Here is a 57,671-nt window from a genome sequence, read left to right on the forward strand (position 1 = left end):
GCAGGCCGGCGACCTGGAGCTGGCCATCCCCAAGGTCCGCACCGGCAGCTTCTTCCCCAGTCTGCTCGAGCGCCGACGCCGGATCGACCAGGCCCTCTACGCGGTCATCATGGAGGCCTACGTCCTGGGCGTGTCGACCCGCTCGGTCGACGACCTTGTCAAGGCCCTGGGCGCGGACACCGGGATCTCCAAGAGTGAGGTCTCCCGGATCTGCGCGGACCTGGACGAACAGCTCACCGCCTTCCGCGACCGGCCGCTGGGCCACACCCGCTTCCCTTACGTCTACCTCGACGCGACCTACTGCAAGGCGCGGGTGAACCACCAGATCGTCTCCCGGGCCGTGGTCGTCGCGACCGGGATCACCGAGGACGGCGGCCGCGAGGTGCTCGGGCTGATGGTCGGCGACAGCGAGACCGAGGTGTTCTGGGCCGAGTTCCTGCGCTCCCTGCGCGAGCGTGGCCTGACCGGGGTCCGCCTGGTCATCGGCGACCACCACAGCGGTCTGGTCAAGGCGATCCGCAAGGTCATGCTCGGCGCGGCCTACCAGCGCTGTCGCGTCCACTTCCTGCGGAACGTCTTCACGGTGATCCCGAAGGAGGCCGGCGAGATGGTCGCCGCGACCATCCGGACGATCTTCGCCCAACCCGCCGAAGCCGCGGTCCGGGCCCAGCTGGACACCGTCGCCGAGATGCTCGGCAAGCAGTTCCCCAAGGTCAGCCAGATGCTGCTGGAGGCCAAGGACGACCTGACCGCCTTCGCGGCCTTCCCCGAGCGACATTGGAAGAAGATCCAGTCCACCAATCCGCTGGAGCGGATCAACCGCGAGATCAAGCGTCGCACCGACGTCGTCCAGGTCTTCCCGAACGACGACGCGCTCCTGCGGCTGGTCACCGCCGTGCTGTTCGAGATGCACGACGAATGGATCGCGTTCCCTCGCCGCTACCTGCCCGAGGCCAGCATGGAGAAGATCTACCCCGCCAACCCCGGCCGCGACGAACTCCCGCTCACTTCATGACTGTTGGCGCACGACCACTACACCACTTCATGGGGCACGACCTGTCGTCGGCGGGCATGGCCCGGGCCAGCCGTCGGATCGGTTGCTGCTGGAGGGCCCGGCGCAGGTCTTTACGACGTAGTCCGTGGCGCCTGGCGACCAGTCGCCAGGGGACGCCGTTGCGCGGCTGTGCCAACGCGAGAAGCAGGTCGATCCCGCGGAAGAGCTCACTCTGCCCGGCCTCGCGCAGGTCGGCGGGCTTGTGCTGTTCGGACTGCGGCCTGCCGGGGGCATCGGAGAGAGCACGCCGCAGAGCGGCCGGCCGGCGTCCGGCGAGTTGGGCGAGGAGAGTGATGTCGGGCTTGCCGATGTTGGCCCCCGGACTGGTCAGGGCGTTGAGGTAGCTGGGTTTGAGGTGATTGGCCCGTGCAAGGCGGCGGAGGTAGCTGTCGGTGCCCTCGCCGAGCCGGGGAGGGACACGGACCGGCAGGGGCCGCAGCGGCGGCCGGGCGCTCGGCTCGGTCATCGGCGGCGGCCGGAGGGCGTGGCGCGGGCGCTGGTCTGGGCGGCGTGGTCGAGCGGGATGGCGTCCAGGCCGTCCTTGGTGATCTTCTCGGTGCCGGTGAGGATCGCGTCGATGGCCGCGCCGCGGATCTGGTGGGACAGGGCGCCGATCATGCCGCCGGTGCGGTGGTGGAGGTGGCGGTCGAGGTCGACGAGCGTGCCGGGGCGGTGGTCGTGGAGCAGAAGGTGCTGCTCCAGCGTGGCCACCAGGCCGGTCCACTCCTCGCCGTAGGGGAATGGACGGGTGGGCAGCAGAGTGAAGCGGCCAGCGAACTGGGCGCCGCGGGTGCCGGACAGCAGGTTGCTGCGTTCGATGTCGATGCCCGCGTAGACGAACGTGGCGGGGATGGCAGCGCCTCACCGCCAGGGCCTTCGCCGACCCCGACTTCCAGGTGTGCTTCCCGTAGGCGAAGGTCCGGTCGAGCTCCACCGGGCCCGACAAGAGGGAGAAGACCGTGGACGACCTCTTCCAGCAGATCCGCGAACTGCGCCGCCGCGACGAGCGGCGCGGCGGCGCGCCCGACCACGTGCAGGAACTCCTGCTGGTCACCAAGGTCGCCGAGGAGGCCTGCGAGGCCGGCGAGCTGTACCGGCGCTCCAAGGGCTGGGGGACCGACGGCCCGGTCACCGCGACCCGCCGCGAGGCACAGCACGAGATGTGTGCCGCCATCATGGCCGGCCTGGTCGCCCTCGACCGGCTGTACCCCGACGGCGACGCCTCCAAGGTATGGGCCGACTACCTCGCCTACGGCAACGAGCGGGCCCGGCGGGAGAACACCGAAGCGGCCTGACCACACCAGCGGCGCGACGGCCCTCGGCGGGGAGCAGATCTCTGCCAGGGGCCGCCGCACGCGACCGTGCGGACGGCACCAGGCCGGCGGATCGGCGCCTCGCCCCGGTGAAGTTCCACTTGAACCGGCAGAGTTGGGCCCAGTTCTCGTCTACCGTCATGTCGTGACGATCCTGATCATCGGCGGAAGCGGATTCCTGGGCACCGAGTTGGTCCGCCAGGCGGCATCGGCAGGAATCCCGGTGGCCGCGACCTTTACCACCCGGCCCGGCGACGCCCCCCGCATCCCCTGGCACGCGCTCGACCTGCGGGACCCCGGCCGCCTCGACGCCGTCATGGCCGAGGTGAAGCCGCGCGTGGTCATCAACGCGGCGAGCGGCGGAGCCGACTGGGCCGTCACCGCCGAGGGGCCCATCCGCGTGGCACTCGCCTCAGCTCGACACGGCAGCCGGCTGATCCACGTCTCGTCCGACGCGGTGTTCTCCGGCACCCGCATCCACTACGACGAATCCAGCCTCCCGGACCCGCTCACCCCCTACGGCGCGGCGAAGGCCGCGGCCGAGACCGGGGTCCTCCTCGTCCAGCCCGACGCCGCCGTGGCCCGAACATCGCTGATCATCGGCGACCACCGCTCGAACCACGTCGCCCTGGTCCACGACCTCGCGGCCGGCACCCGCGACGGCGTCCTGTTCAGCGACGACATCCGCTGCCCCGTGCACGTCACCGACCTGGCCGCCGCCCTCCTCGAACTCGCCACCCGCAACATAGGCGGACTCCTCCACCTCGCAGGACCCGATGCCGTGAGCCGCCACGAACTCGGCGTCCTCATCGCCCAACGCGACGGACTCGACGCCACCCGTCTACGCGCAGGCCTGCGCGCACACAGCCCACGCCCCGGCGCGCTCGACGTCCGCCTCGACAGCCGAGCCACCCAGAGTCGGCTGCACACGGCCCTGCGCGGCGCCCGCCAGTTCCTGACCGAGGATCCCGCCAGCCTGCTGCCAGCTGAATGATCTTGACCAAGCGATAGAAGCGGCCAGGTTGCGCGCATGGCGGAGAGGAGAAGTCGGTACGCACCACCAGCGCGTCCGGCCACCGGGCAGTTCAGCCACGCGAGGACCGTACCGCCACGCCCGTGAACCATCCCGGTCACAGCACGCGGGGTGAACGGTCGCGGCGAGCCGGGCGCGGAGCAACTCGACCAGTGCCAGGCGCATGGCAGGGTGCAACATGGGGACCAGGTTGCGGTGCATCGGGGTTCCTCTCATTTGTTCGGCAGCGTTTGGCCCGGCGGGCCGGTGGTGCGTCCCGACGGTGCGGCCGGCGGAGACGGTCACGTGGACCGGCCCCGGGCTGAGCGGAAGGCACGGTAGGGGCCGGAATCGGCGGATCAACCCCTCCACGAGATCGGGGCAGGCCCAGCGCTGGGTGGGCTCCGTCTGTCCGTTGGGGGTCAGCGCACCTTGCCGTGGCAGTCGTGTCCTCGGACCTGGCGCGTGGGGCTGCGGGGCGCCTCAGTGTCGAACTGACGAAACGGATGGACGCGAAATCACTCGTCCGACATGATCGCAATGTGTACATACCGAGACTCCTCGCCCGCACCGTCGCCGCGTCTCTGCTGACCGGAGCCGTGACGAGCTGCACCAGTTCGCATCCCGTCTCGGAAGCCACGGTTCAGCCGTCGTCAGCCTCGGCCCCGGCGGCCCGGTCGGCGACGTCCGAGAAGGGGCCGAAGGACGACCTGATGGCCGCAGCAGCTGTGATGAGCAAGGCCGGAACCGCCAGAATCACTATCAGCGGCGGCACGCAAGGCAGCGGTGTCCAGTCCTGGAACGCGCCGCAGATGATCTTGCTGAACATGTCGGCCCCGGAAAGCAATGGCAGCATGTTGTGCGCCGAGGACGCGGTCTACGTTGCAGTGCCCGCTACGGCCTACGGCGGCAAGCACTGGGTGAGGATCGACGAGAATTCGGCCCCGGGCACGGCGAAGCAGGCCGATGTCGAAAAGATCATGCTCATGACCATACTGGTCGAGGTCTTCAACCCGGTCCTGGAACTCCACGCCGTGGTCCATGACAACGCGATCACCAAGATCGGTGTGGACCGGGTCAACGACGCCGACGCGACCCGCTACAGCGCACGGCTCACCGTGGACACCCTTGTCGCCCAGATGACCTCGCTCACCGACGCGAGCAGGGACCGGATCCGCAAGCAGCTGACGTCGTACGGGCAGACCCAGAGCGTCGACTTCTGGATCAGCGGCAGGAACGAGCTCGTCCAGTTCGGAATAGCCGGTCTCAGCAGCACCAACCACAGCGCCACCACTCTTCTCACCTACTCCGACCTCGGCGCTGCGCCCGCTCCGGTGGCTCCGCAGGCCTCTGATGTTGTCGTACCTGGCGGTTCCGCCCAGTCCTGACGTTCCAACGGCTGACCGTAGCCGCCCCGCGCAGTTCAGCCGTGCGACGCGGCCGTTGCCAGCGCGAGTTGCCCGCGGCCCGAGCGCTACCCTCGCCGTGCCCACGCGTGTGCCGGTTGGATTCCGATGCTCGTCTCCCGGTCCCGTGGACCGGAGTAGTCCCTGGATCCAGGACAGGTTGGTGAGTGTGCCGTTCACGGCGGGCCAGTTGATCCAGAGCACGCCCGGGTTCCGTCCCGCGGGATCGCCTGCGGGGTCGGGCACGTCCAGCCATCTTCCGGTGCCCAGAATTTCCAGCTGGGGGTGGTGCCCGGCTCGGCCGGTTCCGGAGTCCGTCGGCACCAGCCAGTAGGTCATGGCGGTGCGCTGGTCGTGGAGTACCGGCCCCAGGGGGTTCGCCGCTGGGCTTCGGTGGATGGTGTCGAGGAGCGGGAGGCCGACTTCGGCCGCGAGTGCGACAGCGTCCCAGCGAACCCCGGCCGGGACGGAGGCCAGGTGGCCGGGGTCGATCGCCCAGCGAAGCACCGTGCGGTCGCGACGGTGAGGTCCCAGGGTTCCGGCCAGCCACACTGCGGGCGGGATCGCCGCAGCCAGTTCGGGAGTCAGAGCGCTCTACCTTCTTGACCGGGTTGACCGGGCCATTCGTAGGGTTGGGTCACCCAGGGGTGCTGGGTGTGGCTATCAGAGGGCTGCCTCTCGTGGCTCGAAACGCTTCGCCGCCCGGCATCCCACGACGACTCGGCCGCCGATTAGGAAGTGCGAGCAAGTCGCTGAGTAGAGCAATGCCGGCGAAGTCGTCCGTGGTACCAACAGCACGAACACGCACGTCAGGAGCACGATGAGCCGGATATGGGCGGGGATCGACAGCGGCAAGGGCCACCACCACGGCCTGGCTCTGGACGCCGACGGCAAGACCCTGCTGTCGCGGCGGGTCGCCAACGACGAACCCGAGTTGCTGCAACTGGTCGGTGACGTCCTGGCCCTGGCCAGCGGCGACCAGGTGACCTGGGCGATCGACATGACCGGCGGGGAGCCGGCCTTGCTGCTGAGTCTGCTGATGTCCCATGGTCAGGAGGTTCTGTACATTCCCGGACGCCTGGTGAACCGGGCCTCCGACGGCTACCGGGGTGAGGGGAAGACCGACGCCCGCGACGCCTACGTGATCGCCGACCAGGCCAGGATGCGCCGCGACCTGCAGCCGATCCGTCCCGGCGACGAGGCCGCGATCGAACTCAAGCTGCTGACCGGCCGCCGGGCCGATCTGGTCGAGGACCGCACCCGGTCCGTCAACCGCCTGCGCGGCACCCTGCTGAGCATGTTCCCGGCCCTGGAACGGGCCCTGGACCTGGGAAACGTCGGTCCACTCAAGCTGCTGACCGGCTACCAGACCCCCGCGGCGATCCGCCGCGTCGGGGTCTCACGGCTGGCCACGTGGCTGGCCAACCGCAAGGTCCGCAACGCAAAAACCCTGGCTGAAGCGGCGGTTGAGGCCGCCGAGCGGCAGTACACCTCCGTTCCCGGGGAGAAGACCATCGCGAAGCTGGTCCATACCCTGGCCGAGGAGGTGATGACCCTCAACGAGCACATCGCCGAGATCGACAAGCTCATCGAGGGCCGGTTTCGCGAGCACGAACTCGCCGACATAGTCGAGAGCCTCCCGGGCATCGGGACCGTGCTCGGCGCCGAGTTCCTGGCCGCCGTCGGTGGCAGCCTGGACGCCTTCGCCTCTCCAGACGCCCTTGCGGCCTTCGCCGGCGTCGCCCCCGCGCCCCGCGACTCGGGCAAGGTCAGCGGCAACCTCCGCCGGCCCAGCCAGTACCACCGAAGACTCCAACGCGTCTTCTACACTTCCGCGCTGGTGAGCATCCGCTGCGACCCGAACTCGCGGACGTTCTACGACCGCAAGCGCGCAGAGGGAAAGCGACACGTCCAGGCCGTGATGGCCCTCGCCCGCCGACGCGTCAACGTCCTGTGGGCCTTGGTCCGTGACCGGCGGTGCTACCAGGTCGCACCGCCGGTGACCGAGGCGGCTTGACAACAACATTAGGAAGCGTCTCCTGTTGTCGGGTGTCATCGGGGCCGCCGTTCGGTCAGGGCTCGGGGGTCGGTTCGGGTTCGCGGTGGAGGGTGAGGGGGCAGATCGCCCAGACGACCTTGCCGAGCGGGACCCGATGCCAGCCCCAGCGCCGACCGGTGACCGTTGCGACGATTCCGAGGCCGAGCCCGCCCTCATCCAGGCCGGGCGTAGCGGTGCCGGAGCACGGCCCCTGGTTGCTGGTGTCGCTGACGGCCACCAAGGCGTCGTCGGCGGTGAGCCACAGGGTGATCCGGGTGGTGGCCGGGCCCTCGGACGGCTGGGCGTGCTTCCAGACGTTGGTCACGAGTTCGACCACGACGAGGCCGAGGTCGGCGAGGCAGTCCTCGTCCACCTGGACGTGCCGTGCGGCAGCCCCGCGCGGCAGGATGCGATGGCCTCGGCGCGTAGTTCGGGGACGTGCGCGGGTGTCAGGCGCCGCACATGGCGTGTCCAGGTGGCAGCCTGTTCGGGCGGGGTGCCGGTTCGGGCCGTTGTGGTCATGATGCCTCCGTGAGGTGCAGCCGCTGAAAGAAGCGGCGACGCGGCGGGGCGGGTTCGCTGGTCGGCGATGCAGCTCGTTGGCGGTGGTGCGGGTCAGGGCTGCAGCAAGGGCCTCGACCATCGGCCGATCACTTGGTGATGGGCCAGCCGATGACCTGGTCGAGCTCCAGGTCACGGAGGACGGCGTTTTCCAACTGGATGCCGGTGGCGTTGGTCAGTCCGTGCGGCGGCATGCCGGTGCGGACCTGACCGAATCGCGCGCCGGTCAGGTCCGCTTCTCGCAGGTCGGCGCCGGTCAGATCGCAGCCCGCCATGGAGACTCCTCGCAGGGAGGCGCCGCGGAGGTTTGCCCCGCGAAGATCGCACAGCTTGAAGTGGCAGCCGTCCAGGGTGGCGTGACGCAGATCGGCCCCGCGAAACGAGCACCGGGTGAACCACAACTGTTGCAGGCGCACCGACGCGAGATCTCCGCCGTCGAAGGACTGCCGTTGGAGCGCCGCATTCCGACGGCGTGACGCGAGGTCTCCCTTTGCCGTCACCGCTCTGTCCATACGGACATCGTGTCAGCCCTGGGAGGCGGCTGTCGTCGGCGATAGCGGACTCCGGCGGTGCCGGCCGCCCAGAAGTGGCACCCGGGTCAGCCGATGGAGTCCAACATCGGTGTGTGAAGACTGAGTTGGACTCCCTCGTGATCGCACTCTACGTGAAAATCGGTTGGTCTCGCTGCCTGGCAGCTCAGAGTCCACGGATGGCCTCGGCCAGGTCAGGGCCGTAGGAAGCCCAGCAGATCACGGACCCGTCGGCGTCGATCTGTCCCATGAACCACTCGTCACCGGCTCTTGCAAGGCACAGGTCGTGGAAGGAGAGGATGATGTCGGGCTGGAGGACGTCGTAGTCGGCGGAGCCGTACCGCTCGGCAACGACCAATCGTTCAGGGGAGAGCAGATCGGCTTCGGCATCGCCCGATGCGCGGCGGACCCGCTCGATCGTCCATCCGTCGGGGAGATCTGCGTTCACTACCGCATGGTCGCAGCCCATGGTGTCTCACAGCCACCGTCTATCGCTGCGACCAGCACGGTTGCGTGACAGCGGACGGCATGCCGCTGGACCTGCCCGTCCCCAGCACGCCCACCGAGGCGCTCCCATCCAGCCGGAGCAGGCAGCGGCCCGGAGCGGACACGAGGGAGTCGGCCCGAGTCCTAGGCTTGCGCTACCCGCTCCCGCCCGGGAGCCACCTGCCAGGGAGATCGTCGTTCGCGCCGAGCATCGCCGGCAGCTGCTCCAGCAGCCAGTCGGCGCCCGGGCCCCACGCGGTGGCAGCGACGGTGCCATCCGTCGGCCGGGAGACGATCCGCAGCGCGCCGATCCCGCCCGGCGTCCGGGAAGCCCGCCACACGACGCCCGCCTCGATGCGGATCGTCGGATCACCGGCCCCCAGGAGCGCTGCCTCCATTAGCCGGGCTGCCCCCGCCCGCTGCTCCTCGCTCCAGCCGTCCTCGGACGTGCATGCTCCAGCTTGGCCTGCGCGGACTTCAGGTCGTCGGGAACTCGAACCGGAGCTGCCCGTGGGCCGCCAGTGGCCCCTGCGAGACCGGAAGCAATGTCTGAGCGGTCGTCACCTGCGGGCAAGATGCAGGCTCTGTCTGAGACGGTGTACTGGGACGCTGGCACCGCCCGGCTGAGGGCGTCCGGGCCCGGCCGCATGGTGCCCGGGTCAGTGCGCTCCGGCCACGAGGCCCAGAGGCTGGCCGGCGGTGTAGTCCGTCAGCTCGACGGGCGGCTCGTCCGCTTCCACCACGGACACTGCGCCTTGCATGTCCGGCAGCCATAGCTCCGCCTGCCGCGGCCGGGCCGTCCGCGAGGCCGGCTCCCTGCTGGAAGAGGCGGCCGAGCTGTCCTGCGCCGACCGCTTCCGTGGCGCGCTGCTGCCGGTCGTCACCCGGCGCCTGCGCTGCGCGGCCCTGGCCCTGGGACAGGCCCGGATGCAGCTCCGGCTGCCGGCCGCACGGGCGGGCAAGGAGCCCGCAGGTGCCGAACCGGCAGGGGCCCGGGCCGCCATGCGCTGTCTGTAACGGCGTCCGGCAGCCGACCTGACGGCGTGAGTTCAAGACAACCGGTCATAAATCCGGCGTTGGCATCTGGTTTTCACCACCCACCTTGCCCGACGGCCTGGTGGTGGCCGTCGCTGCGACCGAGCAGGACATCCTCGGCTGTGCCTCGTCCGGTACGCGGTTCCGTGGGCTCTCCGACTGCGGAGGGCCTGCGGGTCGCGGTCTTGGCAGAGAGTCTCCTTTGCCAAGACCGGGGGCTGTTCTGGCAGATGACGACAGGCGTCGGCCGGATGGCGTGGGTGGTCCTCGTTCGGAAGGACCAGGGTGGAGACTTTATACTTGCCAAGGTTTATTAATTAGATCTAGGCTCCGTGTCCGGGGGTGACGAACCGTCATGAAGAGGCCGCGACTGCTGTGCTAGAAGGTGTGATGGCCTTGCCTGACGCCGCAGTCCAGGGCGAACCGCGAGAGGCCGCCTTGGACGAGGCGCACGTCCGATTCCTCGCGGGCTCCGAAGAGGTGCTGCCGCCGATCATCGTCCACCGGTCCACTCTCAAGGTGGTCGACGGTCGGCGCCAGCTGCGAGCAGCGCTTGCCCGGGGAGACAGCTCGATCCGGGCCCGCTTGTTTGACGGGACCGAGGACGAGGCGTTCATCCACGCGGTGAAGGCCAACAACGCGAACGGGCTGGCGCTGACCGCGTCCGACCAGGCTGCCGCAGCGATACGCCTGTTGCGGGCGCGCCCCGAGTGGTCTGACCGGGCCATCGCCGCCACGGCGGGCGTCTCGGCTCAGACCGTGGGCAAGCTGCGTCGTTCAACCGTCAGGTCCAACGGAGGGATGGCCCGCGCCCCGGGGCTTCACGCCTCACTCGGGACGCTTGGAGGTTGGTCCTCGAGAGCCGGGCCAAAAGAGCAGGACCTCGCATCGGGGGCGCACGCCGGTTCGGTCGCTTGGGTCGCTGGTTGTCGGTAGCTGGTGTTTTCGCAGGTCAGAGGCATTGTTGTGGGCTGGGAGCGACTGAAGCGACTCTCGGTTGGGCATATGAGGACATTCCTGTGCGCGCGTACGCGTTCATATAACCGACCTTCAGTCGCTTCAGTCGCTGATTCCCGTCCGGGAACGCTCTGACCTGGGAAAACGCCCAGCGACCCGCGGCAGCGACCGAACCGACACGGTCGCTCCCACCACCAGTCAGTCGCTGGGTGGTGGGAGTGATGGGGTCGGCCTGTCGGCAGCGCCTGCAAGGACAGGGCGCGCGCCGGGCCCTGAGGGAGTGCGCGACACGCCCGGAATGCCGGTGTCGTGTGAAGGTTCGTTTCTCGGTCGCTTGAGTCGCTGCCAACGCGATGGATGTCGGTCGAGTAGCTCAGTCGCTTGGGTCGCTGGTCGTCGGTAGCTGGTGTTTTCGCAGGTCAGAGGCATTGTTGTGGGCTGGGAGCGACTGAAGCGACTCTCGGTTGGGCATATGAGGACATTCCTGTGCGCGCGTACGCGTTCATATAACCGACCTTCAGTCGCTTCAGTCGCTGATTCCCGCCCGGGGACGCCCTGACCTGCGGAAATGCCCAGCGACCCGCGGCAGCGACCGAACCGACACGGTCGCTCCCACCACCAGTCAGTCGCTGGGCGATTCCGGTCGGAGCAGGCAAAGGTGTCCCCGGCTCGGCTAGTCTGTGAGCCCATATTGGAACAAGAGTCGCTTCGGTCGCTGCAAGGCCTCTGACCTGCGGATATCCATCAGCGACTGATATCGGTGGCCCAGGCCGCCGTGAGCGTATGCAGGAGGGGCACGGTGGCGGGGAGCTTCCATGAGACCTCGGTCCTGCCTGCCCAACCGCACAACGTCGCTCGCTGGTGCATCGCCCAGGGCTGGCCCGTACACCCGCTCAGCCCGGGAAGCAAGCTCCCGGCGCCCAACTGCTCGGCCTGCTCAGTCCGAGGCCACACGGCAGAGAACTGCGGATGCCACGTGGCTGGTCGCTGGTGCCACGGCTTCCTCGCTGCAACCACCGACCCGGACCTCGTGGACACCTGGTGGACGGCCAACCCGCGGTTCGGCGTCGGCATCGCCTGTGGTCCCGCCGGCCTGCTGGTCATCGACGTCGACGCACATCCTGCCCCGGTGCCCGCCCGGGACCGACTCCTCCCCGGGATCCCGATCCCCGACCACGTCGACCTCGAGGGCCTGGCCAACGGCTTCCACACCATCGCCCTGCTGGCAGCCCTCCGAGGCCACCCGACCCCGGCCGACGACACGACGACGCTGCGCGTGCGCACGCCCTCCGGCGGCCTCCACATCTGGTATCAGGCGCCCCCCGCCTTGGCCTTCCGATCCTCCACCGGCTCCGGCAAGAACCGCGCCCTCGCCTGGCAGGTCGACATCCGCGCACACGGCGGCTACATCGTCGCCCCTGGTACCTCCACCGCCGCGGGCATCTACACCGCGATCGGCACCGCCCGCCGCCCTGCGCGGCTCCCGGACTGGCTCGCCCAGGACCTGCAGCGCACCCACCACACCGGCGAGACCACCGCGCTGCCCAGTGGTCTGGTTCCGCCCCCCAGGGCCCGCCAGGCGGTCGTTGCGGCCCAAGGCACCAAGGATGCTCCCCGAGCGCTCACGTCCGTACTGGCCGACGTCACCGACTGCGCGAGCGCACCTGAAAACATGGGCTTCACCGAGAAACTCAACCGCGCTGCTTACACCGCCGGCGGCCTCGTTGCGGCCGGCCACCTCACTGAGGACCACGCCGAGACCCTCCTGCGCAAGGCCGCGGCCACCGCGCGCCCCGGCCAGGAACAGCGAAACGAGTCCATCATCCGCACCGCGCTCGACGCAGGCGTACGACGTCCGCTTCACCTCCGAGGACGCGCATGAACCAGAACGAGGTCCCAGGCGCTGGCGGCTTCGATCCCGTGGCCGCCGCACGGCAGATCCTCACTGCTCCAGCCCACATGGTCACGTCGCTGCCCAGCCAGAGCACGCCGCCGCCAGCTCCGGTCCAGGACAGCCTGCTCGACGTACAGACCGCGCTCCCTGTCCTCCCGACGGTCGCAGCCGTTCCCGCAGCCGTTCCCGAGACGGCAGTGCCCGGGCAGCACGCCACGGAACGCGGCCTGCTGCCCGACTCACTGAGCGACCGCGGCAACGCCAAACTGTTCGTCCGCCTCTACGGCGGCGACTACCGCTACGTGCCCGGACTCGGCTGGTACAAGTGGGCCGGCCACCGTTGGCAGAGCGACGAGACCGACACCGTCCTGTGGGCCGCCGGCGACCTCGCCGAAGAACTCGCCGTCCACGATCCCCAAGGCTTCCACACCACCAGCGAACTCACCCGCCACCGGCGCCGAGCCCTGTCGACCAACGGCATGAACGCCATGCTCGAACAGGCCAAGGCCGCACCGGGCATGGTCATGCACGCCTCGACCCTCGACGCCGACCCCTACGCCCTCTGCACACCGGCCGGCGTGGTCGACCTGCGTACCGGCCTGGTCATGCCACCGGACCCGGCGCGGCAGTGCCACTCCCGTTCCACCACCGCTGCGCCGGTCGAGATGCCCACCCCGCGGTGGTACCGCTTCCTTCAGGACACCTTCGGCACCGACACCGAAGGCACGGAGATGATCAGGTTCCTCCACCTGTGCCTCGGCTACTCCATCTCCGGCGACGTCGGCGCGCAGATCATGCCGTTCCTCTACGGCAGGGGAAAGAACGGCAAGTCCGTCCTCCTGGACGTCATGCTCCAGCTCATGGGCGACTACGCCGATGCTGCCCCGCCCGGCTTCCTTATGGCCAAGGCTTTCGAGGGCCACCCCACCGACCTGGCCGAGCTCCACGGTCGACGCATCATCATGTGCTCCGAACTCAAGCCGGGCGACCGATTCGACGAAGCCCGCGTCAAACTCCTCACCGGTGGCGACAAGATCAAGGCCCGCCGGATGCGGCAGGACTTCTTCAGCTTCAACCCCACCCACAAACTGTGGCTGCTGGGCAACCACCGACCCGAGGTCAACACCGGAGGTCCCGCCTTCTGGCGCCGCATGCGCATGATCCCGTTCGAACGCGTCGTCGCCGAAGACCGTAAGATCGACAACCTGGCCAACGTCCTCGTCGCCGAAGAAGGCCCCGGCATTCTTGCCTGGCTCATCTCCGGCGCCCGCCGCTACTTCAGCGGTGAGAAGGACCTTGCAGGCCCTCAGAGCGTTCAGACCGCCACCAACGCCTACGCCGAGACCGAGGACAGCGCAGGCCGATTCCTCACCGAAGCTTGCAAGATCGGCGACGGCCTGCGGGCCGAACAAGCCCAGCTCTACGGCGCCTACGGCCGATGGTGCAGCGAAGAAGGCGCCAATCCGGTCAGCGCCCGCGCTTTCGCTGCACGAGTCCGCGACACACTGGGTATGACATCACCGAAAGACATGGTCCTGTCCAACTCCCGCAAGTACTACCCTGGGATCGGCCTCCTGGCCGACGAGGAGCCGCAGCCGTGAGCGCCCTGATCGACCCCGCCGACCTCGCCCACGAGACCGAGATCCGCTGGCTCGAGGATGTCGAGCGACTCGACTACGTCCGCCAGTCCCTCGAACGACTCCCCTCGCGCAAGGGGAAGCCCCCCTACCACCGCGACGGGCGCATGGTCGGCTACGCCGTTCTCGGCCCCGACGCGAGAGCATCACGCGCCTCCGGGACCTTCCGCCGCCGCGTGTTCTGGCTCCTCCCCCACGACCGCGACCAGCATCCGGACGGCCTGTACGCCACCGGTGCACCGTCCGAGGCCGTGGATCCGCGCACAGTGGCGCCGACCGTCAAGGGTGATAAGACGGAACGCTCGCAGGGAGGCCCGGCCTCCGCAGCCATGGTCGAACTCGGGATAACGCTTCCGGCAGGTTGAGGCCAGGATCAGAGTTCCCAGCGCTGTTCGGTAGCAACTCCCAAGCGGGGAGACGCTACCAAACAGCGCTGGTCGTCTTGCTTCGCATCTGATCACCTCACCAGGCCGAGGACGGAACCCGGCTCCCTCCGCCTGCTGTCGCTCTGATGGTTTGCTGTGGCCGCGGGGGCTATGCCGGCCTCAGCGCGGGCCCGGCCGCGTGTCCGGGTTTCCCGGCAGAGGGCTCTGGAGAGTCTCCGGGCATCTATCGTCTCTCGCCCCAAGCCGTCGGTCATGACTACCAGCGCCTTGGCTCCGCCGGCGCGGACGCCGTTGACCACCAGGACGGCGGTTTGGCCTCGTCGAGGCGCAGGTGGATGCCGTCGCGTAGGCGTAGTCGCTGCCGGACAGGTCGCGTTCCTGGAACGCTGCGTGGTTGGCCTGCCGTTGGGCAGTCAGCCGGGTCACCGTGGCCGGGGACAGGCCGTGTAGACAGGGCAGCGGGAACCCGCTCCGGCAAGCCCCGGATCTGCTCGCGGGCAACCTTCTCCTTCGTGGGCGCATTATTTCGCTGGCGTCCGAGGGCGGGACGGAACTCGATGGTTGTGGTGACACAACCTGCAGGGCTCGCAGATCGACTAGAAGTGGCAGTCCATCTTCACGCGGCGTGCGCAGTAGCCGCTGCCGAGCTGCCGGCAGTGGATCTCCCGCTGGAGCTTGGCCATCTTCATTCGCTCCGGTTCGGCCGGCAGCCGACGCGGGGCGTCGTGGCGCGCCTTGACCCCGGGGACCATCGTCCGGTCGGTGAGCCGCGCCTGGACACGCATCAGGTGATAAGGACCGTTTGTCACCGGATTCGCCGTTCGACCCGGTTTCGTTCATCTGCTCATGCGTAGACCGGGATCCACTCGAGGTCCGGGGCATCGGGCGCTTGGAACGGGTCGTCGGCATCGATGGTGTCCCAGTGATGGCCGCGCTGGCGGTCCCGCTCGTGCCAGTACTCGAGGGTGCGTTGCAGGGCGAGCGCGACCTGGCGTTCCTCCCATGTTCTGACCAGGACCGGATCATGACGGATGCCGGATGGAATGTCGTCGGCCGGCTCGAGGAAGCGGGTGCTTACGAGTGGCAGCAGGGAAATCGGCGATGGCCGGGACGCCACAGTTGAGACCTGGATCCACTCGAACGGTTGGTCAACGCGGTGTTCGGCTTCCACAGGCGGCGTGGGGTGCCGCTGAAGGTGGTTCGCGAGGTAGGCAAGCGGCTGGCGAACGAACTGGGTGGTGGCGTGGGCGAGTTCCCTGCTGAGTGCGCTGACAGTGGCGCCGGTCGTGAGCCGGCTGCGAAGAACGAAGGCAAGACGCCGTGAGCAGGTGTGAGCCAGCCACGGGACTTCGAGCTGAATGGCCTCGGCGGCCTGGATGAACTCTCGAGTGAGGCTTGGTGTGAGTGGCTGGTTCTGAGGGAGACGGTGGGATGGCCGTTCGCGCGCACGCGTGCGCGTGTAGTTGATCTTCCCTCTTGCCTTGAGATTCTCATTCAGAGCCAAACCACCACAGGAAGGGGGTTTCCTCCGCCCCGCGGTCGGGCGTGTCGCGTGGCGGCGAGTTGCGGCCTTGGCCATCCGGATCTCGTGTCGGCGGCCGCGGTCGGAGACGCTGACGAGCCGGGCGTTGTAGCCGTCACCGCTGGTGCGGCGGCCATGCTCGCGGTCGTAAGGGGGCGGGACCACAAGCGCGAAGATGGTGCCAGTGGCCTTGTAGGCGGTTGGCTCCTCTTGGGGTGCGCGGGTACGTAGGACGTTTGCTTTCGAACCGTGCTGCACCCAGACGAGAAGGCCCAGTTCCCGCAGGATCCGCGTGTGGCTGGCCACGCAGGGGACGGACAGGTGCAGGTCTACAGCAAGGGTGTTGCGGCCGTACGCAAGTTGACCGCGGCGGTTGGCCTTGTCTGCGAGCGCCTCGGCGACGCGCAGTGTGGTGGTGTTGGCTTTGGGGTGCAGGGCGTGGCGCAGCGCCCACCGCACGGCGTTGAGGAAGTCGTCGGGCGAGGAGATTCCGCGCGACAGCGTGGTGGTCAGCTCGTGGAGAGTGGAGTCGGTGACGAGCTCATGGTTGCGGCGTGCTGAGGCGCGGCGAGGGGTGTCGGTCGGGGCGGAGTGGTCGGAGGCACTGTTCTCGGGCAGCGCTGTATCAACTGCCTGGGCGTGCGTGATGGCGGGCTCCAGGTAGGAAGAGGGTGCGTGTCATCGAGCCGCGGCGCATGTAGCAGGCGGCAGCAGGACAAAACGACATCGACGCGTGTCCTCGGCGGAGGTCACGCGTGCGATCTATTCGGTTGTGGGTGGGCGTCGCCTTCTCTCTGTCAGCTGGTGTGCGGGGCGGCGATGGTCATGGCCGGCCGGCGGTCGGTGGGGTGGGGATTGCAGGTAGGTCGAAGCCCTCGGGGAGTTCGCTGACCCAGTCGCCGATCGGGATGCGAACGGCGCACAGCGGGCCGATCTCGGTAAGGATGACGAGAGCCTCGGCCATCGAGCGGCTGATGCGGACGTCGTTGGGCATCAGCCACAGGAGGGTGTTGGGTCCAAGGCCCGGATCGGTGAGAGCGTCACGGGTTGCGCCGACGACGACGCTCTGCCAGATGGCAACGTCGCGGGTAGCGCTGCGCGAGCGTCGTTCGCCGGGCCACACGATCTGGTCGGCGAGGGCGAGTACCCGCAGCACAATGACGTCCTCGCCGTCGAGTGCGTCCGTGTTGACGAAGCCACGCTCGACCGCTTTGTTGACCCAAATGCGGTTGAGGTCAGCTGCCTTCGCCAGTGCTGCGGGCGTAATGCGTCTGGCCAAGACGACCTCGGCTTTCCTGATGATTGCGACCTATGGGGAATGTGAGGCGAGCTTACCTCAAACACACTCCGAGGTTGTCACGTCGCATCATCTCGGCGTGGCGAGAGACCTACTGAATGCCCGTAATTTCCGCATTTGCGACCCTCGCTACCTGCTGCGACGTATCAATGCCTACTGGCGTGGCTTCGCCGATGCCTACCGACATCTCTACCGCCATGCATCCATCCGCCTACGCATCCCTACCTGCATCCCTACGGAAATCCATACCTGAAAGAGCAACTGAATCCCTACAGACCTACCGAACTGCAGACCCGTCATCAGATCTACTTGCCTACCGGCATCTCTACATCTCATGGTCAGAGCAATGCGTGAGGGCCCCAACCCAAAGGTTGGGGCCCTCACATGCGCAGCGGGAGCAAGCTCAGACGAGCGGACCCTCCTCGCCGAGCGCGGTCAGAAACAGGTCCAACGCGGCGGAATAGACATGCACGCCCGTCCGAGCCCGACCCACCATCCGCAGATCATTCGGCAGCTTCGACGCCACCTCGTACACACCCGGGCTCACCCGATGGCTCGCCTGCCGACCGGCCGGAACATCACCTTCGCGGCGAATGAAGAACGCCTCTGCCAGCGCCAACTGCGCGTCGGTGGCAGCCGGAAGGTAGAGACGCATCGCCGCGTCCACGTACTGAGCGATGGTCAGCTGCCGCCCGCTCGCCTCCCGGTCCTGACCGACGCGGGCCGACAGCGCCGCCACCAGGTCCGGAGCGAAGCGGAACGGCAGCGTGCGCCACTGGTTCTTGCCGAGCTTCAGGTCCATCGTGCTCTCCGTCCAGGACGTGAGCACCGCCTGCCGCGCAACCCCGGGGGCGGAACGACGACCGGACGACCGGCGCGGCTGCCGCACAGCAGCGGCCGGCGCCGAAGGCGTTGAGTCCCCGCCCGACTGCTGGACGTCCTGCGGGAGGCTTCCCGCGACCGCCTGCACTCCGACGGGGGCCGGGGCCGGCGCGCTCCGGTCGCCGGCCTCCACGTTCGCTGCCCCGGCGGCGCCCGCCTCCGGGGCAGCGACAACGGCGGGAGCTGCCGGGCCGGAATGCACCGCCAGCTGCGCTGCCGGCGGCTCGACGGCGACGGCAGACGGGGCTGCGGCAGGTTCCGGGGCTGAGACCACCTGCGTCACCACAGAAGGCGCTGCCGAACCCTCCGCGGCCACAGGCTGGTCGGACGGAGCGACAACGGTGGACACCGCCGACGCCTCGTCCACCCGAGCGCCCGTTGCGGCGGCTGCTGACTCCACGACGGACAGGACGGGCTCAGGCACCACGTCGGGCTCGGCGACCGGCTGCGGCGGTGACTGGGACGCCTCCACTGCAACCGCCGTCCGCGGCGCGAGCCACGGGTTCTCCGCAGCAGGCACGGTCGCCCCTGCTGCGGGCACGGCCTGCGTCTCCGTGGGTGCGGCGTCGCTGGCAGCCCCGGTCTGGGCAGGCACAGTCGGGGGCACCGGCACGGTAGCGGCAGCCATTGGCAACGGGGCCGGGTGCTGCACGACATCGGACGCTGCGGCCTGCGCACCCTGACCGACGAACGACCTGTTGACCAGCTCGTCCACGTCGCCGCCGAAGACATCCGCCCCGCGCTGCTGACGGCCGGCCTGGGCGCGAGCGGCAGCAGCAGCGCGGCGGGCGGCGGGAGTGGTGGAGAGACCGGCGACCTTCTTCTTCGGCTTCTCAGGCATCGACTTCCTCGAGCGAGGCGGCGCTCGCGATCTCCCACTCGTCGGAGGGGGTGTCGATCCGACGCAGGATCTCCTCCACCAGGGCCGTGTACCGCTTGCCCGGAGCGTGGTTCGGGAACTGGACGACGACGGGGCCCGCCGGCCCGAAGCAGTCCGAGATCCGCACGTCGCTGCGGATGTCGGTCTTGAAGGGCTTTAGGCCCGTACTGACCATGCCGTTTATCACGAAGACGTCCTGCGCTGTCCACTTCGACTCGGAGTTGGAGTCGTTGAGGAGCACGCCGAGGAACTGGGGGGTGCACTCCCCCAGGGTCAGCTCGCCGACCTTCTCGACGGTCGGCTTGATCACCAGGGCGCCCTTGACCGTCTGCCGCTGCGGGTTCAGTACCGTGATCACGTAGTCCGAAGCGGCGTAGGCGATCGCGTTGAGGGACGACATCGACGGTGGGGTGTCGATGATGACGAAGTCCACGACGCCGCGCAGGTGCTCGAGCAGCATGCGCCGCAGGATCGGAGTCGTCGTGTACGGCTGGGTGATGAGCGCGTTCTGGGCCGCAGTCATCGTGCTCTCCTCCGAGGCGATGAGGAAGAGGCTGCCCGCGCCGTCGAACTCGTTCAGGATGTGGCTCTGGTCGAACATGATGTCCGTGAGCCGCTGGATCGGAATGCCCTGAAGTGCGTGCTGGAACGTCAGTCCCAGCGACCGCAGAATCCGCTCCCCCTTCAGCTCGACCCCTATGGCCTCGCCGGCCTGCGCCTGCGGGTCGAGGTCGACGATCGCCACGTCGAAGCCCGCCATCGCGAGACGCGCGGCCACATTGACGGTCGTGACCGTCTTGCCGATGCCGCCCTTCTGACTCGCGATTGAGATCACGGTCATCGGCCGGTCCAGCAGGTCGCCGCCCTGTTCCTCGTCCGACAGCGCCTCGGCTGCCTGCTGATCGTCCGCCACAGTCTCTGCCTCTCGTGCTCACCTGCATTGATCCCGCCGCGTCGCAGCAGCTACCCGGCTCTTGACCTGGCCGCCAAATCAGACATAAGGCCAGATTCGCCCACCAGCAGCGCAACGATGCGAGCGCTCCCGGCCGGCCACCGGCGAAATTGTGCTACGACGCGACACGACACTAGCAGCACGGCCTGATGGCGGAGGAGGGGTTCGGACCTCGCGCGTGTCATAGGGGCGTCCGGATGGGCCCATACAGGGGAAGACAAGCACGCAAGAAGGCCGCGGCGAAGGCCCATGCACACATTCGCGGCTGCAGGCAGGGATGCCTCCATGCCGACGCACACCCTTCCGCGGGCGCGAGCATCAATGGATCCACGCATCAACCGCACCGTGAATCGATGGACAGGTGCGCAGATTGAAGCTGACTCGCCTGCGTCGTCAGACGCGTCGTGGCATGGATCGATGGACGGGTTAATCCGTCGGTACCTGGACAGCTGCGTCGATCGACGAACGAGCCCGGACGTCCATGCATAGTCGGGTGCGTGAACCCCTACCTGGATGCAGAGGAACGCAGTAGGACGAGCGCGTCGGAACATTGACAGATCAATGAGCGGATCGGACTGCGCCGACTGACATCCATACAAGGATGCCTATCGGCATGCATCCATGGATGCATGCATTGCTACATGCATCCATACAGGCATGCCTACCTAGCTACAAGACTCCATACTCGCATAGGTCTCAGGCTCTCTACTGATACCACTATCGAGCAAGCGATGGATGTGTCTACCGTACTCCGTGCCGAGCTACCTTCGCGCATCACTACTTACCTAGCTACCCGCATGCGACTCAACATCCATGCCGATGCCACTACTGGCATCCATACAGCATCTGGCCCCGGCCGGGAATCGATCCGGAGTCAATGCCTACCGAGGCAGCTACTGACATACCTACAATCCCGGGGCGGTGGTCGGCCTCGCCGGGCTCGACCGGGACTCCCGAGTGGGCTTGATATCCATACCGGCATCCATATGGCCATCAATACAATCCCTGTTCAGAGCCATCATCGTGACTGTGGCAGGTCGCTGTCACTGGAAAGATCAGCCAGCCCCCTACCGGGATTGCTACGTCCCTCGGCCACACATGCAAGGGCCGACAGCGGTCCAGCCAGCAAGGGCCCAGCGCTGCGGCGAAGGGCGGGCAGCTTCTCTGAGTAGCCGTTCAGACCTGATCTCCGTCTGCGCGCGACCCCTGCCGCCGACACCCCACGGGACACATCCCAGCCTTGGAAGAGGTTCGATGAGTCAGCATCTCTGGCCGTGGCGGTGGCGTTCGAGCCGTGGAATCGGCTGATGCGGCGGGTCGGGAACAGTCCCGGGACTGGTCGATGAGTCGCTGACGCCTGGGCCATGGAGCCATCGGCAGGCGCGAATCTACGCTGATTCGGTCCCCCTGGGTGCCCGCGATCGGGCGTCGTGACGCGCCCGACATGCCCGGCAGAGCGGCGCAATCGGCAAGGGGACGGGCCCGGAGGACCCGGCATCACGGCCCCGGCCGCACAGAAATGCCGCCTTCTGCTGCCGCCCAATCGCGGTTACGCAGCTGCCCGAGAGCGTGGTCGGAAGTCCAGGACAGTACTCCGCCGCATTCCACAACAAGCCCACGCCCGTCCTGCGAAGGCGCCCGTCGACCTTTCCAACAGTCGATCAGAAGGCCCTGGGAACGGTGCCGCTGACGCCGTCCGCCGCACTGATGACGAGCGGCGGCAGATCCACAGGATCAGTCAGGAGTACGACCGCACCGTGCGAACCACCCGTCCACACGGCACCGCTTGTCGCGTCATACCGGGCAAGCAGTAAAGCCGACCGCCACTCACCGTCTGGACCCCACGGGCGGAAAGGGCACGAGGACAGACGAGGTGCGTGTGCACGGGCGCGCCGGCCCACACCTTCGAGCGCCGCGCTGCTCCGGCCGTGACACTGCCGTACGGCGTGTCAGAGTGCCGTAACCGGAACCACCTCAGGCAGGACTCCGACACCGGCCCCGAGCCTGGCCGCCGAGCCCGACCTCACCACCCCGGAGCTCCGATTCCACTCGGGCTGATCGATAGCAGTCGGCCGAGGCGAGGCACGCGTGGCGTAAAGCCCAGGAGGAGGGACCAGGATGGACGTCGGCCGTGGTCGTACCGGTGGCCGCGGCCCCTTCATCCCCACTCCGACCTGTCAACCGGGCGGCGATACCACCAGAACTCCGTGCGCCACTGGCGCCGGTACGTGAACGCGTCAGGGAAGGTGCGGCGACAGGCCACCGCATCCAGGCGCTTCACAAGCCGGCCGCGCTCGGCATTGGGCCCGTTCCCGCAGTCGCTCCAGGACTTCCTCCAGCACGCCGCGTGCGTGCCTGACGTCGTTGAAAGAGCACCAGGTGCACGAGCAAGGCGACTCCTGCGGGTATAGCGGATGCCCGCCCGGCGGGTGGAGGAACTCGCGGTACCCGGCAAGGCCCGGCCGGTGGCACCCAGGTGTACGTAGAAGCTGTCGCTCAGGTATCTGACCCGGTGCCCAGTCAGGCTCGCCCTGTCGGAGAGCGCGTGAATCCGGAGCGAAGAGGCCGACCTCCAGACGCGGGAGACCGGTCGTTCAGCGCGCAGCTCGCGCGGCCGTCTACGCGGCATCGACCTTTCGACACGTGATCACGGGAGCCGTGAGGCCAGGCGGAGCAGCCCTGCCGAACCCCGTTTCCGGGTCTCCGCAGTTGCCCTTTCAGACCTGCGAGGGCAGTTGCGGGCCAACCGTAAGGAAGACCGGGCCAGCCGAGACCGATCCAGCCCGATCTACTGAACACTGCTGGTCACAGGGACCACTGGCAATACAGACGCAGGCCGGTAGCCCCGGCGCGCTGGGCCAGGCTGACCAGGGCCTCCAGGACACCAAGCGCAGCCAGGGCGTCGACCTGACAATGCTGCAGTTCAGCCGTCATGGACCACGACTCGGCGGCGCGAGCCAAGTCAGCTGGCGCTGCCGCGGCGAGGGCCTCGGCCAGGGTGTCCGACAGGCAGAACACCAGCGAGGTGTCGCTCTCCGGAGAGGAAAGCAGCTGCCCTGACCGCGGGCGTCGGCTGGCCTCCTCATAGCTGCAATCCGTCAGGATTGCTTCGAGCTGAGCAACGGCAACCACCGGGTCGATGTTCTTGAGGAAGACCACGTCGTGTCCTGCCTCGGCCGGCCCCCCGGACCGCTCGACCACGGCAATGGCGGCCTGGTCGTCGGTGGCGGAGAAGTAGTCGCACATCGTCATGCGTCGAGTCTGGCAGCCGCAGCCGACAGACTCGCGATCTGAAGACGCCGACCCAGCGTGGGGTCAATTTTCGGAGTGCACCGGCCGAAGGCCACCGGTGAGATGCGCCGCCCGAGGGCGCGGCGAATGGCTACTTCGGCATCCCGCTCAGCGATGAGTTCCGCCAGGACCAGCAACGTCGGCCCGCCGCGGACGCCGTCTTCGTGTCCGACCCCACGAACCCGCTCGCTGACCTCAACAAGTACGTCCTTCGCGTCGGACTGCCTGGCCACACGCTCCCGAAGGCTTCCCACGAGTAGACACCGCCGAAGACCGAGCGCCCGCCGCGTTCGTGGACCGTAGGGCATCGCACCGATGCGACCGCACGCCTGCCGCAGCACTCGAGCTCCGATCGGCCACGCCCTCTGCCTGCAGTGACGTGCCGAAGCATTGCGTACGCGGCGCAGCTGAGCCGATCCTGCAGCCGGAGCTCCGATCCTGGGTGGCCACCAGGACAGGGCACAAGCTGAAGCATCGCGTCGAATAAGGATGACCGCGTCACCGCAGAATGCGGCGCCCCCGACGGCTTACTGTCTGCTCGACGTACAGGGTCACAGCCCGGAGGTGGACACGTGGCAGGCGCCAGCGGACCGACGATGGACCTATCCCCCCGACGCCGGTCGATCTGGGACATCCCCGACGACGCCGACGCACCGGCGCCCACGGTCCCCGACATCACCGGCCGGCAGGTCCCGCTTCACAAGCTCTGGGCGAACCCGTTCAACCCCAGAATCGTCCACGACGACGCCGAGATCGACGCGATGGCCGAATCCATCAAGTCCGAGGGCCTCCTCCAGGACTTGATGATCGCTGACGTCGGCCCGTTCCTCACCTACTGGACGGACCGCCTCCGCGCTGCGCCCCGCCAGCGGGCCCTCCTCACGGAATCCCTGACCAAGGCGCGCCCCGACGACTACGTCATCCTCATCGGACACAACCGGCATGCCGCATGCGCCCGCGCCGGACTCGACCACGCACCGTGCCGGCTGCGGAACGACAAGATCAACCGCGCCCGCGTTCTCGCGCTCCCTGAGAACCTGCGCCGCATCAAGCTGAACCCCATCGAGGAGGCCCTCGGCTTCCAAGGCGCCGTGGAAGACGGACTCACCCAAGCAGAGATCGCCTCACAGGTCGGCTGCCGCCAACCCCACATCTCCCGGCGCCTCAAGCTCCTGCACCTCGTCGACGACCTGCGGGACGCCGTCATGACCGGAGACCTCCGCACTGCGGACGCCGAGCTCATCGCCGGCACGCTGCCCGACGGCGACCACCGACAGGCCCATGTACTCGACCGCATGAGAACCCACGGCATGTCCGCCCCCGCCGCCCTGGCCCACCTCGAAAAAGCGCGGGCCTTCCACGACCCCACCGAAGACCAGCCGGGAGATCCGACCCCCAGCCGCCCGACGGCCGGCGCCCCCGCAGACACACTTCCGGAAGCAGCTCTCCAGCCGGACGGCCCGCGCCCCGACGCCCCCCAGCCCAACGCCGAACCCACCCAGCCGACCACCGGCCCATCAATGCCGCCGCCGCCCACCGCCGACGGCTCCCTGACCCGCACCGAAGCCTGCCAACACCTCCTGCAAGCCACCACTGCACCCAACCCCCGAGAAGCCCTGCGCCTCCTCACACCCGCCGTCCTCCTCGCCGGCCCCGCCGAGCACCGACTCGCCCGAACCTGGCTCCAACCCGCGCCAACCACCCGCAGCACCCACCGCCAGCCCTTCGCCGACCTCCTCGACCACCCCAAAGCCGCCAACCAAGCAGCCCTCGCGATCGCACTCGCCGCCCTAGAACACCGCACCCAACACACCCCGCGGCCATGGACACCCGCCGACCGCACCTACATCGAGCACCTCACCCGCCACGCCGGATACCACCCCACCCCCTGGGAACAGGACCGCCTGCACACCAAGGCACCCACGGCCGATATTCCGACGGAATAACCAGCACCCCAGGAGGCCCCCGTGCCCACCACCCCGCCACCCGCCCCACACCATCACCCCCGCGCCTACGCCTTCTCAGGACAGTCCGGCGGCGCAGGCAAAACCCAAGGCGTCGTCAACCTCGGCATCGAACTCGCCAACCGCGGCCACCGCACCCTCATCTGGGACATCGACCCCCAGCGCAGCGCCTCGCACCTCCTCGGCTACCAGGACCCGCCACCCGGCCACGCCACCGTCTTCAACGTCCTCACCGGCGACAACAAACTCCACGAAGCCATCGCCCCTGCCCGCTACCGCACCGCCGCAGGCACCACCGACGCCGCCTTCAAGGCCATCCCCAACCTCGACCTGGTCCTCGGCACCCCCGAAATGGCCGACGCCGAAGTCACCCTCGGACACGACCCAGCCGGCATCCTCTGGCTCCAGAACGTCCTCGACGAACAACTCCCCGCAGACCGCTGGGACGCCATGCTCTTCGACTGCGGACCCACCCTCGGCATCCTGCTGCTGTCCGTCGTCCTCGCAGCCCCCCACGTCATCGGCTGCATCAACGACGAATACAAGTACGTCATCGGCCTCACCGACCTCGAAACCACCCTCGACCGAGGCCGCAGCAAACTACGACGACTCGGCTTCCACGCCCACATCGCCCACATCCTCGCCACCAACATCCCCCTCGACACCCACGGCAACGTCGACCGCAAAGCCGGAGCCGTCACCGACGACGTCATCAAAGCCGTACGCAACCATGCCGACTGGGCGCCCCGCCTCCTCCCGCTGATCCGGCGCAGCATTCGCTTCAAGGAGACGACCGTCAAACAGCGCCCCCTCCGCTTCCACGCACCGAACTGCCCCTCACTCGACGACCTCTCGGCCGTCGCAGACGCCCTTGGCTTTCCCCGCCGCAACTCAACACGGCGGGACCACCGCTGATATTCCGTCGGAATAACAGATCCACCCGCACCAGACACCACACCGAAAATGGCGGTGTTCCGCACCCCGCCCGACCGACACAACTGAGGCCGCTCGAAACCCGGCCGCACCACCGAACGGAGCCAACGCGGGCCCCCTGCCTCCATCGGCGCCGACAGAACCTCCAAGCCAGCCGCCCGGAAACCCCGGCACGGACACCATCGCCGACGACCCAAGCGCCACCAGCAAGCACTCCAAGGCACCACTGCGCTCGCCCGAAACGTGCACCACCCTGCGCAGCACAGCAACCGCCCGGACACCACTCACCAGCGCGCCAACCCCAGCCCCCTTCCATCACAGACAGCAACGGCCCCAGCCCCACCCGCGCCGAACACCCGCCGAGCCGACACCCACCCACTGCGCACCCAGACCACACCCTGCGCACACCACACCCCTCAGACAGCGCACCCCCACACGCACCCTGCGCAGCCGACACCCAACCCCCTGCGCACCCAACGCCCCAACCACCGATCCGCGCGCAACTCCACCCCGCTACCCACCTCCGCCTACCCATCCCTACAAACCCACCCAGCCACACCCCCTGCGCACCCCGCCAACCCGACCACCAACCGGTGCGCACCGACCGCCCGCCACCACCCACCCCGAGCATCGCCCCACCCTGAAAACGCGCAGGTCAACAGCACACTGCGCAGCCTCAGCGCACACTGCGCACCACCTGCCCAAGCAGCCGCACCACGCACACCCCGAAGCCCCCAGACCCATGCGCCGAGCCACACCCCCACCCTCACGCGGCGCACGCCGCGCCAGACAGCACTGCGCACCGCAAGACAGCCAGGTGCGCCCCGGCCGACCCGCCGCTGCGCACACCCTGCGCACCGGCCACCAGCAACTGCGCAGGGCGTGACTCCAGCCATCCCTACCTGCGCGCCTCCCCGCCGAACACAACGCACCCGCTGCACGGCCCCGCATGGCTTTGCGCACCGTGGCCTCACGACGGTCAGCTGTGACTGCCAGTGAGCGGTACGGCGTCACCGACTACACGGCAGCGGCCGCCCGCGAGGCCTACCCACGGCACCCGCGCGGCCCACCGGACCCGAGAGCGCACAGGCCTCGAACGAGGGGGCTGCATCGCCGCCTCCTCACCAGCTGTCCCAGGCTCGCCACTCCGTCGCCCCGGCTCGCCGCATGCCCGACCGCGCCCCGCCGATCAAGCAGCGACCCCGAGGTAGGTCGAGGCGAGCGTCGGAATGTGCGCCTTTGTCGGACCTCGAAGCGTGGAATTCGGTGCAGAAAGCGAAACCGTGAAAAGCTGTGCCCTCGCGATCACGCACCATCCGGGGCGCAGGGGAGGAGACGCCGTGACCAGGGCCAAACTGTCACGCATCCATTTGTTTCTGATTGCCCTCGTGGCCATCGCCGGAGCCACCATCGCCGGCATCGGCTTCCTCGGCTCCTACACCGCAGTCCGGCAACTCGCCGTCGAGCAGGGCTTCGGAAGCTTCTCCAAGATCTTCCCCATCGGCGTCGACCTCGGCATCATCGCCCTCCTCGCCCTCGACCTGCTCCTCAGCTGGCTGCGCATCCCCTTCTTCCTGCTGAGGCAGACCGCGTGGCTGCTGACAGCGGCGACCATCGCCTGGAACGCTGCCTCCGCCTGGCCGCACCCCCTCGGCGTCGGCATGCATGCAGTGATCCCCGTGCTGTTCATCGTCATCGCCGAGGCCGCCCGGCACGCCATCAGCCGCCTGGCCAAGCTCACGGACACCCGCCACATGGAGTCCGTCCGCCTGATGCGCTGGGTGCTCTCCCCGATCCCAACCTTTGCCATGTGGCGCCGCATGAAGCTTTGGGAGATCCGCTCCGTCGACGAGGCCGTGCGCCTGGAGCAGATGCGCCTGGCCTACGGAATGCTGCTGGAGGACGCCTTCGGCAAGGACTGGGCCAAGACGGCTCCCCGGTCGGCTGTTCTTCCTCTGCGCCTCGCCAAGCTCGGTGTGCCGATTTACAGCACTGCATCCCAGGGTCTAGCCGCCGCTGGGCTGTCCGACAGTGCATTCGGCGGGTTGTTCACCAGCCCAGAGCTCGAGGTAGGCCAAAGCGCCGGCCGTGGGGCCGTCGAGTCGCACACCAGCGCCGTTCCTCCGCATGCCCTGGATCGAAGCCGCAGCACGCTGGTGCCCGCGCAGGGCGAGCCGGCTCGAGTTGCTGGCCTTGACGAGTCCTCGAGTCCTGACAACAGCAACCCCGGCTCAGATGTGACTGAGGGACTCATGCTCGCCGAGCTTGATCGGGCAGCGGACACCGAGCTTTCCAAGGCTGTCGCCGATAGCCCCCTGGAGCCTTCTCCGGGAAGCGAAGCCGCGACGCTCGAGGAACCGACCGCTGTATCGGTTCCGCTCTCCGAGGAGACTCAGTCGCGTGAGGACCAGCTCTACGGCTACTACCGCCACTACGTCGAGCAGCGTGGCCAACTCCCCGAGAAGCACCTGTTCGCGGACTTCATCTACCGCGAGTTCGGTCAGACCGGGCAGAGCGGAGCCGGCCCAGTCAGCGTCCAGTCTCTCCGCCGATACTGGGGAAACCTGGAAACCCGCTACCAGGAGGAGCGCGGTACCTCTCGTCACCTCGAGGACGTGACGACGTGATGCCGGACCAAGTCCGCGTGTAGTGGCCGAAAGCAGGAGCAGCCCGCCGCGCAAGCCACCATCGCAGTCACGCCACGATCTGTGAGGCTCGGCCGCTCGAGGCGGATCTTGCCCAAGACCAGGTCGAACTGGCTGCAGTCGGCACACACTCCAGGTGCGAGAACCAGCGACACCACCCAGCAAGGCCGTCTACTCCCACGTGGACCTGGAAGCGAAGGCGCTACCCGCGCGCGGTCGAGTGGCAGCGGATGCACTCCGTCGCCACAGCGTTTCACCTCCAGCACGGCCACCTCGACCCCACCGACAAGACGAAGCAAGCGGAGCTGATCTCCTGGCCCGGGTGTCCGAGCTGGACGTGCTCGGCATGATCTGGTCGAAGAACGCCAAAGCCTAGGAGCGCGGTCAGGCCTACACAAAGGCCTTCCACCACCAGCACGGCCACCTCGCCATCCCCGCCACCACGAAGCTCGACGACCATGCGGTCGGCGCGTGGATGCGCCGCCAACGCAAGGCCAACAACCTGACCAAGGCAGGTCGCCAAGCTCGACGCGCTGGACGAGCTGTGGCGCCGAGAACCGGACTGGAACAGGTCGTAGCCGGCGCCTGCTCGCCTACCTCGCCGCCGGTGGCGCCCTGGGCGGCCCCGCGAACCGCACCGGCGGCGAGGCGGACCCCACAGTCCGGCCCGGCACCTGGCTTCGCAAGCAGGCGGGGCCCGCACGATCTCAGGAGCGGCGCAGCAAACGATGCTCCCGACCGTGACGGGGCGGGCGGCAGGCCAACGGCTGGCGAGAGAGCGCGTTGGGCGAGGATGCGTTTGAAGGCGCCGGTAGAACCAGGAAGGTTGTTGTAGCCAAACAGCTTTGCGCAGTTGGACCGTGTCGACGGAGCCCTCGTGCGCGACGATGGCCGTCATGGGCTCGCGGTCACGGGGAGGGCGCTGGTGACCGATCCGACGGCGCTTGCGGGCGGGGGCGTCGTGCCGGTGAGGTGGGCGTAGACGACGGTGTTGTCCTGGTATCCGCCGTGTGCGCGGTCGTACGGCCAGGCGCAGGTGATCAGTCGCAGTTCCGGCCGGCCGGTGGGCTGGTACACGTGAGCGGTGGGAAAGGCGGATTTGGGGTAGTTCTGTACGTCGTCGATGGAGAAGACTGCGGTGCTGCCGTCGCCGCGTTCGACGAGGGCGGTCTGTCCGGGCGTGAGGGTCGACAGGCGGTAGAAGGCTGCGGTGCCCTGGCGGGTGTCGAGGTGGGCGACGATCACGGCGGTTCCCGTCTCGCCTGGTGTGGTGCTGTCGGCGTACCAGCCGGCGAGGTTGCGGTCGTCCGATGCGGGTGGGGGCAGGGTTCCGGTGGCGTCCAGGTGCAGCGCTACCAGGGGGGTGTTCACTGACAGGGCGGGGATGCGGATCCGGACCGGTTCGGAGCGCGGCATGGGCGTCGGTGCTGAGGTCGGCATGGCGGTTGGGCGGGCTGCCGTGCGGTCAGTGGCGGGAGACATCGGTGGGGGAGTGTTGGCGTTCGAGGCCATGGACCAGGAGCCGGCCGCGAGCAGTCCTGCCACCACCATCAGCACTCCGGGAATGAAGACCGAGCCCGGCCGAGGTGCTCGGCCGGGCGTCGTACGCGATACCTCCGTGGGCACCCGGTTCTCCGTCTCTCGCGGAAGCGGGCCGATCCGAGCGGGGTGGCCCGGCGGGCTGAGCACGGTGGACCGCCGCCGGGCCCGGGAGCGTCAGCGCTGCTGATCCGCGCTCAGACGGCGGCGGACAACCAGGGCGCCTGCCGCAGTGAGGACCGCCGCACCGCCGAGGCCGGCCGCGAGGAGCCGTGTGTCCGCCGGCCCGCTGCCGGCAGCGACCGCGCCCGTGGGAGCCTGGGCGACAGCCGACGCGGCGCCGCCGGTGGCAGGTGCTGTCGTGGTGGCCGTCGTACCTGCGGCAGCGGCCGCGGCCGGGCTGCTCGCCGCCGCGTGCGGCAGGTCCTCGCAGGCAATGCCGTCGTGGTCGGCGTCCAGGTGGTTCGGATCCGACGGGTCGGCGTTGAGAACAGCCTGCGCTTCCTCCTGGGTGGCGAAGTTCGAGCAGTCGAGATCGCCTGTTTGGGCGTGCGATATGCCAGTGAGCGGAAGGCTGGCGACGAACGCCAGAGCGGCGATCGATGTCGCGGCGCGGAAACGCATGGAACCTCCAGTAGCCAGGTGTGTCCCCGTCGCTACTCAAGGTATGAACGGTTCGACCTGCCGCCACCCGGGCGGTAGCGGCGGAGGCCTCCAGGTGGGCCCGCCGCGGGTGGCAGACGCCCTGGTCGGTGGGTTGTGGAGCTGAAATGGTCCACTAGTCCGGTCGTGTACCTACCGGACTGGTCGTGACGGGTGGCCCGGGGTGGCCGCGCAGTCTGTCCACGAGTGCGCCGAGCGCCGGCGAGGCGGTGCGCTCGAGGACGCGAACGGGTGAGTGCCGCGGGCGTGACGGTGAGACCTGCCGACGAGGCCACCGGCCGCATGGGGCTGGCCTCGATTCCCTGGCTGTGCTCACTCGCTGTTGGCGGAGTGAGTCAGGAGCCGGATGTGGCCAGCGTGTGGGCGGCCTGAGCGGCGCACCACGGGGCGGGCTTGGCCGCCTGCATCCCCGGTCCCAGCAGTTCTTGGCCGTGATCACTGGTGCGGATTGGAGCGCGGGGCCAGCGGCCAGGTGCACAGCCGAATTGTCGGTGCCCTGCTGTCGCTGGAAGCACTGATGGCTTCAGCTGGATGAGGCTGCGGACCTGTGGCGGCATACAGGTCGCGCAGCGCTTCGTGGAACGGGCACACCTGGTGGAACGGTCGCGGTGGTCCGAGCGGCGTGTCTGATGCGAGTTCATCGCTCGGTTGGGCGGGCGGCGTGGATGAGTTGGCGGAGGGCGCCGTAGTAGACCTCGTGGTCGACAACGGCGGGCAGGATCTCTGTCAGGTGGCCGGTCAGCACCGGGAACTCGTCGGGATCGAGCGCGGCGAGTGCTTGGCGGGTGGCGGCCTGGGCGGCCTTGGGGTTGCGATGGTCGACGAAGCTCGCGTAGCCGAGCGTGAGCAGGTACAGGCGCCGGTAGGTGGCGGTCGCGGCGGCGGGGGTCATGCCGGCTGCGATGGAGTCGGCGAGCTGTGGTTCGACCAGGCGCTTGAGAAGTTGAGGGCCGAGCCAGGGCCTGCTGCCGCGGAGGGCGACCAGGCCTGGGTGGGCGGTGAGCAGTTGGTACAGGGCGGTGAATCGCGTCTTGGTGGCGCTCGCCCAGCCGGTGCCTGGTGCGATGTTGGGGAGCTGGGCGGCGAGGTGGTCGGTGACGAGGTCGAGCAGGCCGGCCAGGTCGGTGCAGCGACGCTGCAGGGAGGCGACAGAGATGTCCAGCGCGGCGGCGAGGGTGCGGAAGCTGAGTGCTTCCGGTCCTTCTTGATCGACGATCAGCAGGGCCTGCTCGGCGATGCGTTCGGGAGTCGCGAGGTCGAGGGAAGCGGATTGCCTTGGCATGCGGAACAGCGTACGGTACGGCGTACCGTCACGGTAGGTTCCCGACTCCTCACGGAGGCGACATGCCCCGCACCACGGCACTCGACCCGCTCTTCACCGCAGTGGACAGCGCTGCCTTCACCGACCGGCACCTGGCCAACCTCGCCGCAGGCACCCTCGCAGCCGTCCGCGTCCCCGCCTTCCTCGACCCCGACACCTGCCACACCGCGATGGAAGCGGTCGACCGACTGCCAACCGCGGACTACGACGCGACCCGAGTGCCCACCCCTATCGTGCGCTTCGGCCCCGCCCTCAACGACTACCGCCGCGCCAGCGGCACACTGGACACCACCAGGTACTGGCACGACACAGACACCGCCCGCGCCGCCTGGCAACGCGCCGGGCTGCGCCCGGACCCGATCGCCATCTCGATGGCCCGCCTCGGCTCTGCCTGGGGAGCTGCCGTCACCCCGGCCACCATCGGCGGCCGAGCCGTGTTCGGCGGCACCCTGCGCGAGATGAACGCCGGCGCCCTGGTCCACTACGACGACCTGAACCGCGAGTTCCCCACCGGCCTCTTCGACCAGGAGCTGCTCGCCCAGCTCGCGTTCAACGTCTGGGTGTCGGTCCCCGCGGCCGGCGGCGCGACCACGGTGTGGCGACACCGCTGGGAGCCGGCCGACGAGCAGTACCTCCAGGCGTACGGCTACCGGGCCGAGGCGGTCGAGCACTACCAGCGCGTCGACCTCGCGCCCCGAATCGGCGACGGGCTCCTGTTCAACCCGGCGAACTTCCACGCCGTCGAACCCAACCCGGGCGGGCGCCGCATTGCGTTCGCCTTCTTCCTCGGCCTGACCATCACCGGCCAGCTCATCGCCTGGTCGTGACCTCTCTCAGCAGGAGCAGCATGCACCAGCTCACCTTCGGCGACATCAAGGCCGCCACCGACCGGATCGCCGGCCGCATCCGCCCCGTCACTCTGGCCCCGGTCGACTCGGGCGCGATCCGCTCTGCCGGCCGCGATCCCCTGGACGACCGGGCTGAGCGGCCCTGCGAGGTGTGGTTGGCCCTGGAGTTCATGCAGCACACCGGCTCGTTCAAGGCCCGCGGCGCGCAGAACTTCATCCAGGCCCACCGCGACGCCGGCACCCTGCCCGAGGTCGGGGTGACCATCGCCTCCGGCGGCAACGCAGGCCTGGCCTGCGCCTGGGCCGCCCAGCAGCAGGGCGTCCAGGCCACCGTCTTCATTCCCGCGACCGCCCCTGCGGTGAAGGTGGCCAAACTCCGCGGCTACGGCGCCGAGGTCCGCCTGGTCGGCACCGAGTACGCCGACGCTCTCGCCGCGTGCGAGGAGTTCGCCGCCGCCACCGGGGCGCTCGCCTCCCACGCCTACGACCACCCGCTCATCGCGGCCGGCGCAGGCACGCTGCTGGAGGAGATCCGCCACCGGATCCCCGACCTGGACACCGTGGTCGTCGCGGTCGGCGGCGGCGGCCTGTTCGCCGGCGTCGCCACCGCCGCTCAGCACCACGGCATCCGCACCGTGGCGGTCGAGCCGGAGCACTGCCGCGCCCTGAACGCCGCGCTGGAAGCCGGCCGCCTCGTCGACGTCACCGTGGACTCGATCGCGGCTGACTCCCTCGGCGCCCGCCGCACCTCCGCCATGGCCCTCAACGCTGCCCAGCAGACGGGCGGCTACTCCGTTCTGGTGCCGGACGACGAGATCACCCGGGCCAGGCAGGCGTTGTGGGACCACCGGCGGATCGCCGTCGAGCACGGCGCCGCCACCGCCCTGGCCGCCCTCACGAGCACCGACCGGCACAGGGCGGACCGGGACCTGCCGAACCGGCCAGACACGACCAGTCGCAGCTACCGGCCCGGCAGCGGCGAGAAGGTCTGCGTGGTGCTCTGCGGGGCCAACACCGATGCAGCGAACCTTATGGACGAGAGCTGAACCGAACACACCCGGGTGCAGCCCAACGACCATCCCTCAGCTTCCGGTCTGGACGGTGCGGCGGTGAGCTGGCCGTCCTGATCGGTAAGCGGACAGCAATGCCACCACCGGAGCTCGCCGCATGGTGGCCGCACAGCGTCCGGCCCGGCTGGCGGCACTGACCGGTCGCCTCTGTGCTGTCGCAGCCTGCTGACATGATCGTCCGAACGGTGCGGACGAGGGGGCGGGTGTGGACCTGACGGTCGAGCAGACGGCGCGGCGGATCACGGCGGAGGTCGTCGCGATGGCCCCGGACGGCTGGGAGAGGTGTGTGCTGCGCGGCAGCGGAAGCCGGTCCGGCGTGGGCCTGAGCGGCGGCGGGTACGTTGTGCCGAGCCGTACAGACGGCCTCTTCGGCCTGCCGTTCCCGCACGAGGGCCTCGCCGCGCTGGCGTCCCTGTTCCGGGACAGCCACGGCTGGGAGTCCATCGCCCTGGAGCTGACCTGCTACCCGTCGGGCGCCTTCGATCTGGTGGTGTTCCGGGGTGCGCTGGAACCGCGCTCCGGCCGCGATGACGGCTGGACGATGACCCTCGACCCCGACTTCCGGCCGTCCGAACCGGGCACGACCGACAGCACGAAACCCTCCGTGCTCCTCCCGGCCGGAGACCCGGCAGAGGCGGTCCAGCGGCTGCGGTCCCTGCTTCGGCAGCATGCCGAACGCCACGGAGCGGAACCCCGGCTGCCGGCACCCGTCACCGAGGAACAACTCGCCGCCGCCGAGCGCCACCTCGGCCGAGCGTTGCCCGCGGACCTGCGCGCGCTCTACCTGGAGGCCAACGGCGACGGCGGCAACGAAGCGCTGGACGACTACGCCTGGCTGCCACTCACGGCGACCCTCGCCGAGCGCGACGACTACATCGGCGTCCCGACCTGGTTCGGCTGGGAGCTCGGCTGGCAGCACGTGATCCTCGACGCCGACCCGCCGAACACCGTGCGCCGCTGCTCCGGGCATCCAGGCTGGCTCCCGTTCGCGACGGGCTACGACGGCAACTTCCTCGCCGTGGACCTTGCGCCGGCCGCGGACGGTCGACCCGGCCAGGTGATCGAGGTCGGCCGCGACTTCAACCACGGCCCGCGCTACGTCGCCTCCTCCGTCACCGCCTGGCTCGGCCAGGCCCTGGGCCGCCCCGACCCGCACGCCCCACAGCAGTCCCACAACGACGCGCCGAAGCTGGTCGTCTCCACTCTGGACAGCCGACTCACACCAGCCGTCCAGGCGATCCACCTCAACGACGCCCCGTCACCCGTCGACCTCACCCCGCTCACTGCCACCCCCCACCTACGCCGCCTGCACCTCAACCGCTGCGCCACCACCGACCTGACCCCCCTGGCCGCCCTCCCCGTCGAGGACCTGGCCGTCGACCTCGCCCCCGAAGCGGACCTCACGCCACTCACCGGCCACCCCCACCTCGCCTCACTCGCCGTCGGCTCCGCGACCCCGACCGACCTCACCCCGCTGCGCACCCTGCCCGCGCTCCGCCACCTCGACCTGTCCCGTTGCCCGAACGCGGATCTGACGTTGCTCGCCGACCTTCCAGGCCTGCACTACCTCGCCCTCTCCACCGACCAGTGGCAGACCCTGACAGCCGCCGACCGCCTCCCCGCCCAGCTCGCGGCCGGCCGTCTCGCCGGTACCGAGCCGCTCAGCGCCGCCCTCGACCTCCTCGCCGCCCTCGGCGTCGACACCTCCACCGCCTACCGACTCTCCGGCACCACCGAAGGCGCCTCCTAGGCTCCCGATCCGGGCAGGCCAACCACCCGAACATCTGGCCCTGGGGTTGGCTCAGCACGGTGCATTGCCGTCTGCCACGCTGATGGCCGCTGCGCGGCTACCAGCACCGTTCGCCGTCTGGAGCTTGGGATGCGCCTGCCAGAAAGGCCGCGAACAGTTCGAAGTCGTCGCCGACGGAGGTAACGGCAAGGTGCTGTTCTCGTCCTCGTCGAGGTCGACCGCCGACACAGTTGCCAAGCGCTACCCCGGGAGTGTCGTCCGTGAGAAGGGGACGGAGGAACCGAAGTCCGCCTGAAAAAAATCGGTGGTCATCAGCAGTGCTGCTGCCCGGAGAGCCTGGGCGGCAGCACACCTGGTCCCGCTCCCCGACAGTGCTCCCGGTGAAGCGCTCGACGGTACGGGTGAGCGGGGACATCACTTCTTGAAGCGTTGCAGCGTACGGTCCAGGCTGGCGACTTCCTTCGAAACGACGAGGTTAGGAGTCTTCAGGATGTCGGACACCAGCTTGGTGTTCTTCTCGATGCAGCCAGGGGCTGGGTTTTCGGGCATCACCCACTGATCGCCGTCAGGGTAGAAGGTGGAGATGTCGCCGGTGTTTACGACAGCGATCGGGCCGACCGTCAACTGCTGTCCGCCATCATGTTCGAGAACAACGTTCACGACCGCGATCCATGGCGAGACCCCTTCGATGATCGTCTTGTTCCCCAAGGAGAGCTCGAGGGCGTCGTGTCGGTTGGCGACGACCTCGAAGGCGATCTCCTTCGAGAGAGTGAAAGGCTTCGCCGGCGGCACCGGCTGCTGGTCGTCCGGAATCGTGAACTGGTAGTTCGCGGAGACGACGATCTCCCCGCCCTCGGCACTGCAAGGCGCGAGGCTCTGCAACTGGTTGAAGGTGATGCTGGCCTTCGTGATCAGGGAGGTTCCGTTGGCGATATTGGCCAATGTCAGGTCGATGTGAGGGCCATGCAGGTCGGTCGTCTTCGTGACCTCCTCCCCGTAGCGCTGTTCGCCAGAGGTACCTCCGGCGATGTAAGCCGACACCTTCGACAGCGTGAGGTCGGACTTCAGCTCCGGCCCCTTCCGCGCAAGGTCATTGGTCGTCTGCGACTGCTGCTCGATCCGGAAGACGGCGAACCCCACCGCCACCGCGACGATCAGACCTACGGAGATGGCGATCTTGACGAACCGATTGTGCTTCGCTCGTCGGCCGGCCTCCTCTGGCGCTTCACCCAGGACGATGTCGCCGCTCTGGGTGATGTTCTGCGTCGCATTCCCGGAGGCGTTGTTCGCCTGCGGGCCCCGGGGGTCGGGAGAGCTCATCACTGGTTCCGGGGCTTGGTGCCGACCACGATGTCGCCGGTCTGGGTGATGTTCTGCGTGGCGCTGCCGTAGGCGTTGTTGGTCTGGACATAGCTCTGCTGCGGGATCGGGACGGCAGCGCGGACCGCCTCGACGAGCGCCCTGAGGTCGTCTTCGAGTTCGGGGTTCTCCTCGAGGAGCTCCGCAAGCTTCTCTGTCCAGCGGCCCTGGAGTGCCGTTCGGATGCGTTCCTGCTGCGGCCCCGAGACCTGATCGAGCTCCAGCGGGATTCGTTCGAGCTGCACCGACACACGCTGCTCGTCCCGGTCGTCACCGCGACCGAACAGCCGGGCGACGCTGCCCTTGGTGCTCTGCCAGAAGTCCGTTGCCGCCGCGCTCACGATCGCGGTTCCGCCAGCCGCCGCCAGCTCCAACAGCGCGTCTGTCAACACCCTTGGTCTCCTACTCGGTTGATGGTCACGCGGACGCCCTCAGCCCGCCGAGGCTGACAAGGTAACGCATAGTCAGATCACGGTGGAACGGATACGCACAGCTTGGTCGGAGTCATATGCGCGAGAGATCGGGCCTCGAAACGACGGCGGGGACATCCAGGTCGGCGACTTGGTCGGGAGAGCGCCGACGCGCGCAGAGCATGCTGGCGCTCGCGGCCGCCGCCCTGGCCGTCCTCGCATACCGCGACGCGGCCACTCACGGCAGCCGCCTGTTCGACCGGCAGGACCCCGCGGCCGTCGGCACAGTGCTGGCACTGCTTCCGCAGGCCTGCGACAGTCAGGACCAAGCATTCCGGGCCGGCGTGGCCCGCGCGTTGTGGGACCTCGCCGACGACCTCTCCCATGGCAGGGCGCCGCTGCCGCGCAGCTGCCGAAACGCTGGGCCCTGGAAACGATGGGGAGATCACTGCGTCCTGGTCGGTTGCGTTGCCCGAGGACTTCATCGCGATCGCCGGCGCGTACGGCGACGCGGTCATCTCGGACTACATCTACTTCTGCGGGGCCCGGACGCTCCGCAGGTACGCCGAGGGCATGGGCCGGAAGCTGGAGGTGTCCCGGACGGTTCCCCACACGGTCCTGCCGACCCCGGGCAGCGTCCTGGTCTGGGGAACACGATCGAAGGCGACCAACTGTTCCTCGTGCCCCGCTAGGACGGCTCCTGGACGGTCTCGGCGTTCCGCCGCGGCTGGGTGGACTGGCACGACACGGACCTCGGCTTCAGCGACTGGTTCCACCTCGCGCTGACCGGTGTGACGGCCACCGATTGGCTGCCCGAGTGGGAGCCGCTTCCGCACCTTCTTGAGCTCGACGACGAGTGACATGGGCGGCGCAAACACGAGATCCAGTGCACCGGCCTCGGTGTCACGAACACTCCCAGTAGAAGCGTCCCTCCAACCGGTCGGGGCTGAGGAAACCGAAGCCGTACCCATATCCGAAGTTGAGGAAGAGTCTGTCACCGTCGTCAGGGCTGTCCTGAAGCCGGAAGAAGAAGAGCCACGGCTCCTCGACCCGCGCTGTCGTATTCGGGAACGAAGCAGTCCCGCCGAGATACTCCACCAGGTCGGCGCCAAAGAAGTCGACGTCGTCAGGACTGCCGCCGCGCATGAACGCCCCCCGCCCCACGTCGCGGGCCACCTGCCGCTCAAGGTGATCCGGCACTGCCGCGAAGTCCACGTGGAACTCGACAGGGACCTCCTCTTCGTCGGGGCCCCACCGCCACAGGGTTCGACCGCGGGTATCGGAATCTCCGATGGACGCGAACGGCGGGATCCTGCCGCCAGGCTGCACGAGCAGCAGGCCGTCGCCGTCCTGCGGGCCGAGGCCGCCCATAATGCGGCCGTCCTCTCCGATAAAGAGATACGCGAGCCGGAGCTCGTCCCCGGGCACCGGAAACTGGCCGATGAACACCAGAGGGTCGCCGGTGACCGGATCAAGGGGCCAGCAGGGCTCGTCGAGCCAGACCGGCTCGCCACCGAGCTTCGCGACCGGCGCGGTGATCGGCTCGTCCGCTGCCCGGAGCGTCAGGGTCAGCCGCGGCAGGAACGCCGCGTCATAGGAGCCGGCCGCCCCGTACGTGGTCGCGAAAGCATGGCGTGAGCCTACGGCTCCGCCATGACAGACGCGCCAAGGTCACAAGATCATCGACAGAGCCCACTCACGTATACCCACCTGAGCGCAGCCTCGTGCGCTCCGACAATCACCCGCACTCGCGTGCCCGTGGCAGAGCACCTCCTGGCACCTCGGCAGTCAGTCATCACCTGTTGCACGTTCCTGTCCGCCCCATACCTGCAATGACCTGGCCTAACCCGTCGTCTGATGCGAGACAGGCAACGAAACAGAGTAGAGACAGAAGGTCGCCGAGGTCGTTGCCGCGGCGGGAGACGAGCCGGACCTTGTGGTCGGTGTCGATGCAGGCGACCGCTCTGATGCCATCCTTCTCCAGACTTCGCGTGTCTCGTGAGACATGTCTGAGCGACGGTGCCGCTTCAGAGGCCGGCACGGCCGTACGTGAAGCAGACGTACACCGCGGTTACCGTCCCGATAGCTGCAGATCTTCGGGCTGATGGTGCAGCCCAGGGTGGCCAATCGGGTCAGGGCTGGTTGGAGTCTCCTCCGTCCGGCCAGCTCGCTTGCTTGGGTAGGAACCAGACTTGCTCACGGACTGTCCTTTAGTCCCCGGTGTGCCACACGGTCATTGGCCGGCCGGGCCCCATGGTTGCCGCATGATCGAGTGGTGACGAATATGCACTCATCAGGACAAATGCGGCGCGATCCTCCTCTCTTGGGGGTCCCGCTTGGCGGCGAAAGGCTCGCCGGCCACACCGGCCTGGTGTTGTCGGTGGCGTGGGCGCAGGACGGGGACCGGCTGCTGCTGGCCACCGGCGGCAACGACGGGACGGTGCGGCTGTGGGAGCTGACCGGCCCGGACATGCTTGCCCCGCTCGGCGTGCCCCTTGCCGGGCACACCGGCCCGGTCGGGTCGGTGGCGTGGGCGCGGGACGGGGACCGGCTGCTGCTGGCCACCGGCAGCAACGACGGGACGGTGCGGCTGTGGGAGCTGACCGGCCCGGACATGCTCACCCCGCTCGGCGTGCCCCTTGCCGGGCACACCGGCCCGGTCGGGTCGGTGGCGTGGGCGCGGGACGGCGACCGGCTGCTGCTGGCCACCGGCAGCAACGACGGGACGGTGCGGCTGCGGGAGCTGACCGGCCCGGACACGCTCACCCCGCTCGGCGTGCCCCTCACCAGCCACGCCGGCCCGGTGTTGTCGGTGGCGTGGGCGCGGGACGGCGACCGGCTGCTGCTGGCCACCGGCGGCAACGACGGGACGGTGCGGCTGTGGGAGCTGACCGGCCCGGACATGCTCACCCCGCTCGGCGAGCCCCTCACCAGCCACGCCGGCCTGGTGTGGTCGGTGGCGTGGGCGCGGGACGGGGACCGGCTGCTGCTGGCCACCGGCAGCAACGACTGGACAGTCCGATTGTGGGAGGTGGTGGAGGATCGAGCGGTGTCGCGGCTCCCGCGGTACCGTTCCGATGCGCCGGACGTGGTGGACGACCTGGACCCGGGCAGCGAGGCTCGGTCGTTGGGCGTGGTGGACGAGTTGGACCGGAGCCACGACGCCCGGGCGCTGGCTGAGCAGATCACCGCCCGCTCCGCGCGCCCGCCGTTGGCCGTGGGCCTGTTCGGCGACTGGGGCACGGGCAAGAGCCACTTCCTGGAGTTGCTTCGGCGCGAGGTGGCCATGGTCGCTCGCCCCGGCAACGACCTGGCGCGTCAGGCGGTGGGGCAGGTGCGGTTCAACGCCTGGCACTATGCCGAGACCAGCCTGTGGACCAGTCTGGTTGCCGAATTGTTCGCCCAACTCGCCGCCCCCACGCCAGATCTGGATCCGGCCGACGCGCAGCGCAGCATGTCGCGGCTGACTGCCGACCTGGTCGATCGACGGCGACTGCCGGAGCGGCTCGCGGCCGCGCGGGCTCGCCGTGACCGACTGCAGGAGGCCTTGCGTGGGCGGGATCTGCGGCAAGTGCTGTCCGAGGATCAGCGATGGGAGTTCGATGAGCTGATGGGCGAGGATGGCGCACCCGCCGTGTTGTACCGGCAGGTGGTCGGGGATGTCGCGGTGCTGCGGGAGAGCCTGTTCACCGTGCGGGCGATCGTGAAAGGGATCAACAGGCGGCAGCTTCTGCTCTTCCTCGTCGGGTGTGCTCTGGTCCTCGGTGCCGGTGTTGCCGTGGTGTGGGTGTGGTCGTGGCTGCCGCGCTGGGTGGCGGCCGTGCCAGTCCTGGTGCCCATGCTGGCGGCGGCGCGATGGAACTGGGCGATGGTACGCGAGACCAAAGCGAGACTGGACGAGGCGTGGAAGCGCGCGCATGCGTTCGTGGATCGGCAACGGACGCGGATCCAGACCGCGGCCGATGTCGCGTCGGCCGAGGTCGAGGAGCTGGAACGAGAAATGCAGAACCTGACCGCGGCCGGGCAACTGGCGGGCATGGTTAGCGAGCGCGCCGCCGCAGCGGACTACCGCAGTCAGCTGGGTGTGATGACGCAGATCCGCGAGGACTTCCAACGCATGGCCACCCTCCTCGCACAGGCCTCTAGGCCCCCAGAGTCGGACGCCTCGCCACCCGAGCGCGGCCCTGCTCCCGGCGCCGCACGAACCGAGGACGTGGCGGGAGACAACCTTCCCCGCATCGACCGCATCGTCCTCTACATCGACGACCTCGACCGCTGCCCACCCGACCGAGTCGTGGAAATGCTGGAGGCGATCCACCTGCTGCTCGCCGTCGACCTCTTCGTTGTCGTGGTAGCGATCGACCCGCGCTGGCTGCTGGGGTCGATCGCCGCGCACTACCGTGACGTCCTCGACAGGCCAGGCACGGCCGCGGAGGCGATCGACCCGAACGACGAGGACGCGTGGCTGTCCTCCCCCTCCCAGTACCTGGAGAAAATCTTCCAGGTGGTGCTCACACTCCCCGCTCTGGATACCAGCGGATACCAGCGCATGCTGCACTCCCTCATCGGCACACGCCCCGACCAGAAAGCACCCGAGCAGCCTGCCCCCGCACCCGCGGCAGCCCCTGCCGTGGTCCCGACCCGGACCAGTGGTCGGCCGACGCAGCTGGCCGACGACGAGAACGCGGAGTTGTACGGGCCGCGCGTCGAAGCCGTCCGCATCGTCGAGCGAGTCGACCTACTCACCCTGGATCCCGACGAACTCGCACTCCTCGACCTCCTCGGCCCGCCGCTGATGGTCTCCACACCGCGCGCCGTCAAGCGACTGGCCAACAGCTACGGCCTGCTCACCGCGCTACGTCGGGACAAGCGCGGGACCGACCGCGCTGAGCACACCAACCCAGGCGCGGGCACCGCCACCGACGCAACCTCGGCAAAGGGAGCCCCTACCCGCCCCTACCGTGCCGGCATGGTCCTCCTGGCCACACTGGTCGCCTATCCCGCACTCGGCCCGGCCCTGTGCCTGTACCTGCACCGGCAGGCCAGCAAGACCCCCGACCAGACGTGGACCGACTTCTGCGCCTCGCTCACGCCGCAGTCCCTGGACGGACAATGGTCCAATGCCGCGCACCCGCACATGACAACGGCACAGGCGAAGCAGTGGGAAGCGCTCTGCCAAGCCCTGGATAGCGTCACACGCGAGGCCGCCGCCCGCAGCCTTCACCTCCCCGACCGGCTTGGACCCTGGCGCGAATGGGTGGTCCCGGTGGCCCGCCTCTCCTTCCCTGCCGGGCACGTCGTCGACAGCCTCCTGCAGCACAGCTCCTTCTAGCCGACGAGACCAAGCCGCAGGCCAGCCGACATGTCGTTGCTAGAAGTCTTGAGGCGAGACAGCCGCAGATGTCTGGAGAACCGTCGAGCTTGATTGAGTACTGCACTCGGCCGGGAAGCGCCGACTCGGCGGGCAGGGCGCGCACGGGGACGGGCTGCATCACCTCGATCGGCGGGCGCAGCACCACGGGTTGGCGTGTACGGGGCACGCCCCCAGCGTCCCGCACCGCCCACCGGCCCGGACCTGCGGCGCGCTCCCGCATTGCCGCAGGTCACCGGCCCGGCCCATCCCTTACGCGTCGGCGGGCTCCAGATGCTTCAGCGCGGTCCGGGCGTCCACGATGTCGCCGGTCTCCAGTGTCTTCCAGAACGGGTGCGCCCACACCGCGTGGGCGGCCTGCCGCTCCGCCTCGATCAGCCGGTCCGCCTGGTCGTGCATGTCGGGGTTCCAGCCGGGTTCGGCCGGGACGACGGTGCCGTCCGGCAGCGTCCGCTCCGGCCGCGGCTCGGTCCACTTCGGCAGGTCGGCCAGGTAGGCGTGGTGGGCGGCACGGGCCAGCTCCAGCCTGGCCTGCGCCGCCTTCAGGTCATCGGGGAACTCGAACATCTTCTTCTTCGCCACCGCGGAATCGTACGGGCGACCGACGACAGCAGGCCGGAGGCCCGCCGATGCGGATCAGGCCGACTGGGCGGCGACCACCGCGAGGGCAGCTGACCGGGCGACAGGGGCCGGCCGTGCTCGGGGGTCCACGGCCGGCCCGCCTGCCCACCAGCCTGCCGCCGACGCGGACCGGATGCTCGCCGACCGCGCCCGGGCGGGCGGCCGTGGCCAAGGGCAGCCGCGGTCCGGGCTGGGGTGCACGGCGCCGGCTCGCGGGCGGCTCAGGCAGGCGACCCAGCCAAAGGGACTTCGGGAGGCGGGCCCTCGTGAAACCCTGAAGCTGAGGTGGCATCAGTTCGGGAAGGAGGCTCCGGTGCAGTGGTGGCAAGCTGGCCTTTGGGGGGCCCTCGGGTCAGCGTTAGTGGAGATCTCGGACCTTCAAGCGAGTCTCAAGGGCCGCGGGAAGCTGCCGTGGAGAGGCCGAAACGCCGCTCCGCGCAGTATCTACATCCTGGCGACCCTCCTGCGTGTGCTTCTGGGAGTCGGGGTTGCTGTTGCGCTTAGTGAGTCTGGTCAGATTTCGGGCGGCTTCGGCGCGATCCTTGCCGGAGTGGCTGCACCCAAGATCCTCGAAACGCTCCAGACTCAGGCAGCTGTGCCTTCTGCTCTGACGCAAGGGGAGAGCAAGGCCCTTCCCCAACACTCGAAGCCGGAAGGGACTGTTGATGCAGGCTAGCTCCGCTCTTGCTCAGCTGTGGTCACTTATGACCCGGTCCCACCCGGTCTTCGCCGACGTTCGTCTTGTGCAGCCGACGACGCGGCGTGCGAGCTTCTGGTCGCTTGTGACCCGAACACATCCGATCTTCCGAGGTCGGGAGGATCACCACGCGCCGATCTTGACGTTCATCATCAGTACCCGGCGCAGGTACTTCCACCGACCGAGGATCGGGGTACTCCGGCCCTTGCATCCCCCAGAGGACGCGCGCAACGCCCGTCGCGGTGGCGCCCGACTGAGCGGCGTGGACCTGAGCGGCGTGGACCTGAGCGGCTCCGATCTGAGCAGCGCCGATCTGAGGGGCGCTGATCTCAGCGGCGCAAACCTGAGGGCCGCCGATCTGAGGGGCGCAGATCTGAGGGGCACTGGCCTGGAATTCGCCGACCTGACCGATGTCAGCCTGGAGGGCGCACGGTGGTCCCTGCAGACAGCTTGGCCGGATGGCGATTTCGACGCAGACATCCGGCGCAGGTCTACGGAGATCGCGCCGGGAGTATTCCAGGTTGGCGGAACCAGTGGTGGTAGCAGCGCCTTCGAATCGCCGTCTCCATCCCCTGCTGGTCCTGACAGCTGAGCACCACATCCCCCTGGGCGGACGTTGAACCGCGCCGACTGCCCAGCTGGTTCACCATCCGGGACCCGCCGACCGCTGTTGTCGTGGGCCGGTGGTCGGGTGAACGTTCCATCTGGAGTCGTTCAGACCACCCGGTGCCCGGGTCAGGACGCTCCGGCCACCAGGCCCGGTGCCCGGCCGGCGGCGTGGTCTGTCAGCTCGACCGGCGGCTCATCCACCTCCACCGCGGACACCGCGCCCTGCATGTCCGGCAGCCACACAGCCCCGGCTCCCGCGGCCGCCACACCCCGCGCCCGGACGAGCGCACCCACTCCTTCCGCCCCGAGGTGCCCCCACGCCCAGCCCGAGCCAGCCGGAGGAGCCGGTCACCTCCAGCACCAGCCCTGGTGCGCCGCACGGGGCGCGCTCGGAGTTCTACCGGGCGAGGACCTCGACCACGACCTGGTGGCCGACCTGCGCAGCGCTCCCGGCCTGCCGCCGCGCCCGACCGCGAAGCGCCAGCTCGTCTGGCGACAGCACCACCCCGGGCACCCCGGCGGTGCGGAGGACCGTGCGGTGTGGCAAAGACGCCGGCCCCACCCAGAGCTCACGCATGGTGCCGTTGGCCCCGTTCGGGGGTCAGCGGGTGACTGTGCGGCCGTCCTGGCTGCCGCCGTCGGTCGGGAACAGCTTCATCGCCGCGATCATGCACGGCATGTAGTCCTGGTAGTTGTTCGCTCCAGACTGAGTCACGTCGTTCCAGTTCCAGAGCCGTTCGTAGCCGCAGACGTCCGTGACCGCGAAGTAGAACCGCTCGTCGGTGTGGCCGATGTTGACGTGGTAGCCGAACTGGGTGCCGTTCGCGTAGACCTGGTACCACGCGCCGCCGGCACTGGTGGCGCTGTCGGAGCCCCAGTCGACGGCGGACGCGGTGCCGGTGTCGGCGATGCCGACGCTGACCGTCGCCGCGGTGGCGATGGCCATAGCGGCAAGAGTCTTCCTGAAGCGCATGGTGTTCTCCCTCGTGGGCTGAGCGAGTTGGCGGGACCGCATGGGGATGCCCCCGGCACCCGTAGCGGTGTCCTGCACTGGGAACACTCATACTTGTCGCAGCCGCTTACAGCCTGCTTACCGATCGCTTACAAGTGGTGGTGACCAGCAAAAAGCTGGCGGACCGTCAGGTTCGCGGTGCGCCGGCTACTCCGACCAGAGCTGTATGAGCCGAGCTGCGGGATGCCCTCCCGGCTGATCCCGCGACGCCACCCGAACGCGACGCCTCGCGCCTCGGAGGGATCCTCGAAGGCGGCAGGCGCCCTGCCGACGCAGGCCACCAGGAACACGCCCCCGCCGGAAGGCCGGCCACGGCGTAGGTGCTCGTACAGGTGGCCCGGCTCGAAGCACTCGCTGCTCATCCTCCCCACGCAACGCTCGCCTTCTGGCCCTGCAGCTGGGCGCCTTCGGCGCGCTGACCTGCACCGAACACTCCTGATCCTGGCCCGGGGCGGGCGGTGGCCCTACCGCCGGCGGTGGTCGTTCGGCGCCAGGCGCGGTCCGAACCGCGGGGCCCGCACGCCCAGCAGCCGGATCAGCCGGCACACCCGGTGGCGGTGGCCGGCGTACGGCGCAAGTAGCTCCAACATCTCCTCGTCACTGCTGCGCACCCGGCCGGCCAGGGCCCAGCCGACCGTGTTGGGGAGGTGGAGGTCGCCGACGGAGACGGCATCCGGGTCGCCGTTGGAGCGCTGCAGGGTTTCGGCCGCGGTCCACGGCCCGATGCCGGGCACCATGGTGAGCCGGGCGGCCGCCTCCGGCCCGGCCATGGCGCAGGCCTCCTCCAGCCGGGGCGCGAGCCGCACCGCCCGCAGGATCGTCTCCGTGCGCTTCGAGTCGACCCCGGCGCGGTGCCAGGTCCACGACTGTCGGCGTACACGCCGAAGTGCTCAGGCAGGTACACACGAACATGCTCACCGCGTCGGACACGATGACATCCCGGGCCCCCGTCGGACCGGGACCGCTGTCTTACGGCTCCAGCGGTTCGGTCGGCACGGGGAGGTCGAGAACACGGGCGAGGGCGGCTGTGACGGGACCGCAGTGGCCGGGCAGGTGCCTGGAGGCCCAGTCGGCTGCCAGTGCGAGAAAGTCGGTCAGGTCGCGTTCGGCGCCGGCGAGCAGGTGGCAGAGCTCGGTGGCCGACAGCTCGATCACTGGACTGTCGGTCTGCTCGTTGTTGACGGTGAGTCGGACGGTGTCGCCGAAGCGCTCCGCAAGCGGTGAGACGGGTTCGTGACCGAAGCCGAGCAGGCTGCCCTCGTCAACGAAGCGGTGCCACTCGCGCCAGTCTTCCAGGCCGTCGCAGCATCCGGGCACGAAGGTGACCCCTGTGGAGTTGTCGGTGACCCGCAGGCCGCCGGCTGCGAAGAGGGAGTCGAAGGTCAGCAGTCCGTGGAGGAACGAGCCGAGTGCGTCGGCCGGGCGCGGCGGCCGGTCGCCGTCGGGGTCGATGTCGTTGCAGCCCGCGATGCGCATCACCGCTGTCCCGACCTCAGCGGGTGAGAGCTCACCGCTGAGGGGAAGGAAGTCGAACGGCTCGATCTCGGCGACAGGCCACAGGTCGAAGCCATCAGGGGTGTAGATCTCCAGGACAGGCTGCATCGTGATCACTCGGCGAAGTGTTCCGGATCCTCGCCCATACCGCCTCCGGATTGCGCCGAGCGCCCTCGTCTTGGCCAAGGGAGCTGAGCACCTTTGTTTGTACCGTCCTGAGCAGATACGGGTGTACGCCGACAACGACGGCACGAGCGCCCACTCGCGGGCCGACGGCGCCACCATCAGGCTGAGTTCGGTACCTGGTCCGGGCGCCGGAGTGCCGTGCCGGCGCAGAAGATGCCGCCAGGCCCGGTGCGCTTCGGTGACCGTGACCTTCTGCTCCAGCACCGAGGCCACCAGCGAGTCCATCACCAGCCCGGTCGCACCCAGGCGCAGCCCGGGGTTGCGCCGCTGGACCTCGCGCAGCTTGCCGGGCGGCAGCGCCAAACTGTCGGGGTCGTCGTTGGCGCCGAGCATGGCCGGCAGCTGCTCCAGCAGCCAGTCGGCGCCCGGGCCCCAGGCGGTGGCGGCGACGGCGCCGTCCGCCGGCCGGGAGACGATCCGCAGCGTGCCGATCCCGCCCGGCGTCCGGGAAGCCCGCCATACGACTCCGGCGTCGACGCGGATGGTCGGATCGCCGGCCCCGCGGCGCAGCGGTGAGATGACCGCGGCGAGATCCAGCGGGTAGGGCGGGGTCCAGGTGCGCGATCGTGCTGCGTCCACTGGTGTCACCGCCTGCCCGCCTCGGATGGGTGCCGTCGAGGTCCGGCGGCATCCGGGCACCCTACGCGACCAGCCTGACCGGGTTGTGCGGCGTGGTCCAGGCCCGGGGCGGGACGCCGACACTCCCGACCAGGGCAAAGTGTTCGCACAAATATTCGAACAGGGTCTAGGCTGGTGAGACGGAGGGGATCCGGACTGGTCAGGGGGTCGTGGGAGCAAGGAGGCGATACGCGTGTTCACGCATCTGCACGTGGCCTCCGGCTACTCGGCCCGCTACGGGGCGAGCCTGCCCGACGCGCTCGCGGTCCGGGCCGCCGAGCTGAAGCTCGGCGCGCTCGCGCTGACCGACCGCGACACTGTCGCCGGCACGGTGCGCTTCGCCAACGCCTGCGCGGCCGCGGGGGTGCGGCCGCTGTTCGGCGCCGACCTCGCCGTCCCCCTCCTCGCCGCGGCCGATACCGCCGGCCGCCCGGGCGCCGGCGGTCCGGGCCGGACGGCACCGAGTGAGCGGCGGCCGCGGACCCCGGCCCGGGGCGGCGCCTTCGTCGACGAGTCCGCCCCGAGAATCGTGCTGCTCGCGCGGGACCGGACGGGCTGGGCGAACCTGTGCGCGCTGATCACCGCCGCCTGGGCGGAGCGGGCAGCGCGCGGCGGCGGCCAGCCGATCGTCCCCTGGGAGGCGATCCGCGAGCACGCGGAAGGCCTCACCGTGCTCCTCGGCCCCGCCAGCGAGCCGATGCGTGCGCTGGCCGCCGGCCGACCCGACACCGCCACCGAACTCCTCGCCCCGTGGCGCGAGGTGTTCGGACCGCACCTGCGCCTGGAGGCGGTCCATCACCGCAGGACCGGCACCGTGCCGGGATCGCTGCGGCTGGCCGCCCGCACGGTCGGGTTGGCCGCCGACCTGGATCTGCTCGCCGTGATCACCAACGCCGTCCGCTACCTCGACCCGGCCCAGGCCCGGATCGCGGACGTGCTGGACTCGGCGCGGCTGCTGATGCCGATCCAGCCGGGCCGGAACTGCAACGGCGAGCGAACGCTGAAGGACCACAGGGAGATGGCCGCGTTGGCGGACGAGGTGGCCCGCGCCGCCGGGCAGGACCACGGCGGGGCCGCGCACCTCCTCGCCACGACCGCCCGGACCGCGACCGACTGCCGCCTCGATCCGGCATCCGACCTCGGCATCGGCCAGGTCCACTTCCCCGAGGAGCACGTCGTCGGGGTCGCGCCCGGCACCTCCGCCCGGGTCCTACGAGAGCGCTGCGACGCCGGCATGGTCCGGCTCGGCTACGACCGCAGCCCCACCATGCGCACCCGACTGGAGGAGGAACTGCGCGTCATCAACACCCTCGGCTGGCCGACGTACTTCCTGACGGTCGCCCAGGTCGTCGATGACGTCAAGGAGATGGGCATCCGCGTCCAGGCCCGCGGATCCGGCGCTGGCTCCCTCGTGGTCCACCTGCTCGGCATCTCGTTCGCGAACCCGCTCGACCATGAGCTGATCATGGAACGGTTCCTCAACCTGCGCCGCAAGAGCCTGCCGGACATCGACATCGACGTCGAGAGTGCGCGCCGCCTGGATGTCTACCGGCGGATCATGGCCCGCTACGGCACCGAGCGGGTCTGCACGCTGTCCATGCCCGAGACCTACCGGGCCCGGCACGCGATCCGCGACACCGGTCTCGCGCTCGGCCTGCCGCCGGACGAGGTCGGCCGCCTCGCCAAGTCGTTCCCGCACATCACCGCCCGCTCCATCACCACCGCCCTCGCCGAGCTGCCGGAGCTCGCCGGCATCCGCGAGCAGACCCACCGCTACGACGACCTGTTCACCCTCGCCGAAGGCCTCGACGCCCTCCCGCGCGGCACAGCAATGCACCCCTGTGGCGTGATCCTCTCCAACGACACCCTGCTGCGCCGCACCCCGGTGGTGCCGACCCCGACCGAGGGCTTCCCGGCGATGCAGTTCGACAAGGAGGACGTCGAGATCGACGGTCTCGGCCTGCTCAAGCTCGACGTCCTCGGCGTTCGGATGCAGTCCTCCATGGCCTACGCCGTCCGCGAGATCGACCGCACCACCGGCCAGAAGATCGACCTGGACGACCGCGCCCAAGTGCCGCTCGACGACAAGAAAGCGTTCGAACTGCTGCGCAGCGGCCAGAACCTCGGCGTCTTCCAGCTGGAGTCGCCCGGCCAGCTCGACCTCGCTGGCCGACTCCAGCCGGAGACGTTCGAGGACCTGGTGGCCGAGATCAGCCTGTTCCGGCCCGGCCCGGTCCAGGCCGACATGATCCGCCCCTTCCTCCTCGGCCGGCACGGCCAGCGCCCCGTCCGCTACCCCCACCCCGACCTGGAACCCGCGCTTCGCTCGACCTACGGCGTGGTCATTTTTAATGAGCAGCTGATCAAGGTGTTCGCGACGATGACCCGCTCGGACCTGGCGATGGGGGAGGAGGCCCGCCGCGCCCTCGCCAAGCCGGAACGGCTGCCGAAACTGGAGGCCTGGTACCGGCAGCGCGCCACCAAGGCCGGCTACACCCAGGCCGTGGTGGACGAGGTCTGGCGGATGATCGAGAACATGGGCGCCTACGGCTTCGCCAAGAGCCACGCCGTCGCGTTCGCCCTGCCGACCCTGCAGTCAGCCTGGCTGAAGGCCCACTACCCGGCCGCGTTCTACTGCGGGCTGCTGGAGCACGACCCGGGCATGTACCCCAAGCGGCTGGTCCTCGCCGACGCCCGCCGCCGCGGCGTGCCGATCCTGCCCGTCGACGTCCAGCACTCCACCGGCACCTACCGCACCGAACAGACCGAGGGCGGGCGCCTCGGCCTGCGCATCTCCCTCGCCGACGTCCACGGCATCACCGCCGACATCGCCGAACGGATCGCCGCCGAGCAGCCCTACACCGACATCCCGGACTTCTGGGCCCGCGCCCGCCCCACCCAGCCGATCGCCGAACGTCTCGCCCGCATCGGCGCCCTGGACGCCATCGTCCACGGCGCCCACCGCCGGGAACTGCTCCTGCAGCTCGACGAGCTCCACCACCAGCACCGCGCCGCCCGGATCCCCGATCAGCTCGTCCTCGCGCCCCCCGCCGCCCCGGCCCCCGGCCGGACGGGCCTGCCGGCCATGTCACCGGAGCAGGAGATGCAGGCCGAACTGGAGGTGATCGGCATGGACGCGAGCAGGCACCTGATGGAGCCCTTCCACCCGCTGCTCGCGGAGCTCGGCGTCACCCCCGCACACCAGCTGAAGGACCTCCGGACCGGCGAGACCGTCCTGGTCGCCGGGGCCAAGATCGCGATTCAGACCCCGCCGATGCGCTCCGGCCGGCGCACGATCTTCGTGTCCCTCGACGACGGCAGCCAGGGCGACCGGGGCCAGGTGGACCTGACCTTCTTCGACGACACCCACGCCCAGGCCGCCGCCACCCTGTTCCACCACTTCCTCATCCTCGCCCGCGGCACCGTCTCCCGCCGCGGCCAGTCCGTCACCGTCATCGGCACCCTGGCCTGGAACCTCAAGGAGATCGCCGACACCCACCAAACCGGCGGCACCGCCGCCGTCCGGGCCCTGCTCACCCGGCCCACCGGCGACGCCGAGCAGCACGACCCCCCTCACGGCCCCGCCGCGGCGCACAGCGCCGACGGCCACCGTGACGCGGGGGCCGGACGACTCTGGCACGCGAGCCAAGGTTCGGCGGGGTGAGGGCGATGGCCTCGACCCGCCCGGTCCGGGCACCCCGGCATGATCCCCGCCGACCTCGTTCACCCCTCCCGGCCGGCCGGCAGCCACCCACCGGACCGTTCAGCGCCCAGCACCCACGAGCAGCCAGGACCAGCACCCACCCGCGGAGCGCACCATGACCACCACCCCCACCGCGGCCACCGTCCTGCACCTACGCCTCCACCGCGCCGACTTCGAGACCTACCGCGACCACTTCGCCGTCCTCGCCGACACAACCCCCGTCGTCCAGGCCCTGCCACCCGACCGCGCGCTGCTCCAGCTCTCTGGCGCGGTCAGCTACTTCAGGCTGCCACCGGCCGCCCTTGCGGACCGACTGCAGACACGGCTCGCCGCTCGCTACGGCCTGGTCACCACAGGCGGCATCGGCCCGAACCGGCTGCTGGCCACCATCGCCGCGGACACCGCCGCCCCCGGCACCGTCCACACCCTGCCCGACGACCACCGCCTGCAGCAGGCCTTCCTCCACCGCCAAGACGTGCGCCTGCTGCCCGGCATCGGCCCCGCCCTGGAGAAGAAGCTCACCCGCTACGGCATCGGCACCATCGGCGAACTCGCCGCCCTGCCCCCGGCCACCGTCCAGCGCATCGCCGGAGCGGCCACCGGACGCCTGCTCCTGGAACGCACCCACGGCACAGACCGACGCACCGTCACCCCCTCCGGACCGCCCGCGACCATCGCCTCCACCGCCCGCTTCGACCGCGACGTCCTCGACCCCGACCAGATCCGCCAAACCCTGCTCCACCTGGTCACCGACCTCGGCGCCCGACTCCGGGCCGCCGACCAGACCTGCCGCGCCCTGGAACTGCAGGTCACCTTCGCCGACCGCTCCAACATCACCCGCTCCCGGACCCTGCCCGAAGCCACCAGCCACACCCCCGCGCTGCGCGACGCCCTCTACAGCCTGCACACCCGGCTCGGCCTCCAGCGGGCCCGGATCCGTACGATCACCGCCCGCGCCGGAGACCTGGGCGAGCAGCAGAGCGCCGCCGTCCAGCTGACCTTCGACCGGCCGACCGAGAGCGCCCGCACGCTGGAGCCCGTCATCGACCGCGCCAACGCTCGCTTCGGCACCGGCACCCTCGCCCCCGCCGTACTGTCAGCAGGACCTCGTCGGCCCGTGATCGGCGCAGGTCGCAGCCGATACGGCAGCCACGGAATGTTCGTGGACCACAGGCCGGGGCGGGCGTAGAGTGCCACACCACCAAGATCCACGGAGAGAGGAGCACACCATGGCGGAGGACACCGCCCGGCCCCTTCGCGGCCTCCCTGGCCGCCCTCCGGGCATCCGCACCGACGAAGCCGGCCTGACGGAGCGCCAGCGCCAGGTCATCGAGGTCATCCAAGACTCCGTCGAACGCCGCGGCTACCCGCCGTCGATGCGCGAGATCGGCCAGGCCGTCGGGCTGTCCTCCACGTCCTCGGTGGCGCACCAGCTCAGGGCGTTGGAGACCAAGGGCTACATCACGGCCGACCCGCACAGGCCCCGCGCGTACCGGGTGTCCAACTACCGCCTGCCCGGCGGGCCCGCCGCGGCACCCGCCTCCGGCGCGGCCCGGCCGTCCACTTCGTACGTGCCGCTGGTCGGCCGGATCGCCGCGGGCGGGCCGATTCTGGCGGAGCAGTCCGTCGAGGGCGTCCTCACCCTGCCCCGTCAGCTGGTCGGTGAGGGCGAGCTGTTCGCCCTCACCGTCAGGGGCGACTCCATGATCGGCGCGGCGATCTGCGACGGGGACTGGCTGACGGTCCGCCGGCAGCCCGTCGCGGAGAACGGCGACATCGTCGCGGCGATGATCGACGGCGAGGCCACCGTGAAGCGCCTCAAGCGCGAGGACAACCAGGTCTGGCTCATGCCGGACAACCCGGCGTACGAGCCGATCCCGGGCGAGACCGCGACCATCCTCGGCAAGGTCGTCGCCGTCCTGCGGCGGCTCTAGGCACGACCCCGCCTCGCCGGCCTCGCCTCGACCATCCGGCGAGGTGGCGCAGTGTCAGGCGGTGGTTGCACCTGGTCTGGGGGTGAGGCTGGCTCGTCGAGCTGGTAACAGGCGCGTATTCGAAGCGTGTCGTATTCCCCGGTAGGCATGTCCCTGGAGCGTGCCGGTACGTCGAAGGCCCGCCCCAGGCGTGGGGCGGGCCTCTCGCCGACAGTTGCAGCCGGAGTGCGGGTGGAGGGATTTGAACCCTCAGCCTTCCGCTTGTAATCAGAGACGGTTGCTCTGGACCGGTTGAGCTACACCCGCAGAGCCCGAACTTGGACCGGCGGTTCGCCGGCACCAGAACGACGGGCACTCGGCCTGGTCGGCCGTGCGGCTTGATTCTGCTGCACGGACGACTAGGACGCACCAGGGTTTCGAGCCCGCCCTACTCACATTGATGAGGATCTGCGAAAACGAGTCTGGCCGCGATTCCGTGAACGATCTTCTGCTGGCCGTCGAGTGCCGGACTGGTTGCCCTGCCGTGGACGACCTCGATCCACGTCGCCGCACGGCCCGTCGTGATCGTTCCTGGAGTCGCGGCCGGAACCGCTTCCGAGGGTCCTCATCACGGTGCGGGGACAGCCGCGTCGGTGTGCTCGCGGGCGCGGGCGGCGGCTGTTCTACCCCGTGCCGGGGTGGAAGCGGAAGTGGAACAGGCCGCTGTGGCTGCCGACGACGAGAGCGGTGTCGGAGGGTGTCCAGCAGCAGGCGGTCAGGTCGGTGTCGGTCTGCATCATGGCGGCGGGTTCCCACGTGGTGGTGTCCCAGATCCGCACCGACCCGTCGGAGCTGCCGGTGGCGAGCCAGGTGCCGTCGGGGGAGATCGCCACCGCGTTCACCCGGTCGGTGTGGCCGGTGAGGGTCGAGGTGCCGGTGGCCGGGCCCCAGATCCGCACCGACCCGTCGGAGCTGCCGGTGGCGAGCCAGGTGCCGTCGGGGGAGATCGCCACCGCGTTCACCCAGTCGGTGTGGCCGGTGAGGGGTTTGCCGACCTGGGTGCCGGTGGCGGTGCCCCAGATCCGCACCGTCCGGTCGTCGCCGCCGGTGGCGAGCAAGGTGCCGTCGGGGGAGATCGCCACCGCGTTCACCGTTTCGGTGTGGCCGGTGAGGGTCGTGGTCGGGGTGCCGGTGGCCGGGTCCCAGATCCGCACCGACCCGTCGAAGCTGGCGCCGGTGGCGAGCCAGGTGCCGTTGGGGGAGATCGCCACCGCGTTCACCGATCCGATGTGGCCGGTGTGGTCGGTGTGGGTGCCGGTGGCCGGGTCCCAGATCCGCACCGACCTGTCGTCGCCGCCGGTGGCGAGCCAAGTGCCGTCGGGGGAGATCGCCACCGCCCTCACCGTTTCGGTGTGGCCGGTGAGGGTCGTGGTCGGGGTGCCGGTGGCGGTGTCCCAGATCCGCACCGACCCGTCGTCGCCGCCGGTGGCGAGCCAGGCGCCGTCGGGGGAGATCGCCACCGCCCTCACCGTTTCGGTGTGGCCGGTGAGGGTCGTGGTCGGGGTGCCGGTGGCGGTGTCCCAGATCCGCACCGACCCGTCGTCGCCGCCGGTGGCGAGCCAGGCGCCGTCGGGGGAGAACGCCACCACCTCCACTGATCCGGTGTGGCCGGTGAGGACCGCGGTCGGGGTGCTGGTGGCGGTGTCCCAGATCCGCACCGACCCGTCGGAGCTGCCGGTGGCGAGCCAGGCGCCGTCGGGGGAGACCGCCACCGCGTACACCCATCCGGTGTGACCGGTGAGGACCGCGGTGGGGGTGCCGGTGGCCGGGTCCCAGATCCGCACCGACCCCTTGTTGTCGCCGGTGGCGAGCCGGGTGCCGTCGGGGGAGAACGCCACCGCGGGCACCCGGCCGGTGTGGCCGGTGAGGGTCGTGGTCGGGGTGCCGGTGGCGGTGTCCCAGATCCGCACCGACCCGTCGTCGCCGCCGGTGGCGAGCCAGGCGCCGTCGGGGGAGAACGCCACCACCTCCACTGATCCGGTGTGGCCGGTGAGGACCGCGGTCGGGGTGCTGGTGGCGGTGTCCCAGATCCGCACCGACCCGTCGGAGCTGCCGGTGGCGAGCCAGGCGCCGTCGGGGGAGACCGCCACCGCGTACACCCATCCGGTGTGACCGGTGAGGACCGCGGTGGGGGTGCCGGTGGCCGGGTCCCAGATCCGCACCGACCCCTTGTTGTCGCCGGTGGCGAGCCGGGTGCCGTCGGGGGAGAACGCCACCGCGGGCACCCGGCCGGTGTGGCCGGTGAGAGTCGTGGTCGGGGTGCCGGTGGCGGTGTCCCAGATCCGCACCGACCCGTCGTCGCCGCCGGTGGCGAGCCAGGCACCGTCGGGGGAGATCGCCACCGCGGCCACCCGGCCGGTGTGGGTCGTGGTCGGGGTGCCGGTGGCGGTGTCCCAGATTCGCACTGACCCGTCGTTGCTGCCGGTGGCGAGCCAGGCGCCGTCGGGGGAGAACGCCACCACCTCCACTGATCCGGTGTGGCTGGTGAGGACCGCGGTGGGGGTGCCGGTGGCGGTGTCCCAGATCCGTAGCGTCCCGTCGGTGCCGGTGGTGGCGAGCCGGGTGCCGTCGGGGGAGACCGCCACCGCGTACACCCATCCGGTGTGACCGGTGAGGACCGCGGTGGGGGTGCCGGTGGCGGTGTCCCAGATTCGCACTGACCCGTCGTTGCTGCCGGTGGCGAGCCAGGTCCCGTCGGGGGAGACCGCCACCGCGGCCACCCGGCCGGTGTGGCCGGTCAGTGTACGGCGGAGGGCCGGTGGCGGTTGGTCGGGCAGCGGCAGGTGGTTGACGAGTCGGGACCGGGTGCGCCGTGCGGCGTGCGCGACCGCCTGGTTGTGCCAGCGGGGGAGGTCCGTGAGGCGGCTGATGAGGACGTCGGTGAGGGAATGTGCCGGTTGGGTGGGTTGGAGGAGGTGGGCGGTGCGGGCGAGGTCGGCGGCGCGTTCGATCGCGTCGGGAGTGCCGATGAGAGTGAGGTCGGCGATGGGGGCATTGGGGCCGCGCTGGTGCAGGCGGCGCTCGATCCAGCGCAGGTCGCCCGCGAGGGCCTCGGCCTCGCCGGCCAGGTCGGCGGCGAGGAGGTGCGCGACGGCGTGGTCGAGCACGTACTCCTCCGGCGCCTCCCACCAGGCGTGCTGCGGGGCGGGTTCGCCGGGCACCAGGGGACCGGCGGCAGGCAGGCCGCGGGCGGCAGCGCTGGTCAGGGCGTGGTGGGTGCGGGTGAGGCGTTCGGGGCCGAGGGTGCGGCGGAGGTAGTCGCGCAGGACGTCGTGGAGGCTGTACCGGCCGCCGCTGCCGGGCTCCGCGGTCAGCAGGGACAGGTCGACGAGTTCGGTCAGCAGGTCCAGCGCCTGACCTGCTGTCAGGCCGGCGGTGGTGTGCCACAGGCCGTTGACGAGGGTGCGGGGGAAGGCGGTGTCCTCCGCGAACACCCCGAGCTCCAGGAAGCGTTCGCGGCCCGCCTCACCGAGCCACTCCAGCGCGGCCTCGATCGTCGCGGCCACCGCCTTCTCCCGTTGCGTACTGTCCGCGGGGTCGGCGGGTCGCTTGCTGTCGCCCGTGGTCGGGCCTGCCTCCCGCAGCCGCTCCAGCACAAAGCGGGCGGCGTCCTCGGGCGGGAGCCCGGCGCGCAGGTACCCGACCATGAGCCGGTTGACCAGGCGCAGCAGCAGCGGCCATCCTCCGGCCGCCGCCAGGAGCTCGCCCGTCAGGGCGTCGGGCAGCCGGTGGTGGGGCAGGTCGGCGAGGAG

43 protein-coding genes, 1 tRNA gene and 4 pseudogenes (2 of these 48 running past the window's edge) are annotated in these 57,671 nt (G+C 69.6%); 23 read left to right on the plus strand and 25 right to left on the minus strand.

The genetic code is table 11. From position 1 onward, the window contains the following. Positions 1-1,015, plus strand: partial view of an IS256 family transposase gene (locus tag FHR36_RS36355; protein ID WP_253804288.1) — the 3' portion only. The gene continues 206 nt to the left of window position 1, outside the view; 1,015 of the gene's 1,221 nt are visible here — the last part of the coding sequence; its start codon lies off the left edge, out of view; its stop codon occupies positions 1,013-1,015. Here the strand turns inward: FHR36_RS36355 and FHR36_RS36360 are convergent. Next, the gene (locus FHR36_RS36360) at positions 1,005-1,520 is read right to left on the minus strand and encodes a hypothetical protein (protein WP_253804457.1); all 516 of its coding nucleotides are present in this window, start codon (positions 1,518-1,520) and stop codon (positions 1,005-1,007) included. The two genes, FHR36_RS36355 and FHR36_RS36360, sit on opposite strands and share 11 nt — an antisense overlap. After that, positions 1,517-1,906, minus strand: a pseudogene (locus tag FHR36_RS36365) (ATP/GTP-binding protein); the annotation flags it as partial. The pseudogene FHR36_RS36365 and the gene FHR36_RS36360, both read right to left, overlap by 4 nt. 107 nt (positions 1,907-2,013) lie before the next feature. Here FHR36_RS36365 and FHR36_RS36370 point away from each other — a divergent pair. The 4 genes from FHR36_RS36370 to FHR36_RS36385 all read left to right on the plus strand — a co-directional run bounded on the left by FHR36_RS36370 (position 2,014) and on the right by FHR36_RS36385 (position 6,802). After that, complete coding sequence (locus FHR36_RS36370) at positions 2,014-2,349, plus strand: hypothetical protein (RefSeq protein ID WP_253804458.1); 336 nt, start codon at positions 2,014-2,016, stop codon at positions 2,347-2,349. Between the two features lie 163 nt (positions 2,350-2,512). Next, positions 2,513-3,361, plus strand: a complete 849-nt coding sequence (locus FHR36_RS36375; protein WP_253804459.1) for an SDR family oxidoreductase — start codon at positions 2,513-2,515, stop codon at positions 3,359-3,361. Between the two features lie 464 nt (positions 3,362-3,825). Then, positions 3,826-4,767, plus strand: a complete 942-nt coding sequence (locus FHR36_RS36380) for an SCO4651 family lipoprotein (RefSeq protein ID WP_253804460.1) — start codon at positions 3,826-3,828, stop codon at positions 4,765-4,767. Positions 4,768-5,605: 838 nt separating this feature from the next. After that, complete coding sequence (locus tag FHR36_RS36385) at positions 5,606-6,802, plus strand: IS110 family RNA-guided transposase (protein WP_253800391.1); 1,197 nt, start codon at positions 5,606-5,608, stop codon at positions 6,800-6,802. Between the two features lie 55 nt (positions 6,803-6,857). Here the strand turns inward: FHR36_RS36385 and FHR36_RS39710 are convergent, their stop codons facing one another. From FHR36_RS39710 to FHR36_RS36405, 4 genes are all read right to left on the minus strand, one after another. Continuing rightward, positions 6,858-7,466: an ATP-binding protein gene (locus tag FHR36_RS39710; RefSeq protein ID WP_301331153.1), complete on the minus strand. Its 609-nt coding sequence runs from the start codon at positions 7,464-7,466 to the stop codon at positions 6,858-6,860. A 7-nt stretch (positions 7,467-7,473) separates the two neighbouring features. Continuing rightward, the gene (locus FHR36_RS36395; protein WP_253804462.1) at positions 7,474-7,896 is read right to left on the minus strand and encodes a pentapeptide repeat-containing protein; all 423 of its coding nucleotides are present in this window, start codon (positions 7,894-7,896) and stop codon (positions 7,474-7,476) included. Between the two features lie 184 nt (positions 7,897-8,080). Next, positions 8,081-8,362: a hypothetical protein gene (locus FHR36_RS36400; protein WP_253804463.1), complete on the minus strand. Its 282-nt coding sequence runs from the start codon at positions 8,360-8,362 to the stop codon at positions 8,081-8,083. Between the two features lie 193 nt (positions 8,363-8,555). Continuing rightward, positions 8,556-8,798 (minus strand): hypothetical protein, encoded by a 243-nt coding sequence (locus tag FHR36_RS36405; protein ID WP_407660888.1) that lies wholly within the window; start codon positions 8,796-8,798, stop codon positions 8,556-8,558. Positions 8,799-9,159: 361 nt separating this feature from the next. Here FHR36_RS36405 and FHR36_RS36410 point away from each other — a divergent pair, with 361 nt between their 5' ends. The 5 genes from FHR36_RS36410 (at position 9,160) to FHR36_RS36430 (ending at position 14,288) form a co-directional block, all read left to right on the plus strand. Next, on the plus strand, positions 9,160-9,417 hold the full coding sequence (locus FHR36_RS36410) for a hypothetical protein (RefSeq protein WP_253804464.1): 258 nt from the start codon (positions 9,160-9,162) through the stop codon (positions 9,415-9,417). Positions 9,418-9,777: 360 nt separating this feature from the next. Further along, on the plus strand, positions 9,778-10,371 hold the full coding sequence (locus FHR36_RS36415) for a ParB/RepB/Spo0J family partition protein (RefSeq protein WP_253804465.1): 594 nt from the start codon (positions 9,778-9,780) through the stop codon (positions 10,369-10,371). An 820-nt stretch (positions 10,372-11,191) separates the two neighbouring features. Next, the gene (locus FHR36_RS36420) at positions 11,192-12,274 is read left to right on the plus strand and encodes a bifunctional DNA primase/polymerase (protein ID WP_253804610.1); all 1,083 of its coding nucleotides are present in this window, start codon (positions 11,192-11,194) and stop codon (positions 12,272-12,274) included. A 77-nt stretch (positions 12,275-12,351) separates the two neighbouring features. Further along, entirely contained in the window at positions 12,352-13,887 is a 1,536-nt protein-coding gene (locus tag FHR36_RS36425) for a DNA primase family protein (RefSeq protein ID WP_407660892.1), read from the plus strand. Beyond that, positions 13,884-14,288, plus strand: a complete 405-nt coding sequence (locus tag FHR36_RS36430; protein ID WP_253804467.1) for a DUF6009 family protein — start codon at positions 13,884-13,886, stop codon at positions 14,286-14,288. The genes FHR36_RS36425 and FHR36_RS36430 overlap by 4 nt, the downstream gene beginning before the upstream one ends. Positions 14,289-14,527: 239 nt before the next feature. Here the strand turns inward: FHR36_RS36430 and FHR36_RS40530 are convergent. From FHR36_RS40530 to FHR36_RS36460, 7 genes and pseudogenes are all read right to left on the minus strand, one after another. After that, positions 14,528-14,753 (minus strand): annotated as a pseudogene (locus tag FHR36_RS40530) (IS256 family transposase); the annotation flags it as partial. 152 nt (positions 14,754-14,905) lie between these two features. Next, a complete protein-coding gene (locus tag FHR36_RS36435) occupies positions 14,906-15,094 on the minus strand; it encodes a hypothetical protein (RefSeq protein WP_253804468.1) in 189 nt (62 codons plus the stop codon). Positions 15,095-15,153: 59 nt separating this feature from the next. Next, positions 15,154-16,290, minus strand: coding sequence for a hypothetical protein (locus tag FHR36_RS36440; protein WP_253804469.1), 1,137 nt, complete (start codon positions 16,288-16,290; stop codon positions 15,154-15,156). A 364-nt stretch (positions 16,291-16,654) separates the two neighbouring features. Beyond that, positions 16,655-17,110 carry a hypothetical protein gene (locus FHR36_RS36445; RefSeq protein ID WP_253804470.1) on the minus strand — a complete coding sequence of 152 codons (456 nt, stop codon included), beginning with the start codon at positions 17,108-17,110 and terminating at the stop codon, positions 16,655-16,657. A 421-nt stretch (positions 17,111-17,531) separates the two neighbouring features. After that, positions 17,532-18,851, minus strand: a complete 1,320-nt coding sequence (locus tag FHR36_RS36450) for a hypothetical protein (protein ID WP_253804471.1) — start codon at positions 18,849-18,851, stop codon at positions 17,532-17,534. Further along, positions 18,844-19,803 (minus strand): ParA family protein, encoded by a 960-nt coding sequence (locus tag FHR36_RS36455; protein WP_253804472.1) that lies wholly within the window; start codon positions 19,801-19,803, stop codon positions 18,844-18,846. The genes FHR36_RS36450 and FHR36_RS36455 overlap by 8 nt, the downstream gene beginning before the upstream one ends. Before the next feature lie 2,844 nt (positions 19,804-22,647). Further along, on the minus strand, positions 22,648-23,094 hold the full coding sequence (locus FHR36_RS36460) for a hypothetical protein (RefSeq protein WP_253804473.1): 447 nt from the start codon (positions 23,092-23,094) through the stop codon (positions 22,648-22,650). A 635-nt stretch (positions 23,095-23,729) separates the two neighbouring features. Between FHR36_RS36460 and FHR36_RS36465 the strand changes: the two genes are divergently transcribed. The 4 genes and pseudogenes from FHR36_RS36465 to FHR36_RS40425 form a co-directional block, all read left to right on the plus strand. Beyond that, positions 23,730-25,079 (plus strand): ParB/RepB/Spo0J family partition protein, encoded by a 1,350-nt coding sequence (locus FHR36_RS36465; protein WP_253804474.1) that lies wholly within the window; start codon positions 23,730-23,732, stop codon positions 25,077-25,079. 21 nt (positions 25,080-25,100) lie between these two features. Further along, complete coding sequence (locus FHR36_RS36470) at positions 25,101-26,012, plus strand: ParA family protein (RefSeq protein ID WP_253804475.1); 912 nt, start codon at positions 25,101-25,103, stop codon at positions 26,010-26,012. Between the two features lie 1,358 nt (positions 26,013-27,370). Beyond that, entirely contained in the window at positions 27,371-28,657 is a 1,287-nt protein-coding gene (locus FHR36_RS36475; RefSeq protein WP_407660889.1) for a DUF2637 domain-containing protein, read from the plus strand. Between the two features lie 418 nt (positions 28,658-29,075). Further along, a pseudogene (locus FHR36_RS40425) lies at positions 29,076-29,510 on the plus strand (helicase associated domain-containing protein); the annotation flags it as partial. A 59-nt stretch (positions 29,511-29,569) separates the two neighbouring features. On the opposite strand, the gene FHR36_RS36480 reads toward FHR36_RS40425, so the two are convergent. From FHR36_RS36480 to FHR36_RS36490, 3 genes are all read right to left on the minus strand, one after another. Next, a complete protein-coding gene (locus FHR36_RS36480; protein ID WP_253804476.1) occupies positions 29,570-30,091 on the minus strand; it encodes a class F sortase in 522 nt (173 codons plus the stop codon). Positions 30,092-30,391: 300 nt separating this feature from the next. Beyond that, on the minus strand, positions 30,392-30,838 hold the full coding sequence (locus FHR36_RS36485) for an excalibur calcium-binding domain-containing protein (protein WP_253804477.1): 447 nt from the start codon (positions 30,836-30,838) through the stop codon (positions 30,392-30,394). Between the two features lie 676 nt (positions 30,839-31,514). Beyond that, complete coding sequence (locus FHR36_RS36490; protein WP_253804478.1) at positions 31,515-32,159, minus strand: TetR/AcrR family transcriptional regulator C-terminal domain-containing protein; 645 nt, start codon at positions 32,157-32,159, stop codon at positions 31,515-31,517. A gap of 62 nt (positions 32,160-32,221) precedes the next feature. Here FHR36_RS36490 and FHR36_RS36495 point away from each other — a divergent pair, with 62 nt between their 5' ends. The 3 genes from FHR36_RS36495 (at position 32,222) to FHR36_RS36505 (ending at position 35,866) form a co-directional block, all read left to right on the plus strand. Next, positions 32,222-33,025, plus strand: a complete 804-nt coding sequence (locus tag FHR36_RS36495; protein WP_253804479.1) for a 2OG-Fe(II)-dependent halogenase WelO5 family protein — start codon at positions 32,222-32,224, stop codon at positions 33,023-33,025. 20 nt (positions 33,026-33,045) lie between these two features. Beyond that, a complete protein-coding gene (locus FHR36_RS36500) occupies positions 33,046-34,092 on the plus strand; it encodes a threonine/serine dehydratase (protein ID WP_253804480.1) in 1,047 nt (348 codons plus the stop codon). 229 nt (positions 34,093-34,321) lie between these two features. Then, positions 34,322-35,866 (plus strand): SMI1/KNR4 family protein, encoded by a 1,545-nt coding sequence (locus tag FHR36_RS36505; protein ID WP_253804481.1) that lies wholly within the window; start codon positions 34,322-34,324, stop codon positions 35,864-35,866. Between the two features lie 414 nt (positions 35,867-36,280). On the opposite strand, the gene FHR36_RS36510 is transcribed toward FHR36_RS36505, so the two are convergent. Both FHR36_RS36510 and FHR36_RS36515 read right to left on the minus strand, forming a co-directional pair. After that, positions 36,281-37,186 carry a hypothetical protein gene (locus tag FHR36_RS36510; RefSeq protein ID WP_253804482.1) on the minus strand — a complete coding sequence of 302 codons (906 nt, stop codon included), beginning with the start codon at positions 37,184-37,186 and terminating at the stop codon, positions 36,281-36,283. Beyond that, complete coding sequence (locus FHR36_RS36515) at positions 37,186-37,614, minus strand: hypothetical protein (protein ID WP_253804483.1); 429 nt, start codon at positions 37,612-37,614, stop codon at positions 37,186-37,188. The genes FHR36_RS36510 and FHR36_RS36515 overlap by 1 nt, the downstream gene beginning before the upstream one ends. Positions 37,615-38,366: 752 nt before the next feature. On the opposite strand from FHR36_RS36515, the gene FHR36_RS39715 reads away from it, so the two are divergent. Further along, complete coding sequence (locus FHR36_RS39715; protein WP_301331154.1) at positions 38,367-38,495, plus strand: hypothetical protein; 129 nt, start codon at positions 38,367-38,369, stop codon at positions 38,493-38,495. A 43-nt stretch (positions 38,496-38,538) separates the two neighbouring features. Here the strand turns inward: FHR36_RS39715 and FHR36_RS36520 are convergent, their stop codons facing one another. Then, positions 38,539-39,084, minus strand: a complete 546-nt coding sequence (locus FHR36_RS36520) for a hypothetical protein (protein WP_253804484.1) — start codon at positions 39,082-39,084, stop codon at positions 38,539-38,541. A gap of 874 nt (positions 39,085-39,958) precedes the next feature. Between FHR36_RS36520 and FHR36_RS36525 the strand changes: the two genes are divergently transcribed. Further along, positions 39,959-42,967 (plus strand): P-loop NTPase fold protein, encoded by a 3,009-nt coding sequence (locus tag FHR36_RS36525; RefSeq protein ID WP_253804485.1) that lies wholly within the window; start codon positions 39,959-39,961, stop codon positions 42,965-42,967. Positions 42,968-43,258: 291 nt separating this feature from the next. Here the strand turns inward: FHR36_RS36525 and FHR36_RS36530 are convergent, their stop codons facing one another. Continuing rightward, entirely contained in the window at positions 43,259-43,588 is a 330-nt protein-coding gene (locus FHR36_RS36530) for a DUF8825 domain-containing protein (RefSeq protein ID WP_253804486.1), read from the minus strand. Positions 43,589-44,331: 743 nt separating this feature from the next. Here FHR36_RS36530 and FHR36_RS36535 point away from each other — a divergent pair. Next, complete coding sequence (locus FHR36_RS36535; RefSeq protein ID WP_253804487.1) at positions 44,332-44,916, plus strand: pentapeptide repeat-containing protein; 585 nt, start codon at positions 44,332-44,334, stop codon at positions 44,914-44,916. A 618-nt stretch (positions 44,917-45,534) separates the two neighbouring features. Here FHR36_RS36535 and FHR36_RS36540 read toward each other — a convergent pair. From FHR36_RS36540 to FHR36_RS40430, 3 genes and pseudogenes are all read right to left on the minus strand, one after another. Then, positions 45,535-45,879, minus strand: a complete 345-nt coding sequence (locus FHR36_RS36540; protein WP_253804488.1) for a hypothetical protein — start codon at positions 45,877-45,879, stop codon at positions 45,535-45,537. A gap of 530 nt (positions 45,880-46,409) precedes the next feature. Further along, positions 46,410-46,811, minus strand: a pseudogene (locus tag FHR36_RS36545) (DNA-3-methyladenine glycosylase family protein); the annotation flags it as partial. A 103-nt stretch (positions 46,812-46,914) separates the two neighbouring features. Continuing rightward, complete coding sequence (locus FHR36_RS40430; RefSeq protein WP_407660890.1) at positions 46,915-48,204, minus strand: DNA glycosylase family protein; 1,290 nt, start codon at positions 48,202-48,204, stop codon at positions 46,915-46,917. 226 nt (positions 48,205-48,430) lie between these two features. Here FHR36_RS40430 and FHR36_RS36560 point away from each other — a divergent pair, with 226 nt between their 5' ends. The 3 genes from FHR36_RS36560 to lexA all read left to right on the plus strand — a co-directional run bounded on the left by FHR36_RS36560 (position 48,431) and on the right by lexA (position 53,880). Further along, on the plus strand, positions 48,431-51,907 hold the full coding sequence (locus tag FHR36_RS36560; protein WP_253804613.1) for a DNA polymerase III subunit alpha: 3,477 nt from the start codon (positions 48,431-48,433) through the stop codon (positions 51,905-51,907). A gap of 154 nt (positions 51,908-52,061) precedes the next feature. Next, complete coding sequence (locus FHR36_RS36565; RefSeq protein WP_253804489.1) at positions 52,062-53,135, plus strand: DNA polymerase Y family protein; 1,074 nt, start codon at positions 52,062-52,064, stop codon at positions 53,133-53,135. Positions 53,136-53,175: 40 nt separating this feature from the next. After that, on the plus strand, positions 53,176-53,880 hold the full coding sequence (gene lexA, locus FHR36_RS36570; protein WP_253804490.1) for a transcriptional repressor LexA: 705 nt from the start codon (positions 53,176-53,178) through the stop codon (positions 53,878-53,880). A 226-nt stretch (positions 53,881-54,106) separates the two neighbouring features. On the opposite strand, the gene FHR36_RS36575 is transcribed toward lexA, so the two are convergent. Further along, a tRNA-OTHER gene (locus FHR36_RS36575) sits at positions 54,107-54,186 on the minus strand. Between the two features lie 356 nt (positions 54,187-54,542). After that, positions 54,543-57,671 carry the 3' portion of an NB-ARC domain-containing protein gene (locus tag FHR36_RS36580; RefSeq protein ID WP_253804491.1) on the minus strand. The gene runs 792 nt beyond the window's last position, so 3,129 of the gene's 3,921 nt are visible here — the last part of the coding sequence; its start codon lies beyond the right edge, outside the window; the stop codon is at positions 54,543-54,545.

It is taken from the genome of Kitasatospora cinereorecta (assembly GCF_024172095.1).
Classification (GTDB): domain Bacteria; phylum Actinomycetota; class Actinomycetes; order Streptomycetales; family Streptomycetaceae; genus Kitasatospora; species Kitasatospora cinereorecta.

Coding starts and splice junctions, on each gene's coding strand:
- FHR36_RS36565 (WP_253804489.1), top strand. CDS start 52,062: ATGACCACCACCCCCACCGCGGCCACCGTCCTGCACCTACGCCTCCAC.
- FHR36_RS36360 (WP_253804457.1), bottom strand. CDS start 1,520: ATGACCGAGCCGAGCGCCCGGCCGCCGCTGCGGCCCCTGCCGGTCCGT.
- FHR36_RS36490 (WP_253804478.1), bottom strand. CDS start 32,159: ATGCCAAGGCAATCCGCTTCCCTCGACCTCGCGACTCCCGAACGCATC.
- FHR36_RS36460 (WP_253804473.1), bottom strand. CDS start 23,094: ATGACGATGTGCGACTACTTCTCCGCCACCGACGACCAGGCCGCCATT.
- FHR36_RS39710 (WP_301331153.1), bottom strand. CDS start 7,466: ATGGTCGAGGCCCTTGCTGCAGCCCTGACCCGCACCACCGCCAACGAG.
- FHR36_RS36410 (WP_253804464.1), top strand. CDS start 9,160: ATGTCCGGCAGCCATAGCTCCGCCTGCCGCGGCCGGGCCGTCCGCGAG.
- FHR36_RS36395 (WP_253804462.1), bottom strand. CDS start 7,896: ATGGACAGAGCGGTGACGGCAAAGGGAGACCTCGCGTCACGCCGTCGG.
- FHR36_RS36405 (WP_407660888.1), bottom strand. CDS start 8,798: ATGGAGGCAGCGCTCCTGGGGGCCGGTGATCCGACGATCCGCATCGAG.
- FHR36_RS36535 (WP_253804487.1), top strand. CDS start 44,332: ATGACCCGGTCCCACCCGGTCTTCGCCGACGTTCGTCTTGTGCAGCCG.
- FHR36_RS36385 (WP_253800391.1), top strand. CDS start 5,606: ATGAGCCGGATATGGGCGGGGATCGACAGCGGCAAGGGCCACCACCAC.
- FHR36_RS36465 (WP_253804474.1), top strand. CDS start 23,730: ATGGACCTATCCCCCCGACGCCGGTCGATCTGGGACATCCCCGACGAC.
- FHR36_RS36500 (WP_253804480.1), top strand. CDS start 33,046: ATGCACCAGCTCACCTTCGGCGACATCAAGGCCGCCACCGACCGGATC.
- FHR36_RS36480 (WP_253804476.1), bottom strand. CDS start 30,091: ATGCCGCGCTCCGAACCGGTCCGGATCCGCATCCCCGCCCTGTCAGTG.
- lexA (WP_253804490.1), top strand. CDS start 53,176: ATGGCGGAGGACACCGCCCGGCCCCTTCGCGGCCTCCCTGGCCGCCCT.
- FHR36_RS36495 (WP_253804479.1), top strand. CDS start 32,222: ATGCCCCGCACCACGGCACTCGACCCGCTCTTCACCGCAGTGGACAGC.
- FHR36_RS36425 (WP_407660892.1), top strand. CDS start 12,352: ATGGTCACGTCGCTGCCCAGCCAGAGCACGCCGCCGCCAGCTCCGGTC.
- FHR36_RS36540 (WP_253804488.1), bottom strand. CDS start 45,879: ATGGCCATCGCCACCGCGGCGACGGTCAGCGTCGGCATCGCCGACACC.
- FHR36_RS36450 (WP_253804471.1), bottom strand. CDS start 18,851: ATGCCTGAGAAGCCGAAGAAGAAGGTCGCCGGTCTCTCCACCACTCCC.
- FHR36_RS36485 (WP_253804477.1), bottom strand. CDS start 30,838: ATGCGTTTCCGCGCCGCGACATCGATCGCCGCTCTGGCGTTCGTCGCC.
- FHR36_RS36435 (WP_253804468.1), bottom strand. CDS start 15,094: ATGCGTGTCCAGGCGCGGCTCACCGACCGGACGATGGTCCCCGGGGTC.
- FHR36_RS36510 (WP_253804482.1), bottom strand. CDS start 37,186: ATGAGCTCTCCCGACCCCCGGGGCCCGCAGGCGAACAACGCCTCCGGG.